General features: G+C 66.9%; 48 protein-coding genes and 1 tRNA gene (2 of these 49 only partly in view). 22 read left to right on the forward strand and 27 right to left on the reverse strand.

Annotated features, from left to right (window positions below):
* A protein-coding gene (locus tag P6144_RS04980) for a Xaa-Pro peptidase family protein (RefSeq protein ID WP_277766780.1) crosses the window boundary here: on the reverse strand, positions 1–930 show its 5' portion. 321 nt of this gene lie to the left of the window's left edge; only the first 930 of its 1251 coding nucleotides appear in the window; the start codon lies at positions 928–930; its stop codon lies beyond the left edge, outside the window.
* Positions 931–1102: 172 nt separating this feature from the next.
* Here P6144_RS04980 and P6144_RS04985 point away from each other — a divergent pair, with 172 nt between their 5' ends.
* Positions 1103–2419 (forward strand): dicarboxylate/amino acid:cation symporter, encoded by a 1317-nt coding sequence (locus tag P6144_RS04985; protein WP_277766599.1) that lies wholly within the window; start codon positions 1103–1105, stop codon positions 2417–2419.
* The gene (locus P6144_RS04990) at positions 2403–3263 is read left to right on the forward strand and encodes a rhodanese-related sulfurtransferase (protein WP_277766600.1); all 861 of its coding nucleotides are present in this window, start codon (positions 2403–2405) and stop codon (positions 3261–3263) included. The genes P6144_RS04985 and P6144_RS04990 overlap by 17 nt, the downstream gene beginning before the upstream one ends.
* Here P6144_RS04990 and P6144_RS04995 read toward each other — a convergent pair.
* The 4 genes from P6144_RS04995 to recA all read right to left on the reverse strand — a co-directional run bounded on the left by P6144_RS04995 (position 3254) and on the right by recA (position 7089).
* The gene (locus P6144_RS04995; RefSeq protein WP_277766601.1) at positions 3254–3880 is read right to left on the reverse strand and encodes a glutathione S-transferase; all 627 of its coding nucleotides are present in this window, start codon (positions 3878–3880) and stop codon (positions 3254–3256) included. The two genes, P6144_RS04990 and P6144_RS04995, sit on opposite strands and share 10 nt — an antisense overlap.
* Positions 3877–4365, reverse strand: a complete 489-nt coding sequence (locus P6144_RS05000) for a hypothetical protein (protein ID WP_277766602.1) — start codon at positions 4363–4365, stop codon at positions 3877–3879. Before P6144_RS05000 ends, P6144_RS04995 begins: the two co-directional genes overlap by 4 nt.
* A complete protein-coding gene (locus P6144_RS05005) occupies positions 4362–5756 on the reverse strand; it encodes an RNB domain-containing ribonuclease (RefSeq protein WP_277766603.1) in 1395 nt (464 codons plus the stop codon). Before P6144_RS05005 ends, P6144_RS05000 begins: the two co-directional genes overlap by 4 nt.
* Positions 5757–6009: 253 nt before the next feature.
* Positions 6010–7089 (reverse strand): recombinase RecA, encoded by a 1080-nt coding sequence (gene recA, locus P6144_RS05010; protein ID WP_277766604.1) that lies wholly within the window; start codon positions 7087–7089, stop codon positions 6010–6012.
* 176 nt (positions 7090–7265) lie between these two features.
* On the opposite strand from recA, the gene P6144_RS05015 reads away from it, so the two are divergent.
* On the forward strand, positions 7266–7982 hold the full coding sequence (locus P6144_RS05015; protein WP_277766605.1) for an MOSC N-terminal beta barrel domain-containing protein: 717 nt from the start codon (positions 7266–7268) through the stop codon (positions 7980–7982).
* 140 nt (positions 7983–8122) lie between these two features.
* Here the strand turns inward: P6144_RS05015 and P6144_RS05020 are convergent, their stop codons facing one another.
* The 5 genes from P6144_RS05020 to smpB form a co-directional block, all read right to left on the reverse strand.
* Positions 8123–8485 (reverse strand): response regulator, encoded by a 363-nt coding sequence (locus P6144_RS05020; protein WP_277766606.1) that lies wholly within the window; start codon positions 8483–8485, stop codon positions 8123–8125.
* A gap of 39 nt (positions 8486–8524) precedes the next feature.
* Entirely contained in the window at positions 8525–10921 is a 2397-nt protein-coding gene (locus P6144_RS05025; RefSeq protein ID WP_277766607.1) for a response regulator, read from the reverse strand.
* 191 nt (positions 10922–11112) lie between these two features.
* Positions 11113–13188 carry a M13 family metallopeptidase gene (locus tag P6144_RS05030; protein WP_277766608.1) on the reverse strand — a complete coding sequence of 692 codons (2076 nt, stop codon included), beginning with the start codon at positions 13186–13188 and terminating at the stop codon, positions 11113–11115.
* A 123-nt stretch (positions 13189–13311) separates the two neighbouring features.
* Positions 13312–13872 (reverse strand): DUF2062 domain-containing protein, encoded by a 561-nt coding sequence (locus P6144_RS05035; protein WP_277766609.1) that lies wholly within the window; start codon positions 13870–13872, stop codon positions 13312–13314.
* Positions 13865–14344, reverse strand: a complete 480-nt coding sequence (gene smpB / locus P6144_RS05040; protein WP_277766610.1) for an SsrA-binding protein SmpB — start codon at positions 14342–14344, stop codon at positions 13865–13867. Before smpB ends, P6144_RS05035 begins: the two co-directional genes overlap by 8 nt.
* Before the next feature lie 220 nt (positions 14345–14564).
* Between smpB and P6144_RS05045 the strand changes: the two genes are divergently transcribed.
* The 3 genes from P6144_RS05045 to P6144_RS05055 all read left to right on the forward strand — a co-directional run bounded on the left by P6144_RS05045 (position 14565) and on the right by P6144_RS05055 (position 16689).
* Complete coding sequence (locus tag P6144_RS05045; RefSeq protein ID WP_277766611.1) at positions 14565–14723, forward strand: hypothetical protein; 159 nt, start codon at positions 14565–14567, stop codon at positions 14721–14723.
* A gap of 54 nt (positions 14724–14777) precedes the next feature.
* On the forward strand, positions 14778–16541 hold the full coding sequence (recJ, locus tag P6144_RS05050) for a single-stranded-DNA-specific exonuclease RecJ (RefSeq protein WP_277766612.1): 1764 nt from the start codon (positions 14778–14780) through the stop codon (positions 16539–16541).
* Positions 16542–16614: 73 nt separating this feature from the next.
* Positions 16615–16689, forward strand: a tRNA-Glu gene (locus tag P6144_RS05055).
* Positions 16690–16891: 202 nt separating this feature from the next.
* Here P6144_RS05055 and P6144_RS05060 read toward each other — a convergent pair.
* The 5 genes from P6144_RS05060 to P6144_RS05080 form a co-directional block, all read right to left on the reverse strand.
* A complete protein-coding gene (locus tag P6144_RS05060) occupies positions 16892–18748 on the reverse strand; it encodes a tannase/feruloyl esterase family alpha/beta hydrolase (protein ID WP_277766613.1) in 1857 nt (618 codons plus the stop codon).
* A gap of 44 nt (positions 18749–18792) precedes the next feature.
* Positions 18793–20097, reverse strand: coding sequence for an MFS transporter (locus P6144_RS05065; protein WP_277766614.1), 1305 nt, complete (start codon positions 20095–20097; stop codon positions 18793–18795).
* Positions 20094–21341 (reverse strand): gallate dioxygenase, encoded by a 1248-nt coding sequence (locus P6144_RS05070; RefSeq protein WP_277766615.1) that lies wholly within the window; start codon positions 21339–21341, stop codon positions 20094–20096. The genes P6144_RS05065 and P6144_RS05070 overlap by 4 nt, the downstream gene beginning before the upstream one ends.
* A 12-nt stretch (positions 21342–21353) precedes the next feature.
* Entirely contained in the window at positions 21354–22283 is a 930-nt protein-coding gene (locus P6144_RS05075) for an alpha/beta hydrolase (protein WP_277766616.1), read from the reverse strand.
* A 63-nt stretch (positions 22284–22346) separates the two neighbouring features.
* Positions 22347–24695 carry a TonB-dependent receptor gene (locus P6144_RS05080; RefSeq protein ID WP_277766617.1) on the reverse strand — a complete coding sequence of 783 codons (2349 nt, stop codon included), beginning with the start codon at positions 24693–24695 and terminating at the stop codon, positions 22347–22349.
* Positions 24696–24872: 177 nt separating this feature from the next.
* On the opposite strand from P6144_RS05080, the gene P6144_RS05085 reads away from it, so the two are divergent.
* Positions 24873–25469 (forward strand): response regulator transcription factor, encoded by a 597-nt coding sequence (locus tag P6144_RS05085; protein WP_277766618.1) that lies wholly within the window; start codon positions 24873–24875, stop codon positions 25467–25469.
* On the opposite strand, the gene P6144_RS05090 is transcribed toward P6144_RS05085, so the two are convergent.
* The 4 genes from P6144_RS05090 to ligK are packed head-to-tail and all read right to left on the reverse strand — an operon-like array spanning position 25427 to position 31558.
* Positions 25427–28852 carry a PAS-domain containing protein gene (locus P6144_RS05090; protein ID WP_277766619.1) on the reverse strand — a complete coding sequence of 1142 codons (3426 nt, stop codon included), beginning with the start codon at positions 28850–28852 and terminating at the stop codon, positions 25427–25429. The two genes, P6144_RS05085 and P6144_RS05090, sit on opposite strands and share 43 nt — an antisense overlap.
* A gap of 48 nt (positions 28853–28900) precedes the next feature.
* Positions 28901–29836 carry an amidohydrolase family protein gene (locus tag P6144_RS05095; protein ID WP_277766620.1) on the reverse strand — a complete coding sequence of 312 codons (936 nt, stop codon included), beginning with the start codon at positions 29834–29836 and terminating at the stop codon, positions 28901–28903.
* Entirely contained in the window at positions 29833–30891 is a 1059-nt protein-coding gene (locus P6144_RS05100) for a 4-oxalomesaconate tautomerase (protein ID WP_277766621.1), read from the reverse strand. Before P6144_RS05100 ends, P6144_RS05095 begins: the two co-directional genes overlap by 4 nt.
* Positions 30884–31558, reverse strand: coding sequence for a 4-carboxy-4-hydroxy-2-oxoadipate aldolase/oxaloacetate decarboxylase (gene ligK / locus P6144_RS05105; RefSeq protein ID WP_277766622.1), 675 nt, complete (start codon positions 31556–31558; stop codon positions 30884–30886). Before ligK ends, P6144_RS05100 begins: the two co-directional genes overlap by 8 nt.
* A 101-nt stretch (positions 31559–31659) precedes the next feature.
* On the opposite strand from ligK, the gene P6144_RS05110 reads away from it, so the two are divergent.
* The 8 genes from P6144_RS05110 to P6144_RS05145 all read left to right on the forward strand — a co-directional run bounded on the left by P6144_RS05110 (position 31660) and on the right by P6144_RS05145 (position 40227).
* On the forward strand, positions 31660–32856 hold the full coding sequence (locus P6144_RS05110) for a LysR family transcriptional regulator (RefSeq protein ID WP_277766623.1): 1197 nt from the start codon (positions 31660–31662) through the stop codon (positions 32854–32856).
* 54 nt (positions 32857–32910) lie between these two features.
* Positions 32911–33768 (forward strand): NAD(P)-dependent oxidoreductase, encoded by an 858-nt coding sequence (locus tag P6144_RS05115; protein ID WP_277766624.1) that lies wholly within the window; start codon positions 32911–32913, stop codon positions 33766–33768.
* Positions 33765–34790, forward strand: coding sequence for an amidohydrolase family protein (locus tag P6144_RS05120; protein ID WP_277766625.1), 1026 nt, complete (start codon positions 33765–33767; stop codon positions 34788–34790). Before P6144_RS05115 ends, P6144_RS05120 begins: the two co-directional genes overlap by 4 nt.
* Complete coding sequence (gene ligA, locus P6144_RS05125; protein WP_277766626.1) at positions 34787–35197, forward strand: protocatechuate 4,5-dioxygenase subunit alpha; 411 nt, start codon at positions 34787–34789, stop codon at positions 35195–35197. Before P6144_RS05120 ends, ligA begins: the two co-directional genes overlap by 4 nt.
* Positions 35197–36039, forward strand: coding sequence for a class III extradiol dioxygenase subunit beta (locus P6144_RS05130; RefSeq protein WP_277766627.1), 843 nt, complete (start codon positions 35197–35199; stop codon positions 36037–36039). Before ligA ends, P6144_RS05130 begins: the two co-directional genes overlap by 1 nt.
* Positions 36040–36055: 16 nt before the next feature.
* The gene (locus tag P6144_RS05135; protein ID WP_277766628.1) at positions 36056–37000 is read left to right on the forward strand and encodes a Gfo/Idh/MocA family oxidoreductase; all 945 of its coding nucleotides are present in this window, start codon (positions 36056–36058) and stop codon (positions 36998–37000) included.
* Between the two features lie 223 nt (positions 37001–37223).
* A complete protein-coding gene (locus P6144_RS05140) occupies positions 37224–39701 on the forward strand; it encodes a TonB-dependent receptor (protein ID WP_277766629.1) in 2478 nt (825 codons plus the stop codon).
* 61 nt (positions 39702–39762) lie between these two features.
* Entirely contained in the window at positions 39763–40227 is a 465-nt protein-coding gene (locus P6144_RS05145) for a hypothetical protein (RefSeq protein ID WP_277766630.1), read from the forward strand.
* Positions 40228–40244: 17 nt separating this feature from the next.
* Here P6144_RS05145 and P6144_RS05150 read toward each other — a convergent pair whose 3' ends face one another.
* Positions 40245–41174, reverse strand: coding sequence for a helix-turn-helix domain-containing protein (locus P6144_RS05150; protein ID WP_277766631.1), 930 nt, complete (start codon positions 41172–41174; stop codon positions 40245–40247).
* 116 nt (positions 41175–41290) lie between these two features.
* Between P6144_RS05150 and P6144_RS05155 the strand changes: the two genes are divergently transcribed.
* From P6144_RS05155 to P6144_RS05165, 3 genes are all read left to right on the forward strand, one after another.
* Positions 41291–42541: a gallate dioxygenase gene (locus P6144_RS05155; protein ID WP_277766632.1), complete on the forward strand. Its 1251-nt coding sequence runs from the start codon at positions 41291–41293 to the stop codon at positions 42539–42541.
* Between the two features lie 103 nt (positions 42542–42644).
* Positions 42645–43022 carry a hypothetical protein gene (locus P6144_RS05160; RefSeq protein ID WP_277766633.1) on the forward strand — a complete coding sequence of 126 codons (378 nt, stop codon included), beginning with the start codon at positions 42645–42647 and terminating at the stop codon, positions 43020–43022.
* Between the two features lie 51 nt (positions 43023–43073).
* Complete coding sequence (locus P6144_RS05165; protein ID WP_277766634.1) at positions 43074–43301, forward strand: hypothetical protein; 228 nt, start codon at positions 43074–43076, stop codon at positions 43299–43301.
* A gap of 27 nt (positions 43302–43328) precedes the next feature.
* Here P6144_RS05165 and P6144_RS05170 read toward each other — a convergent pair whose 3' ends face one another.
* A complete protein-coding gene (locus tag P6144_RS05170; RefSeq protein ID WP_277766635.1) occupies positions 43329–43505 on the reverse strand; it encodes a hypothetical protein in 177 nt (58 codons plus the stop codon).
* Between the two features lie 173 nt (positions 43506–43678).
* Between P6144_RS05170 and P6144_RS05175 the strand changes: the two genes are divergently transcribed.
* The 4 genes from P6144_RS05175 to P6144_RS05190 all read left to right on the forward strand — a co-directional run bounded on the left by P6144_RS05175 (position 43679) and on the right by P6144_RS05190 (position 51292).
* Positions 43679–46531, forward strand: a complete 2853-nt coding sequence (locus P6144_RS05175) for a pitrilysin family protein (RefSeq protein WP_277766636.1) — start codon at positions 43679–43681, stop codon at positions 46529–46531.
* 84 nt (positions 46532–46615) lie between these two features.
* Positions 46616–47149: an RNA polymerase sigma factor gene (locus P6144_RS05180; RefSeq protein WP_277766637.1), complete on the forward strand. Its 534-nt coding sequence runs from the start codon at positions 46616–46618 to the stop codon at positions 47147–47149.
* Complete coding sequence (locus P6144_RS05185) at positions 47146–48114, forward strand: FecR domain-containing protein (RefSeq protein ID WP_277766638.1); 969 nt, start codon at positions 47146–47148, stop codon at positions 48112–48114. The genes P6144_RS05180 and P6144_RS05185 overlap by 4 nt, the downstream gene beginning before the upstream one ends.
* Before the next feature lie 103 nt (positions 48115–48217).
* Positions 48218–51292, forward strand: a complete 3075-nt coding sequence (locus P6144_RS05190; RefSeq protein ID WP_277766639.1) for a TonB-dependent receptor — start codon at positions 48218–48220, stop codon at positions 51290–51292.
* Between the two features lie 173 nt (positions 51293–51465).
* Here P6144_RS05190 and guaD read toward each other — a convergent pair whose 3' ends face one another.
* The 6 genes in view from guaD to P6144_RS05220 are tightly spaced (each overlapping or abutting the next) and all read right to left on the reverse strand, a layout consistent with a single transcriptional unit that may run on beyond the window.
* Positions 51466–52755 (reverse strand): guanine deaminase, encoded by a 1290-nt coding sequence (guaD, locus tag P6144_RS05195; protein ID WP_277766640.1) that lies wholly within the window; start codon positions 52753–52755, stop codon positions 51466–51468.
* The gene (gene xdhC / locus P6144_RS05200) at positions 52752–53684 is read right to left on the reverse strand and encodes a xanthine dehydrogenase accessory protein XdhC (protein WP_277766641.1); all 933 of its coding nucleotides are present in this window, start codon (positions 53682–53684) and stop codon (positions 52752–52754) included. The genes guaD and xdhC overlap by 4 nt, the downstream gene beginning before the upstream one ends.
* Positions 53681–55972: a xanthine dehydrogenase molybdopterin binding subunit gene (gene xdhB / locus P6144_RS05205; RefSeq protein ID WP_277766642.1), complete on the reverse strand. Its 2292-nt coding sequence runs from the start codon at positions 55970–55972 to the stop codon at positions 53681–53683. The genes xdhC and xdhB overlap by 4 nt, the downstream gene beginning before the upstream one ends.
* Positions 55965–57341 (reverse strand): xanthine dehydrogenase small subunit, encoded by a 1377-nt coding sequence (gene xdhA, locus P6144_RS05210; RefSeq protein WP_277766643.1) that lies wholly within the window; start codon positions 57339–57341, stop codon positions 55965–55967. The genes xdhB and xdhA overlap by 8 nt, the downstream gene beginning before the upstream one ends.
* A complete protein-coding gene (gene uraH, locus P6144_RS05215; RefSeq protein WP_277766644.1) occupies positions 57331–57660 on the reverse strand; it encodes a hydroxyisourate hydrolase in 330 nt (109 codons plus the stop codon). The genes xdhA and uraH overlap by 11 nt, the downstream gene beginning before the upstream one ends.
* A protein-coding gene (locus P6144_RS05220; protein ID WP_277766645.1) for an NAD(P)/FAD-dependent oxidoreductase crosses the window boundary here: on the reverse strand, positions 57657–57671 show its final stretch. Its footprint extends 1374 nt past the window's final position; the window shows 15 of its 1389 coding nt (coding positions 1375–1389); the start codon falls outside the window, past its right edge; the stop codon is at positions 57657–57659. Before P6144_RS05220 ends, uraH begins: the two co-directional genes overlap by 4 nt.

Consider the following 57671-nt stretch of genomic DNA (forward strand, 5'->3'; position numbering starts at 1 on the left):
CGCAGCAAAGGCGGTCTGCTGCCCCTGCGCCACCTGGTCCCACACCTTGCGCTGCTCAGGTGTCGCGCCGCCATGCACCCAGGTGCGCGACACGTCGCTCTGATAGCCCTGCACGTTGCAGCCGCAGTCCATCAGCACGATACGGCCATCGGCAACCGGCGCCGGCACCTTGGTGCCGTGCGGATAGGCCGCGCCCTCGCCCACCAGCACCAGGCTGAACTCGGGCACGCCGCCCAGCTTCCTGGTGGCGGCATCCATCAGCGCGGCGACGTCGCGCTGGCTCATCCCCTTCTCGACGCGCGGATAGACGAAGCGATAGGCGGCGATCGTCACGTCGGTGGCAAGCTGCATCAGCGCGATCTCGGCCGGTGTCTTGATCATCCGGCAGCCGCGCACGACGGGGTTGGCGGAAACCACCTTGAGCCCGGCCTTCTGCAAGCCATCGACTGCGAAATAGCGCACCGTCTCCTCGATGCCGACGGGCAGGTGCGCAAGCTTGCGGTCCTTGAGGAAGCCAGCGACGGTCTTGAGCGGGTTCTCGTCCTCGTTCCAGACCCGCACCTCGGCCGGGATCGCCAGCCCTTCGCGGGTGCGTGCTTCCTCGAAGAAGGGGGTGACGATGCAGGCCTCGCCCTCGGCGGGCAGCACCACGGCGGTCAGCCGCTCGCTGCGGCCCCAGCGCAGCCCGGTGAAGTAGATCAGCGACGATCCGCCCTCGATCAGCACCGCACCGATGCCGTTGGCCCGCATCAGCTTCTGCGCCCGGGCGAGCCGGGCGGCGCGCTCGGCATTGTCGATCGGCACCGCGCCCCTGGTCATGTCCTGCAGCGCCGACAGGTCCGGCTCGGCGGCGCGCAGCGCGCCGGGCAGCGCGAGCAGCGGCGCGGCCGCGGCGGCAGCGCGGACAAGGGTTCGGCGGTCAAGGCGCATCGTCATCCTCCGGAATCGTGCCGCATGCGATAAGGTGCCTCCGGGCAGCGCCGCAAGTGCCACGGCATGCCCACCGGGCATGGGGGAGTGCGCATCGGCTGGCCGCGCAGGGCTTGACCCGGGGCGCGCAATCCCCTTTGCCTGCGCCAAAGGATTTTAGGGGGAGCCTAAATTGGGCAAGCGACTAACCTGGTTCATTCTCGCGGCGCTGCTGCTCGGCGGCCTGCTCGGCTATGCCCTGAACCTCAGCTATGCCGGCACGCCGGAAGGCGCCGCCACGCTCGATGGCTGGGCCTATTATCTCGACATCCCCACCCAGATGTTCCTGCATCTGATCAAGATGATCATCGCCCCGCTGGTGGTCTCCACGCTGGTGGTCGGCATCGCGCACATGGGCGGCGGCGGCGCGATCGGCCGCGTCGGCCTCAAGGCGTTCCTCTGGTTCGTCTGCGCCAGCCTGGTCTCGCTCACGCTCGGCCTGGTGCTGGTCAACGCGCTCCAGCCCGGCGTCGGCCTCAACCTGCCGCTGCCGGCGGTGACCGAGAAGGTCGACGTCACCACGTTCGACGTCGCCAAGTTCTTCATCCACATCATCCCGACCAGCGGGATCGATGCGATGGCGAGCAACGACATCCTCCAGCTCGTCATCTTCTCGCTGTTCTTCGGCGTCGGCCTCGCCGCCGTCGGCGAGAAGGGCGCGCCGCTCGTCCGCGGGCTCGAGGCGCTGGTTCAGGTGATGCTCACCGTCACCGGCTATGTGATGCTGTTCGCTCCCGTCGCGGTGTTCTGCGCCGTCGCCAAGGTGCTGGCGACCAAGGGCATCGGCGTGGTCGGCGATCTCGCCTTCTTCATGGGCAGCTTCTATCTCGGCCTCGCCGTGCTGTGGGCGGTGCTGCTCGGCGCCTGCTTCCTGATCGTCGGGCCGCGCACCGGCACGCTGATCCGCTATCTGCGCGATCCGATCCTGCTCGGCTTCTCCACCGCCTCGTCCGAAGCCGCCTATCCGCGCACGCTCGACGCGCTCGACCGCTTCGGCGTGCCGCCGCGCATCGCCAGCTTCGTGCTGCCGCTCGGCTATTCGTTCAATCTCGACGGCTCGATGATGTACATGACGTTCGCGTCGATCTTCATCGCCCAGGCCTATGGCATCCATCTCGACTGGATGACGATGATCCAGATGCTGCTGATCCTGATGGTCACCAGCAAGGGCATCGCCGGCGTGCCGCGCGCCAGCCTGGTGGTGATCACCGGCACGCTCAGCCATTTCAACATCCCCGAGGCCGGCGTGCTGCTGATCCTCGCGGTCGACCATTTCCTCGACATGGGCCGCACGGCGACCAACGTGATCGGCAATGCGGTGGCCAGCACCGTGGTGGCGCGCTGGGAAGGCAAGCTCGACGCGCCGCAGCCCGTCGAACCCGTGGTCGCCGCGCCAACGGGGCCCGTGACCGACGCAGACAGTTTCGAGGATTATGGCAACAAGTCCTGATCCCGAAACCGCGGCCGGGCCGGCGCTGCCGGTCCGCGTCGCAGCGCTCTACCAGTTCACGCGTTTCGCCGATGTCGAGAGCCTGAAGGCGCCGCTCGCCGCGCTGTGCTGCTCGCTGGGCGTCAAGGGCACGCTGCTGCTCGCCCGCGAAGGCGTGAACGGCACGATCGCGGGCAGCGATGCAGCGATCGACACAGTGCTCGCCCATCTGCGCGCGCTGCCTGGCTGCGCCGATCTCGACGTCAAGGAATCGCGCGCCGCCGGGCTGCCCTTCGACCGGATGAAGGTTCGCCTCAAGCGCGAGATCGTCACCATGGGCGAGCCCGACATCGATCCGCTCGATACCGGCCATTATGTCGCGCCGCAGGACTGGAACGCGCTGATCGACGCGCCCGACACGATCGTGATCGACACGCGCAACGCCTATGAAGTCGCGCTCGGCACCTTCGCCGGGGCGATCGATCCGGAGACCCGCAGCTTCCGCGAGTTCCCCGAATGGTTCCGCAAGTTCCGCGCCGAGCGGGAAGCGGAAGGGCCGATGCCGCGCGTCGCGATGTTCTGCACCGGCGGCATTCGCTGCGAGAAGTCCACCGCCTTCCTGAAGGCCGAGGGGATCGACCAGGTCTATCACCTCAAGGGTGGCATCCTCGCCTATCTTGAGCAGGTTCCGCCCGAGCAGAGCCGCTGGCAGGGCGAATGCTTCGTGTTCGACCAGCGCGTCACTGTCGATCACGCGCTCCAGGCCGGAAACCGGGCGCTGTGCAAGCGCTGCCAGGGCCTGATCGCGAGCGAGGACGCGCCCTGCCCCGCCTGTGACGACCTCGCCTTTCGCGATCACGCATAGGCATAGGGTCCGCCGGCGGCGAGCGCGGCCTGATAGGCCGGGCGGGCATGGATCTTCTCGAGCCAGGCGGCGATGTGCGGCCGCCCCTGCGTCGCATCGGCCCGCGCGACCGCGGCTTCGAGCGGGAAGCTCATCATCACATCGGCCGCAGTGAACGCGTCGCCGGCGAACCAGGGCCGCGACGCCAGCTCGGCCTCGACATAGTCGAGATGGACATCGACCATCGGCTGGAACTTCTTCTGCGCCACCTTGCCGAACAACGGCACGCGGCTGAGCACCAGCTTGGTGAACAACGGCGGCATCAGCGAGCCTTCCGCATAATGGAGGAAGTGGCGCCAGCGCAGCGCATCCTCACAGTGGCCCGGCACACCGAGCTTCCCGTCGCCCAGCCCGACCAGATATTCGACGATCGCCCCGGTCTCGGCAATGACGTTGCCGCCATGCTCGATCACCGGCGACTTGCCGAGCGGATGGACGCGCTTCAGCTCGGGCGGGGCGAGCATCGTCGCCTTGTTGCGCTGGTAGCGCTTGACCTCATAGGGCAGCCCCAGCTCCTCGAGCAGCCAGAGCACGCGCTGCGAGCGGGAATTTTCGAGATGATGGACGATGACGGTCATGCGGCCTCTCCGGCTGGACGGCGCGGACGTTGCCGGGCCGAGATCGACTTGACGATGGTCCGCCCGCCTTCGGGCGGCAAGGGGCGTTTCGCGCGATCGAGCGCCGCCTCGATCAGCGCAATCACGGCGGGCGCCTCGAGCAGCGCCACCTCCTTCAGGCAGACGTAGCGGCCGACCTTGCCCTCCCCCCGAAGCAGTCCCTCGGGGTCGGGCAGGCCGACACCGGGCAGGAAATAGAGCAGTATGTTGCGCGGATAGATGGCGAGGCTGAATACCGCCTCGGAAGTCTTGGCGCCGGGGCCATAGGCAATCGCGAGCGCGTTGTAATTGTCATAGACCAGCTCGGTCGCGCCGGGCAGCCGTGCCCGCAGCACCGCCCGGGCAGCGCGGACGCGCTCGGCGATCTCGGGGGTGAAAAGCGCGATGAAGCCCTCCACCTGTTCCCGGGTCGCTTCGACATCGTCCGGATCGGCAGGGACGGTCATGCGGCGGCCTCCACTGCCTCGAACCGGATCGCGCGCTTCGCCGGATCCGCATCGACCAGCCTGACGCTGAGCGCGCTGCCCGGTGCAGCGCCGGGCGCGTCGATCCGGGTGACCACCGGCAGATCGGCGAGCTGCATCCGGGCGCCGCGCACATCGACATCGGTGACCACCGCCGGGAAGGTCTCGCCTTCGCGCCCGTCGAGCATCACCGCTCCGGCCAGGTCGATCACCGCGCGATCGATCTGCCCGCCCATTGCGTCGGCGCGGCCCATCACTTTGGGCAGGCGCTCGAACGCCTGAGCGACCGCGTCCGGCACCGGCTGCCCGGCCATGATCGCGAGCGCGGCACGGACGACATAGCGATCGGCGAGGCGGCGAAGCGGCGCTGTGGCATGGACATAGGGGGCGGCGACCGCGGCATGCCAGGGCGGCGCGTCGGCGCGCCACGGCGCATAGCTGGCGCCCTGCCCCGCGCGGCGGATCGCCAGCATCAGCGCCGCCTGGTGTGGATCGGCCGCATCGAGGTGCATGCGGAACGCCGCGAGCGGCTGCGCCTTGGGCCAGTCGATGCCGAGCGCGCGCGCGGTATTGCGCAACCGGTGGACCGCCGCCGCATCGGGCTCGGCCATCACCCGGAACAGGCCGGCATGATGCGCGCGCAGCAGCTCGGCGACGGCAAGATTGGCAGCGAGCGAAAGCGCGGCGTTGCGATCCTCCGAAGGATGACGGGCGCGAAAGGCGAGCGTGTAGCCGCCATCGGCGTCGTGGACGACTTCCTGCTCGGGCGGGTCGACGCGGGCGGCGCCGCGCCGGTCCTCGGCAGCGGCAATGCGGCGGGAAAGCTCGGCGAAGTCGGCCGGCAGTTCCGTATCGGTCACCGTCTCATAGGCGAGCTTGGCGCGGCTGCGGACGAGCGCGCGCTCGGCATGTTCGAGCCGAACCGCGCCATCGGGGGCGACCCGCACGGTGAACAGCGCAGCCGGGCGCGGGCCATCGGGCAGCAGGCTCGCCGCACCTTCGCTCAGCACCGGCGGGTAGAGCCGCGCCTTGCCGTCGGGCAGGTACAGCGTCGCGCCACGCCGCCACGCCTCGACATCCAGCGCATCGCCATCCTCGACGAACCAGGCGACATCGGCGATCGCATAGTGGAGCAGCAGATCGCCGCCGCTCCGCTCGATGGCGAAGGCCTGGTCGAGATCAGTGGCGCTGGCCGGATCGAGCGTGACCATCGGCAGCGCCGTGCGATCGACATGCTCGGTTGGCGCGCGCCGCGCCGCGACCTCGGCGGCGGCGCAGACTTCGGGCGGGAAGGCCTCGGGGACATGATATTGGGCGCGGATGGCGGCGAGGCCGCCAGCAAGCACGCGATCGGGATCGAGAACCGCCTTCATCCCGCCAGTCTAGCGTCCCCGGCGGCGCTGCAAAGTACACGAAGTACACGCCCGGACGCGTACCGCCGCGAAGGACAACCGGCCGGGCTCGCGGCTCGGCCAACCCTCGGGAAAGTCACAAAAGTCGCGACGCCCAGGCGAAGCGCCCCGGACGCGAAAGACCCGGCGCGGGGCAACGCGCCGGGTCTTCCAATGGGTCTCAGCCCGTGACCACCGCCTCGCGCGTCGCACGCGGGCGCAGCCTGTAAAGTCATTATAGGTCGTCGTCGCCGTCATCGGCGTCGGGACCCGTCATAAGTCCCTCGGCGACCTTTTCGGTCCGCGCGCGGATCGCCGATTCGAGGCGGTCGCGCAGCTCCGGATTCTCCTTGAGGAAAGTCTTGGCATTCTCGCGGCCCTGGCCGATGCGGACGCTGTCGTACGAGAACCAGGCGCCCGACTTCTCGACCAGCCCGGCCTTGACGCCGAGATCGAGGATCTCGCCGATCTTCGAGATGCCCTCGCCGTACATGATGTCGAACTCGACCTGCTTGAACGGCGGCGCCACCTTGTTCTTGACCACCTTCACGCGGGTGGAATTGCCGATGATGTCCTCGCGGTCCTTGATCTGACCGGTGCGGCGGATGTCGAGGCGGACCGAGGCGTAGAACTTCAGCGCGTTGCCGCCCGTCGTCGTCTCCGGATTGCCGTACATCACGCCGATCTTCATGCGCAGCTGGTTGATGAAGATCACCATGCAGCGCGAGCGGCTGATCGAGCCGGTGAGCTTGCGCAGCGACTGCGACATCAGGCGGGCCTGGAGGCCGACATGGCTGTCGCCCATCTCGCCCTCGATTTCGGCGCGCGGCACCAGCGCGGCGACCGAATCGACCACCAGCACGTCGATCGCGTTCGAGCGGACCAGCGTATCAGTGATCTCGAGCGCCTGCTCGCCGGTATCGGGCTGCGAGACGATCAGCTCGTCGATGTTGACGCCCAGCTTCTTGGCATAGACCGGATCGAGCGCATGCTCGGCATCGACGAACGCAGCGACGCCGCCATTCTTCTGTGCCTCGGCGATCACATGGAGCGCCAGCGTGGTCTTGCCCGAGCTTTCCGGACCATAGACTTCGATCACGCGGCCGCGCGGCAGGCCGCCGACGCCGAGCGCGATGTCGAGCCCGAGCGAGCCGGTCGAGATCGCCTCGACCTGCATCGTCTCCTTCGAGCCGAGCTTCATCGCCGAGCCCTTGCCGAATGCGCGGTCGATCTGCGCGAGTGCGGCGTCGAGCGCCTTCTGCTTGTCCGAAGAAATCGCCATGTTGCCGTCAATCACCTTGAGCGAAGCTGCCATTGGAAGTCCCCGTCGCTAGAAGGTTTAGCACGCTGCATCAACCTGTGTTGGAAAGCCGTGTATCGCGTTTGTTCTCGCGGAACAAGAGCGGAACGAAAATTTTTGTTCCATAATCGTTCCACCGCGTCCGAAAGGCCGTGATTGCCCTCCCCCGCCCGCGCCGCTAGCCCCGCCGCATGACCCGCATCGTCGGCCATGTCAGCGCGCTCAATCGCTTCCCGGTCAAGTCGATGGCCGGGGAGCGGCTGCATGTTGCCGAGCTGGATTGGCAGGGGATCGAGGGCGACCGGCAATATGCGTTCGTCCGCGCCACGAACGGCACGCGCTTCCCCTGGCTCACCGCGCGCGAAGTGCCGGCGATGGTGCTGCACCATGCCCGCTTCGACGATCCGGCAAGGCCCAAGACCAGCGCAGTGACGGTGGAGACACCCGACGGCACGATCCTCTCGCTCCACGACGCGCTGCTGAAGGGGCATCTGGAGGAAGCGGCGCGCGAGCCGGCCGCGCTGATCCAGATGGCGCGCGGCATCTATGATTCGATGCCGGTCTCGATCCAGAGCAGCACCGGTCATGCAGCGCTCGAGGCGGCGCATGGCGAACCGCTCGACATCGATCGCTTCCGGATCAACGTGATCGTGGACAGCGACATGCCCGCCAGCGATTGGCAGGGCCGGCGGCTGGCCTTTGGCGACGAAGCGGACGGCGCGATGGTGCAGTGCGCGGAACCGATCAAGCGCTGCGTGATCGTGACGATCGATCCGGTGACCGGCGCGAAGGAGCCGCGCGTGCTGCGCACCGTCGCCCGGGATTTCGGTGCCTGCTACGGAATCTATGCGGGACCGGCGCGGCCTGGGATTATCCGGGTTGGGGATGCTGTGCGGTTGATGGAATAGACAGCATCGGGTGGCCGGCTTGCCAGCTCCCCGGCGAAAACCGGAGCCCAGGACCACAAGTGACCGATTCAGCAGAGTGACCCTGGGCCCCGGATTTCGCCGGGGATCAGGATTGGCTGACGGGAAAGGTCAGAGGAAGATCAGTCCGCCGCGACGAGGCTGTCGAGCACCTTCTCGACGCTGTCCATCGTGAAGGGCTTGGAGAGCACCGGGCGATCGCGATAGTCTTCGCGGATCATGTCGCCTGCGCCGCCGGTGGCGAGCACGAAGGGGATGCCGCGCGCGGCAAGTGCGTCGGCGATCGGCCAGCTGGTCTCGCCGCCGCGCAGGTTGACGTCCATGATCGCCGCATCGATGCCGCCGGACTCGACCAGCGCCAGCGCCGAGGCAACGCTGTCCGCCGTGCCGGCGACGACGCGATCGAGCGCATCGAGAAAGTCTTCGAGCATCATCGCGATGAGCGGCTCGTCTTCGACGATCAGGATTTTCTGGGGCCCCGGCATATGCGCCACATCGCAGGAAAAAGACGAAACGCCAAGGGTTTATTTCGGAGTCAGCACGTCCCGCGCCGCTTCGGCAAGTTGCTGAACGGAAAAGGGTTTTGGCAGGAAGGAAACTTGCTCCAGATCAATCGACTTGCGGAGCTGTTCTTCGGCATATCCGGACATGAACAGGATCGGCAGATCGGGATATTTGACCCGCACCTTCCGCGCCATGCTGGGCCCGTCCATCACCGGCATGACGACATCGGAGATCAGCAGATCGGGGCGATCGATCGTCTCGAGCAGTTCGAGCGCGGCCTCGCCATTGTCGGCAGTGACCACGGTATAGCCCTGGCGCGCCAGCGCGCGCTCGGCGATCGCGCGGACCATGTCCTCGTCCTCGACGACCAGGATCGTGCCGGTGCCCCAGGTATCGGCCGGCTTTTCCTTCACGCCGGGCAGCTTGGCGGCCACCGGCGCCTCGGTCGCGGCATGGACCGGCAGGTAGATGGTGAACTGCGCGCCGCCGCCTGCGCCATTCTCGGCGAAGATGAACCCGCCCGACTGCTTGATGATGCCATAGACGGTGGACAGGCCCAGGCCCGTGCCCTTGCCCACTTCCTTGGTGGTGAAGAATGGCTCCCAGATCTTGGCGAGGATGTCTGCGGGAATGCCGGTGCCCGTGTCGGAGACGCGCAGCGCGGTATAGTCGCCCACCGGCAGCACGTCGTCGTCCATCCGGCGGACATCGGCGGCGGGCACCGCCATCGTCTCGATGGTGAGCGTGCCGCCGCCCGAAGGATTGGCCGCGAGCATCGCGTCGCGGGCATTGACCGCGAGGTTCACCACCACCTGCTCGAGCTGGCCCGGATCGGCGCGCACCGGCCCCAGGTTGCGGCCATGCTTGACCTCGAGCCGCACCGTCTCGCCGAGCAGGCGCTTGAGCAGGTTGGAGACTTCCGAGATCACGTCGGGCAGCTGGAGCAGCTGGGGGCGCAGCGTCTGCTGGCGCGAGAAGGCGAGCAGCTGGCGGGTCAGCGACGCCGCGCGGTTCGAGTTGGCGCGGATCTGCTGAATGTCGTCATAGTCGCTGTCGCCCGGCGAATGGCGCATCAGCATCAGGTCGCAGTGGCCGATGATCGCGGTGAGGATGTTGTTGAAATCGTGCGCGACGCCGCCGGCAAGCTGGCCGACCGCCTGCATCTTGGTCGCCTGCGCGACCTGCCGCTTGAGCTTCGATTCCTCGCCCGAATCCTTGAGGCTGATCAGCACCGCGGCGTCGCCGAGCCCGCGCGCGCCGGCGATGCCGATCGAGACCGGCTCCTCGGGCGCATCGGCAAGGCGGACGGTCATTTCGGCGGATTGCGGCGCCCCGCCGGCAAAGCGGCGGATCGCGTCGGCGAGCGCGGCCTTGTCCTCGCGCACCACAAGGTCGCCCGGATAGAGCGGCGGCGCGGCGGCGTTGACGCGGGTGGCGCGGACGAACGCGTCGTTCATGCTGGCGAAGCGGCCGTCGCGATCGACCAGCGCGAGGCCGAGCGGGAGCAGCGCGATCAGCGAGCGGACATGCGCGCCCGCGCTGGCGCCGATCGCCGGCGTGGGGGCATGGCCCTGTTCCTCGTCGAGCAGCGCCACCAGCAGGGGCGCGTCCTCGCCGTCGAGGAACGGGATCTGGAGCACGCGGAGCGGATTGCCCTCCAGCCCTTCGCGCTCGAAGCGGACCAGGCCCATGCTGTCGGTGATCAGGAAGCGGGCAAAGTCCCTGCCCTCCGCCGCCGCCTCGCCGCTGCCCATGGCGCGCAGGCGGAACACGCGGTTGGCGGCGCGCACGCGCCCCTCGGGCGAGATCATCGCAGCCATGATGCCGGAGGCACCCAGCCGGTCGCCGGTATGGCCGTCGATCATCGACTGGGTCTGGCTGGCGAGATCGAGCGCCTGCACGCCGATGAAGCGCCAGACCAAAGATTCCTCGCCGACGCGCTGGACGCGCGCGGAAACCGGCGCGCCGAACACCTGGATGCCGTCCTCGCGCGCTTCGCCGTCGCGCCAGGCGGTGCGCGCCGCAGTGCCGAGCGCGGCGACCGCAGCATCGCTGATCGGCAGGTTGGGCGGCGTCGGCCAGCCGGCGAACAGCGCCTCGAAGCGGCTATTGGCGCAGACCAGCCGGCCGGCGCGATCGGTGACGGCGAGCGCATCGTCGCTGGCGGCGGCAAGCGCCTGGGCGACCGACCAGTCGACCGGCAGCTCGGCCGTGCTGTCGGTGTGGAAGAGACGGCGCGCGCCCCAGAGCGCGCCGGCGGCAAGCACCCCCGCCGCGACGAAGCCGACCGCGACGGCACGGTCGTTGAGCGTGAGCAGAACGACCGCGCCCGCAAGAATGCCGGCCAGGACAGCCGCCGCGAACGGCAGCCAGCGGCGGGACGGCGATATCGGGCTATGCGCGGGCAACGTGGCCATGCGCCCGTGTGATGCGGTGTGGAGCGGGGGTCAAGCCATTCTCCCTCTCCCCCTCGGGGAGAGGGAGGGAGCCGACGAAGTCGGCGGAAGGGAGAGGGGAAGAGAGGCACCGTTCGCCACTGCCCCTCTCCCTTCCCACCGCTTCGCGGCGGGCCCCTTCCCTCTCCCCATTGGGGAGAGGGAGATAGAATTCACCAGATCCGGACGCGCTTGTTGGGCGCCAGGAACAGCTTGGTCGCCGGATCGGGGTTGTATGCCCCGTACCAGGGATCGAGGTTGCGCACGACCCAGGCACGCTGCTGCGAAGGCGAGTGCGGATCGGTGAGCAGGCGCTGGCGCAGGTTGGCCTCGCGATAGTTGCGACGCCACACCTGGGCCCAGCCGAGGTAGAAGCGCTGGTCGCCGGTGGTACCGTCGATCTCCGGCGCCGGCTGGCCCTCCAGCGAATGCTTGTACGCGTCATAGGCGACGGTGAGACCGGCCAGATCGGCGACGTTCTCGCCGAGCGTCAGCCCGCCCTTCACGTGCATGCCCGGCAGCGGCTCATACTGGTCGTACTGGGCGACCAGCGCGTCGGTGCGCTCCTTGAACGCCTTGACGTCGCCCGGCGTCCACCAATCGGTCAGGCGACCGTGCATGTCGTACTTGGCGCCCTGGTCGTCGAAATGGTGGCTCAGCTCATGGCCGATCACCGCGCCGATGCCGCCATAGTTGACCGCCGGATCGGCGTTGGGATCGAAGAAGGGCGGCTGCAGGATTGCGGCCGGGAAGACGATCTCGACCATGCCGAAATTGGCATAGGCGTTCACCGTCATCGGCGTCATGCCCCATTCCCAGCGCCGGATCGGCTGGCCGAGCTTCGAGACATTGTCGTCATACTGCCAGTTGTTGGCGCGGACATTGTTGCCGAACGCATCACCCGCGGTGATCGTCAGCGCCGAATAGTCCTGCCAGCGGTCCGGATAGCCGATCTTCGGGGTGAAGGCGGCGAGCTTCTCGTGCGCCTTGGCCTTGGTCTCCGGCGCCATCCATTCGAGCTGGTCGATGCGGCGGTCCATCGCGGCGATGACATTCTTCACCAGCTTGTCCGCCGCAGCCTTGGTCTCGGGCGGGAAATACTTCGCGACGTAGAGCTGCGACAGGTCGTCACTCAGCGCCCCGGTGGTGAAGTCGGTAGCGCGCTTCCAGCGCACTTCCTGCTCGGGCGTGCCCGACAGGGTGGTGCCGTAGAACGCGAATTGCTCCTTGTCGAACTTGCTCGGCAGCACGTCGGCAAAGCCGTCGAGCGTGCGGACGAGCAGCTGGTCCTTCAGCACCGCGAGCGGCGCCTGCTGGATCAGCTTGGCGATGCCGGTGACCGCACTCGGCTGGGCGACGATGACGCTGTCGACGTTCATCTTGCCGGCGGCCAGCATCGCCTTGAAGTCGAAGCCCGGCGCCAGCTTCTGCAGCTCGGCGACGGTCATCTTGTTGTAGGTCTTGTTGGCGTCGCGGCTCTCGATGCGGGTCCACTGGACCGCGGCGATCTTGGTCTCGAAATCGACGATCGCCTTGGCGCGCGCAGCGGCGTCGGGTTCGCCGGCATTGGTCAGCTGCGCGGCGAGATGCTTCTCATAGGCGGCCTTGGTCTCGACGAACTTGGCGTCCTTCGAGAGATAATAGTCGCGATCGGGCAGGCCCAGCCCGGCCTGCGACATGTTGACCGCATAGACGTCCGGGTTCTTGTCGTCCTGGCCGATATAGACGCTGAACGGGCTGCTCACGCCGTTGCGCCGCGCGACCGCGACCAGCGCCGGATAGCCGGCCTTGCCGCTCAGCCCCTTGATCTGGTCGATCCAGGGCTTGGCCGGTGCCAGCCCCTTGGCGTCGATCGTCGCGGTATCGAGATAGGCCGAATAGGCCGTGCCGATCTTCGACGAGGGATCGCCCTTCACGCCCTCGAGGATGTCGTGCGTCTGCTTCTGCGCATTGTCGGCCAGCACGTTGAACGCGCCATAGTTCGACTTGTCCGACGGGATCGGCGTGTTCTTCGCCCAGGTGCCGTTCGCGTAATTGTAGAAATCGTCGCCCGGCAGGATCGACGCGTCCATGCCCGCGGTGTCGAAACCGAAGCTGCCATAGACCGGCTTGGGCTTTTCGGGCTGCGGCTCGGGATCCGTGACCGGCGCAGCCTCGACCGGGGCGGTCGGCAGCGGCTCGTTATGGGCGCAGCCGGCGAGCAGCACGGGCGCGGCGAGGAACGTGGTGGCAAGGAGCGACAGGCGCATCTGGGGAAACCCTCGATCAATTGGATGCGCGCTGTCTTAGACCCTTGATACGCCTCGTCAATCGACTCCACGTAACATTGTTACGCCGGAATGACCGAATATGTTGCCCGTCCGCAGCGCGGCTCAAGCCGCCCTCGCCGCCGCCCGCCGCTTCCATTTGCGGCCGATCCACAGCCGCCAGGCGAGCGCCGTGCCGAAATAGCCGAGCACCGCCAGCGCCGCGGTGATGGTGACCAGCCCGGTCAGCGTCGCCGGGCCGGCCTGATGGAACAGCCAGTCGCTCCAGCTCCGCTCGATCACCTGCGCCTGCGCCGCCGCCTCGCCCGGGCCGATCATCCAGCTGCCGAGCCAATAGGCCGCCACCCAGAGCGGCGGCGTGGTGAAGGGATTGGTGACGAAGGTGGTCGCCGCCGCGGCCGGGATGTTGGCGCGCAGCGGCAACGCCAGCACGGCCGAAGCCGGGATCTGCCCCATCGGCACCAGCACGCCGGTCACCATACCCAGCGCAACGCCGCGCGGCACGGAACGTCGGGTGAAGCGCCACAGCGCGCTGTGCATCACCCGGTTCGCTACCGGGCGCAGCCAGCGGTTGGTCTCGACCGATTCGCGGCTGGGTGTCGCCTTGTCGAGCCAGCGGCGGAAGCGCGATGCCGCTTCGGGAGACTTGGGCGCCGGATCAGCCACGGTCGCGGAGCAGGCGCCCCTGCTCCCGCTTCCAGTCCCGCTCCTTGATCGACTCGCGCTTGTCATGCGTCTTCTTGCCCTTCGCCAGCGCCAGCTCGACCTTGGCGCGGCCCCGTCCGTTGAAATAGATGGACAGCGGCACCAGGGTCATCCCCTCGCGCGCCACCGCGCCATGGAGCTTGTTTATCTCCCGCTCATGAAGGAGCAATTTACGGGGGCGCTTGGGCTCGTGGTTGAAGCGGTTGCCATGGCTGAACTCGGGGATGTTCGAGTTGACCAGCCAGACGCCGCCCTCGTTCACCTCCGCATAGGCTTCGGCGATCGATCCCTCGCCGAAGCGCAACGACTTCACCTCGGTGCCGGTGAGCGCGATGCCCGCCTCATAGGTGTGCTCGATGAAATAATCGAACCGCGCGCGCCGGTTCTCGGCGACGGTCTTCACTTTCTCTAGGGCGGGGCGGGGACGGGCCATAAGGCGATGCGATGTAGGCGCGGAAATGCCCGAGCGCCAGCCCGACGGTGCACGAAGCGGCGCCGTGCGGCAAATGCGGCGAACCGAGCGCAAACCGCCGTATTCGCTCGCTATCCGGCGCAATAGCGGGTACAAGGGCCCTATTGGCGCCCCCTTTTTGTCGAGCAAGGCGCGAACTGACAGCAACTGGAAAGCTGCCGCTTGAAGCCGGAGCTTTGCCATGGTCCAGCAGAATGAACGTGATTTCCTCGAGCGCCGACACCGCGCGAGCGAGGAAAAGGCCCGTAGCGCCACCGATCCCGCCATCGCCCGTATCCATGGCGAGTTCGCCGCCGCCTATGCCCGGCGACTGGAGCAGCACGGCGCCACCTTCGGATAGGACGACCGGGCGGGGAATGGACAGCCCCCTGCCCGCTGCGCCATAGCCACCGGCATGTCGGCGGTTCTCAATATCCAACGTTCGATCACCGGCCAGCCCTGGCGCTGGCGCGGCCTGGCCAGCGATTCGCGCGGCGGGCTGGTGCCCGACGACCTGGTGACCCAGCTGCTGCTCGCCCGCGGCGTGGCGCGCGAGGATCTCGACATGCACAAGGCGCCTAGCATCCGCGCCTTCATGCCCGATCCCTCCATCTTCCGCGACATGGACAAGGCGGCCGAGCGGCTCGCCGACGCAGTGGAACAGCGCGAGCAGGTCGCGATCTTCGGCGATTACGACGTGGACGGCGCCACCTCCGCCGCTTTGCTCATATTGCTGCTGCGCGATCTCGGGCTCGAGGCCCGCCCCTATATCCCTGACCGGCTGATGGAAGGCTATGGCCCCTCGGGCGAGGCGCTGGTGCGACTGAAGGGCGAAGGCGCCAGCCTGATCGTCACCGTCGATTGCGGCGCCATGGCCTTCGAAGCGCTGGAAATGGCGCGCGATGCCGGTGCCGAGGTGATCGTGGTCGATCACCACAAATGCGCCGCCGAACTGCCCGTGGCACTCGCGCTGGTGAATCCCAACCGGCTCGACGAGGCCGAAGGCGCGGCGCACGGCCATCTCGCCGCCGTCGGCGTCGCCTGGCTGCTCGGCGCAGCACTGGTCCGCACGCTGCGCGCCCGTGGCTATTTCGCCGGCCGCCCCGAGCCCAAGCTGCTCGACCTGCTCGACATCGTCGCGCTCGGCACCGTGGCCGACGTCGCCGCGCTCAAGGGACTCAATCGCGCCTTTGTCGCCCAGGGGCTCAAGGTGATGGCGCAGCGGCGCAACATCGGGCTCAACGCGCTGATCGAGGCTTCGCGCCTCACCCGTGCGCCCAGTGCCACCGATCTCGGCTTCGCGCTGGGCCCGCGGATCAACGCCGGCGGGCGAGTCGGTCGCTCCGACCTGGGCGTGCGCCTGCTCACCACGCGCGATCCCGAGGAAGCCCGGGCGATCGCCGAGGAGCTCAACCTGCTCAACGAGGAGCGCCGCGCGATCGAAGCCGGCGTCCAGGCCGAGGCGGAGGAGGTCGGCCTGCGCAAGGCCAATCACGCGGTCGCCGTGGTGGCGAGCAAGGGCTGGCATGCCGGCGTGATCGGCATCGTCGCCGGGCGGCTCAAGGAAAAGCTCGGCCGGCCGGCGATCGTGATCGCGCTCGACGAGGACGGCGTGGGCAAGGGATCCGGCCGCTCGATCCCCGGCGTCGACCTGGGCGCCGCGATCATCGCCGCCAAGGATGCCGGGCTGCTCAAGGCGGGCGGCGGCCATGCCATGGCCTGCGGCGTGACGATCGAGGAAGACAAGCTCGACGCCTTTGCCGAGTTCCTCGAGGAACGGCTTTCGGAGCGCGTCACCCAGGCGATGGGCGAGCGCGCGCTGCTGGTCGATGCCGTGGTCGCGCCGGGCGGGGTCTGCCCCGATCTGGTCAACGCGATGGAGGCCGGCGGGCCTTACGGCATGGGCTGGCCGGCGCCGCGCGTGGCGGCCGGGCCGGTGACGGTGATCAAGGCCGATGTGGTCGGCACGGGCGGGCATGTCCGCCTGATCGTCGCCGGGCCGGACGGGCGCAGCATCAAGGCGGTCGCCTTCCGCCAGGCCGATACCGAGCTGGGCCAGGCGCTGCTCTCGGCCCCGCGCCACCGCAAGCTCTGGCTGGCGGGCCGCGCGAAGATCGACGACTGGGGCAGCCGCCCCGCCGCCGAACTGCACGTCGAGGATGCGGCCTGGGCGGATTAAGTGCCGAAGCGCGCTGGAAGCGCTTGACCCGGTGGCGATCCTTCCCTAACTGGCCGCCTCCACGCTTCGGCATGGCCCCTTCGTCTAGCGGTTAGGACGCGGCCCTTTCACGGCTGAAACACGGGTTCGATTCCCGTAGGGGTCACCAAGCCTTTTCAAAGGCTTGGTGGGTTTTTCAGTTGCAAAAATGCAACTTCTCTAAAACTTCTCTACGGCCCTGCATCGCGATCGCGCGCAATTGGCGCAGCTTCAGCTTCTGGTCGAGATACCGCCGCATCAGCAGCCAACCGTCCATGGGCAGGCACGCAACAGCACGGGCGATCCCATCAGGATCGCCCGCGTGGCAGCCTCTAGTTGTTCACCCCCTTGTAGGGGCGGAAATAATCCGAACCCGCCCATGCTGGCACCTCAACTGCGATTGCCTTGCCGCGCGTGTAGCTGGCGGCGGCATTGACATCGCCGGTGCCGCTATAGGCTGCGACATGGGGATAGGGATAGACGGGGCGGCTGCGCGCGGGGCCAGCCGGCGCAGCGGCGAACGCCGGCGGCGGTCCCGACGGACGTCCGGCACCCGGAGCACCCGGCGGCGGCAGCATTCCCGGAGGCGGACCGCCCGCACCCGGCCGGCCCATGCCCGGAGGAGGCCCGTTGGGGCCACGACCGCCGCCCGGCAAGCCGAACTGGCTGCGCTTCGAGGGGTCGGCACTCCGCGTCTCGATCGCATCCGGCGCCTGCCCACCTTCGACCCAGGCCATGATCGGGGTCAGCAAGTCGAACTGGTTCGGTCCCTCGCCGCCGGAGCAATGACCCATGCCCGGCATCAGGTAGAGGCGCTCGAACCCTTCGGCGGCCGTCGCTCCCATCTGGCGACGCACCGCGTCGTGATAGGCGATGGTGTTGATCGGCGAGATGTGCGGATCTGCCCAGCCATGGAAGAGGATGAGCTTGCCGCCGCGGCCTGCGAATGCCGACAGGTCCGGGCTGGTCGAGTCGAACAAGGTATGACGCTCGCGCAGGCGATCGAAGGTCGCGCGGTCGAACACGACGTCGGCGAGCTTTGCCGGCTGACCGTCGAGGAAGATCAGGTTCGCCATCGAGCCTTCGGCGATCATCGTGCTGAAGATCGGCTGTTCCGCGCTCTGCGGCACATAAACGCCCGCCCATTGCAGCTCCGAACCATATTGCGGGCCGCCCTGGGTCAGCCGCTCTCCGGTCTTCGCATCGCGCGGTCCGTCATAGAAGCGCTGCGCGACTTCCGCTTCCGCGGCGCTCAGGCAGGACGTCGGGTCCTGGCCCGGCTTGCAGACCACCGACTTGGTGTCAAACCGGCACTGGCCGGGCGTCGCGATGAGGCCATCGACCTGGCCATCAAGACCGTCACAGGCCTTGAGGACGGCGGCATGCAGGATCGGGAGCCGCGATGCGAGGAGCACTGGCTTGCCGTCGGCGCCGGTGTTCGAACGGGCCTGCCAGGCATGGAACAGGCTGTTCTGTACGGTGAACGCCATCGCCGGGGCACCGGCGATGATGCCGTTGAAGTCCTCCGGAAAGCGCTGTGCCTCGACCAGCGCCTCGCGCCCGCCATCCGAGCAGCCGCTGAAATAGGAATAGCGCTCGGCCTGGCCGTAAAATGCCTTGATCAGCGCCTTGGCGGTCAGCGCCGTCGCATGCACGCCGCGATAAGCGAAGTCGGCGCGCTTCTGGGGATCGCGGCCGAACTCGGCGCTCATGCCCTGATGCCCCATGTCGGTCGAGGCGACGACGAACCCGCCGGCCTGGACCGTCGGGCAGCCATCGGCCGCGCCAATCCGCAGGTTGAGGCTACCGCACAGGCCGCCGCAGCCGGTCTGGAGATAGCGCTGCGTCCAGCTCCTGGTCGGCAATTCGACGCGGAAGGTGATGCTCGGGGCAAGCGTGCCGTCGACCGCGCAGATCGGCTGGCCCTGCTCGCTCATGGTCTCCTCAGCCTTCTCGATCCGACTGCCGGCGCCACCCAGCGCCGTGACATCGAGCTTCGCCAGATCACCGCAGCTTGCCTTGGGAAGGACCACGCCGAGTGCCGCGGGAGCGCCCGCACCCGGGCGAACCGCGCGTGTCCCCTGCCCGACCGCTGCGTCCGGCGATGAAAGCAGCAGCCCGGCCGGCAGCGCCAGCGCAAGTGCCGCGAGCAGCACGCGCCTTGGCACGCGCATCGACAAGACAGTCATGGAAGCCAATCTCCTGTTGAGACGAAGAGGGGTGAAGTGTGGAATCATGCGCTGGTCATGGGCCGCACGAGCAGCAGGGCGACAGCACCGACGAGCGAGCCGCAGGCCATGATGAGCGCCACGGTCGCGAGGTCCATGCCACCCGCGAAGAGCAACCCGGCTATCACTGGCCCAAGCGCAGCACCGCCCCGCCCGATACCGATGACGAGCCCCGTCCCGCCCGCCCGCAACCTGGTCGGGAATGCCTGGGCGAAGACGGCGTAGAGGCCGGCGGTCGCGCCATTCAGGAAGAAGCCGGCGATACCCGCGACAAGCGACAGCGCTGCGAGGGTGTGCAGTTCCTGGCCGAAGCCGACGACCGCGACGGCGCCGCCGACCATTGCGGCCATGACCAGCCCGCGAACCGGGAAACGCTGGCTGAGCAGGCTGACGACAAGCGCTCCGGTCGCACCGCCCAGATTTGCCCAGACCAGCACCTGACCAGCCATCGCCGGCGCTATGCCGAGATCGGCGACGATCTTCGGAATCCACTTCATCAGGAAGTAGAAGGTCATGATGTGTGCGAAGTAGCTGAGCATCAGCAACAGCGTGATGCGCGCCATGCCCGGTGCGAAAGCATCCGCCAGCCGGGTCTTGGCGGCGACCGGATCGAGCGGAGGAAGCGCGGAAAGGGCGGCGCGCCCCTGGCGCGCAAGCGTATGGTTGACCCGCGCCAACGCCCCGGCGGGCTGTTTCAGGCAGAGAAAGGCGATGGTCTCGGGCACGAGCCAAAGGACCAGCGGAATGAAGGCGGCGGTGACGATCGCGCCAAGCGCGAAGATCGATTGCCACTGGCCCGTTGCGCCGAGGATCACGGAGGCGATGCTGCCTCCAACGACCGCGCCCATCGGATAGCCGCCGGCCATGATCGCGACCGCCAGGTTACGCCGGCGCGCATTGGCGCATTCCGCGACGATCGCATTGGTCGCGGCCAGCATGCCGCCGATCCCAAGCCCGGTGAACAGGCGTACGGCCGAAAGCGCGAAGACATTCGTCGACAGGGCGGCGAGCCCCATGCCGGTCGCCATGATCACCAGACAGGCCAGGATCATCGGTCGCCGGCCGAGCCGATCCGCGAGCGCGCCTAGCGCAAAGGCGCCGATCGCCATTCCGATCAGCTCCATCGACAGCACCACGCCAAGGGCTGCGCGGTCGACATGCCAATCGGACGCGATGCCGGGCGATGCGAAGGAGATCGACAGGACGTCGAAGCCGTCCAGCGCATTGAGCGCAGTCGCAATCGCGATCGCCAGCACCTGGCGCGGATGCATGGGCTCGCGCGCGATAAGCTCGCGGGGATCCTCGCTCATGCGCCCTCTCCCTCTTTGAGGCTCTTTCCGACCGAGTAGAGCGCGCCGGGCGCATTTCGGCTGGCCTGGAATTGCGCGAGCGTCTCGCCGCGCATGCCCGCGTAAACAACGGCGTTGGGTAGGCCGAGCACGGCGGCGAGCTTCTCGAGCCCGAAGAAGATCGCCCCGCGCTCGATGAGTCGGGTCCAGTCTCGCGAGTGGATCAGGTTCTGCTCCTCGGCGCTCAGTCCCGATGCCGCCAGCATGCCTTCCTCGTCGGCGAGGAAGGCGGCGCGGTGCGCGGGCTCGACCATCTGCTGGAGGAAGCGGTTCAGGTCGTAGTTCTGCACGCTCACGTCGAGCGTGAACGGCTGGCTGTGTGGCAGCGCCAGCATGGCAGGATCGAGATCCGTCGCCAGCGGCTGTGGCTCAGGATTTTCGAGCAGCAACGTCGCAATACCGGTCATCGAAGGCAGGTAGTAGTTGCGCGAGAGCAGCTTGGGAGCGGCGGCGAGCGCGCCGCGCATCACCAGCCACATCACCACTTCCGAGCTTTCCCAACCACCGCGCATCGCCAGCTCGGCCTGGCTCATGCCGGCAAGCACCTCGGGATCCTCGACGATCAGGTCGAGGAACTGCCGGTCCCATTCGGGATCGTTGAAGCCGGCGCGCTTGCCGTGGACCTGGTGGGAAAGGCCGCCGGTCGCGACGATCGCGACCGACAGGTCCTCGGGATAGCTCTCGATCGCGCGGCGCAGCGCCCGGCCCAGCTTCCAGCAGCGCCGGGCGCTCGGTACCGGGTTCTGTAGCACACCGACCGCCAGCGGAATCATCTGCACGGGCCAGCCCTGACGGTGATCGTAGAGCAGGCTCAGCGGCGAGAAGGCACCATGATCCAGCGGCCGGCGCTGGAAGAACGAAAGGTCGAATTCGGCGGCGACCAGCTGTTCGCCGATATGGCGGGCCAGACCGGGATGTCCGGGTACCGGCAGGATGTCGCGCGGCCCTCCCCCTTCGTCGGCGCAGTGGTGCATCGGGCCCACGCCCAGCGCAAATGCCGAGTAGTGATCGAAGAAGAAGGAGGTGACGTGATCGTTATAGATCACGAAGACCACATCTGGCTTCTTCTCCGCCAGCCAGGCTTTCAAGGGCTCATAGGCGGCGAAGATCGGTGCCCAGGCCGGGTCCTGCTGCTTGCCCGCGTCGAGGGCGAAGCCGATGGTCGGGGTATGCGACGTGCCGATGCCGCCGATGATGCGCGCCATTATCGTTTCCGGTTATCGTGCAGGGGCCGGCGCTGCCGCGAAGGCGCGCTCGAGAAAATCGATGACGATTGCGAGATTGGCAGGCGCGTCGAAGGCAGGATCGATATGCTTGGCGCCTGGCAGCAGGTCGATGCGCACCGGCGCGCCCGCCTTTTTCAAGGCGTCGGCCAACACGATGCTCTGCTGATGCGGCACCATGCAATCCGCCGTGCCCGCCTGGACCAGCACGGGCGGGGATGTCGGCCCAACATAGGTGAGCGGGCTCGCCTGGCGCGCCAGATCGCGATGCTGCTGGACAGGTCCGCCCAGCCATTTTGACTCGGGGCTGTCCGCCGCATCGTGGCCCGCCGAGCTGGCACCGCAGGCCGACGCCTTGAGCTGGGCGTCCATCGTGTCGAACTGCGTGGGCGGATACATCGCGACGATTGCCGAGACCGGCGCTGGCGCGCCGGTACCGATCGGCGCGCGCCCGGCGGCGAGCCCGGTGAGCAGCACCAGATTGGCACCGGCGGACTTGCCCCACAGCGCAATGCGGCCCGGGTCGAGATCGAGCGAAGGCGCACGCCGGCGGAGGTCGAGCAACGCAGCAGTCACGTCGTTGGCGGCCGCGGGGAAGCGTGCCTCGCCGCTCATGCGGTAATTGACGCTGGCAACTGCGATGCCGTGTGACAGAAGCGCTGTGATATCCTGCTTCAATCCATCATGCCCGCGCTTGTCGCCAAAGGCGAAGGCGCCGCCATGCACCGTCAGGACAACCGGGAACGGCCCCTTGCCCGCGGGCTTCCACAGGTCGAAGCGCTGCGCCGGATTGGCACCATAGGCGATGTCCGCCACCGTCGGAGCAGGCGGCGCCGAGGCAAGATAGGTCCAGCCGCCATAAGCCGCCGCGCCCGCGACAAGGACCGCGGCGCCGATCAACAGCCGCTTGATACTGCGCTTCATGCAAATACTCCTGGCGCGGATGGGCGCGACGGGGGCTCGCCAAACGCGAGCCCCCACCCCCCCTTACCCCAGCTTGAACCCCAAACGGACCCCCGCTAAAAGCGGCTCGGAGATGCCCCAGGTAGCACCCGCGGGCGCAGTCGAGGTTACGTTGCCAGGGGCGGCGACCGCCTGATAGTCGTTCTCGATATTCTGGACGAACGCCTGCAGGTACCAGCTGTCCTTCGGCGCCGCCAAGGTGAGGCTCGCGTCGCTTCGCGTGAACGAGCCCTGGCGATAACGGAACGGCGTCACGAAGTCGGTAAGCGTGTAGGAGCTGCTGTACTTGGTGAAGCCACGGAAGCGCAGGGCATAGCCGCTGCCCAGGTCGAAGGACTGGTTGAGCGTTGCGGTCGCGACAAAGGCGGGAGTCTTGTCGATCGACTTGCCCGAATAGTCCACATTCTGGGTCAGGCCGGCCATGAAGCGCTTGAACTTTGAGTGCTCGAAGTTCGCGCTGAGGCTGATCGAGGTGCTGCGGCCGGGAGTGAAAGTTACCTCATTCTCCCAGCCATAAATCTCCGCAGGGACGTCGCGGGTGTAGATGACGAAATTGCCGTTGATGTTGAGCAAGCTGCTGATCTGAAGCTTCGAATAGTCGTAATAGAAGGCCGCCGAGGTGAGCTGCAGCCACGGTGCAGGCCGCCCCTTATACCCCGCCTCATAGGCAGTCAGCTGCTCCGGGGTGTATTCGCCCACCGTGCCGGTCGCGGCGTCGAAATCGTTAAAGCCGCCCGCCTTGTAGCCGGTCGCGATAGAAGCATAGAGTAGGTTGCTGTTGTCGATCTGATAGTTGAGACCCGCGCGCCACGTGACCTTGCTGGCCTTCTGGAGGGCGTTGTTCGGCGTGCCGATGCAATCCTGTGGCACCTGACAAGGCGTACCCTGCGGGTTCGGCCAAATGCTGAAGGGCGTCGGACCGGCGCCAGCGGCGAAGGTGCCGTTGCGGCCAACCTGGTCGTTTGAGTAGCGCAGGCCGCCGACAATGCCGAGCGCATCGGTCAGGTGCACCGTCGCCTGGCCGAACACGCCCCAGGACTTGTGCCGCGTGGTGTTGACGGCATTGACCGCATTGCGACTTCCAGCTGCGGTCGGGTTCGAGACCGGGGCGGACCAGTTATGATCGCTCTCGTTGATTGTCTCGATGTAATAGTTGGCACCGACGACATAGTCGATGAAGCCCGGATTGGAATTCGAAGCCCGAAACTCGTGCTGGTCGCTCTTCACCTTCCCCCGATAGAACGACCAGTTATAGGTTGGCACCACCGGCGGTGGTCCCTGGTAATTCGCCACGGGATTGTTGGTCGACGAGTTAAGGTCGCCCGAACGGAAATACTGGTGCCCGCCGACATAGGTGAGCGTCGCGGGACCCAGATCCCAGTTCACTTCGCCGTTGATGTTGGTGAAATCCTCGTCGGTCTTGGCGCCGAAGGGATTGCCCAGGACCGGACGCAGGTCAGCGAAGGACGCGCCGGCCGTGACGAGGTCATAGCGCGCCGCGGCCGTGCGCGTTCCGCCGATATGGCCGGTTGTCACGGTGATCCGGGCGGTGAGCTCGGAAAGCGGCGTGAACAGCGCGGAGAAGCGCCCGGTGACATTGTCGGTGGTGCCACGCGCCGCCGAACCGTCGGCGGGAAGATAATAGCCGTCCTGGTGATTGTAGCTGCCGGCCGCGCGAACCGCGAGCCAGCTCGCCACCGGGACGTTGATCGCACCCTCGACGCGCTCGGTGTCGAGGTTGCCATATTCGACCTTGCCATAGGCTTCGAAGTGATCGACCGGCGCATGAGTGATGATGTTCAGCGCGCCGCCCGTGGCGCTACGGCCATAGAGCGTGCCCTGGGGGCCGCGCAGCACCTCGACCCGCTCGACGTCGAAGAAGGACTGGCCGAGCTGCGCGGGGCGCCCGATATAGACGCCGTCGATCGTCGTCGCGACGCCCTGCTCGCCCTTGCTGGTATTGTCCGTAGTCGTGACGCCGCGGATATTGACGCTGAGCCCGAAGGGACTGCGGTCGATATTGAGGCCGGGCACCACATTCTGCAGATCACGGACATCCTGCACGCCCATCGTCTTCAAGGCGTCACCCTGCAGCACGTTGATCGCGGCCGGAACCTTGAGCACCGATTCGCTGCGCTTGAGCGCCGTCACCACGATCTCGGCCTGGTCCGCGGGCGCTGCAGTCGTATCGCCCTCTCCGGCCGGCGGTTGTTGCTGCGCAGTAGTGGCCGTATCCTGCGCCCAGGCGGGCGCGGCGCCGGCCGCGAGCAGCGCGATCGCCGAGATGGCGCAGGCAGCACTCGCGGCGCCACGCGGTCCGCCCTGACGAGCGCTCAGAATCGTCGAATTCGAAACTTGCTGAAGGAACAGCATAGAACCCCTCCCATCCTCTCGATGTGCCCCTTTTTCGGAGCCTCGGGCATTCCATAACCGCTGTTGGCACGCTGCTCCCCCTGCCCGTAAGGACAGGTGGGTCAGGGCGTCGCCGCGCTTGCTGCCGCGCATCCGGGCTGCGAGAGTCGGCATTGTTGCAATGTCAGTGGTGAGCCCATGCGCGTCTTCTTGGTCGATGATCATCCGCTGTTCCGCCAGGCACTGGCGGAGACGGTGCATGGCATCGAAGGTGCAATCGAAGTCGCCGAGTTCGAGACGCTGGCGGCAGTTCGATCCGCGCTCGCCGAGGACGCCGAGGTTGCGCTGATCATGCTCGATCTCAAGCTGCCCGACAGCAACGGCGTGACCGGCCTTTTGTCGCTGAAGGCACTGTTTCCACAGGTGCCGATCGCAATCGTGTCAGCCGCGGATGATCCCGAAACCATCAAGACCGCGATTGCCTGCGGTGCCGCCGGCTTCGTACCGAAATCAGCCGATGTCGAGGAGCTGAGCGCGGCGGTGGAGACCCTTCTCAAGGGCGAGCAATGGTTCACCAAGGGGACGCCGCTTGCAGCAGGCACCGCGTTGACCCCGGCCCAGGCCAAGGTCCTGGACGCTGTACGTCGCGGGCTGATGAACAAGCAGATCGCCTATGAGCTCGGGATCAGCGAACGGACAGTCAAATTCCACCTACACACCGTGTTTCGCAAGCTCGGCGCGCAGACCAGGGCTCAGCTGGTGGCGCTGGCCGTCGAGGGTGCGTCATCGCCCTGAGCCTTTACGGCGGCTTCGATCAGCACGGCCTGAAGCACCAGCGGCGCGATCGGCTTGTTGAGCACCACGATACCGTTCAGCTCGGCCGGCGCACTGCTCCAGCCAGGATCCGGGGTGGCCGTCAGCAACAGACGCAGCCCAGCACGCCCGGCCAGTCGCCGCAGCAGCGCCAGACCATCCTCGCCGCCCAGATGATAATCGGCAATCGCGACATCCCATCTCCCTTGCGCACTGACCGCGTCCGCTGTCGCGGCGCCGGTAACCCGCCCGCCCCAGCGCTCGATCAGCGCGGTGGTGCTGAGCAGCACGTCGGGGTCGTCGTCAACGCACAGCACACGCAGGCCACCGAGCTGGGGCGGGACATCCTCGAGAACGGGGCGCGACGCGAGCGCCGCGGTGGACGGCACCAAGATCGCGAACGTGCTGCCGCGGCCCGGTTGCGAGCGGACAGCCAATGTGTGGCCAAGCACCTGGGAGACGCGTGCGACGATGGCGAGACCTAGCCCTGCCCCCTCTGACAGCGCCTTTCCCTCATCGAGGCGGCTATATTCGGCGAATGCTACCGGGAGCGCCTCGGGGGCAATGCCGACGCCGCTGTCTCGTACTTCGAATCGGATGTCCGAGCCTGCCGGACGACAGGCAAGTACTACACGCCCGCTTGGCGTGTAGCGGATCGCATTGACCAGCAGGTTCTGCAGCATCGAGCGCAGCAGATCCGGATCGGAACGCCCCCACCGATGGGTCGGCATCACGACCAGTTCAATGCCCCGCGCCCGCGCCTGGCCCTCGAACTCTTCATGGAGCGCCATGAGCAGTTCGCCGGCATCCACCGGTTCAAGCTTGGGCTTAAGCGCGCCGATCTCGAGCTGAGAGAGATGCAGCAAAGCGCGCAGCAACCGATGCGCACCCTCCACCGCCTGATCCGCGCGCTGGACGAGCGACGCGACCTGCGGGTCGCCGCGGACACCCGCAAGTGCATTGCCGAGGAAGAGCCGTGCGGCATGCAGCGGCTGGACAAGGTCATGGCTGGCGGCGGCGACGAAGCGCTGCTGCGCGCCCGTGGCACGCTCGGCCACCTGTTTGGCGGATGCCAGCGCGGCATTCACATCGACAAGTTCGGCGGTGCGGGCCTGGACGCGCTGCTCCAATTCCTCGTTGCTAGCGGCCAACACCCGCTCGGCCTGCTTCAACCCAGTAATGTCGGTGAACGTGGTGAGATACCGCCCCGCGCCCAGCGGCGTGCCGATGATGCGCAGCGTCCGGTCCTGCTCGAGCGCCACTTCTTCCTCGAACCGCTCTCGCCCTTCTACCGCCGCAAGGCGTCGTTCGGCATAGTGGCGGATGGCGCCTGTATCGACACGGTCCGCGACAATAGCGAACAGCTCCCGCAGCGGCTTGCCGACATGAACCGCCTCACGCGGAAGGCGCATGAGCTCGAGGTAGCGCGCATTCCAGGCAACGAGCCGCATCTCCGCATCGACGACATAGACGCCCTGGTCGAGGCTCTCTAATGTGGTTTGCAGCAGTTCGCGGCCGAACTGCACCGCGTGCGCCGCCTCGTCGAGGATGCGGCTCACCTCGGCAGCATCCTGGTTGCCGGCGGCTAGCGCAATCGCAACGACATTCCGCGCCGAGGGCGCGCCGATGACGCCGGCGAGCATGCGCTCGGCAGCCCGTGCCAGCGCCGGACTGACCGGACTTGCATCGGCGAACTCCGCGTCGGGCACTTCGAGGCGAAGGTCGCGAAGCGCCCGTCCGGCCTGTTCCTCGCCCAGGAACTGGGTAAGCAGCCCGCGCAGATCGGCGACCGTCGCGCCAAGACCATGCGGGTCGCTCTGTCCTGCTCCCGGGGCCCGCGCGACGAACGTCGTCGCCTGGATCGTGTCGATGAGCCGAGGTGCAGTCCGCAACGAGACCAGGATGTAGCAAGCCAGATTGAGCGCGAGGCTCGCCACGATCGCGAGGCTCGCGGCGTTGCCGGGATATTGCGGGATGCCATCCACCGCGGGCACCGGCGCCGCATGCGCGCCAAAGGCGGGTGCCGCGATCGCGACCGCCCAGACCAGCATGCCCGCGAGGATGCCGGCAATGGCACCGCGGGCATGCCCCTGGCGCCAATAGAGCCCGCCGAGCAGCGCCGGAAGCAGCTGCGCAGACGCGGCGAGCGCGGTGATGCCGAGCTGGGTTGGGCCCAGCGCGTCGCGCAAACCGACATAATAGAGCCAGGCGAGCAACCCGATCGCCACGGTGGTGAGGCGCCGGACCCGGAGGATCGACCGCCCGACCCGTGCGCTTGCGCCCGCGCGCGCCTGGGCGGATGCCATCAACGGCAGCACGATCGCATTCGAGACCATCGCCGCGACCGCCGTCGTCTCGACAACAACCATGGCCGCGCCGGCGGAGAGGCCGCCCAGGATCGCGATGACTGCAATCGCTTGCGACTGGTGCGCGATGGGCAGGGCCAGAACCAGCATGTCGGGATCCACCCCCGCGACGTTGAAGCCGCCGCGCAACGCAAGCGAGATCGCAAGCACGGCGAGCGCCCAGAGCGAAAAATATGCTGGCACCAGCCAGCTCGCGACGCGGACATCCTTCTCCCGCTCGAGCGTAACGAAGGCGAGATGAAACTGACGGGGCAAGGTGAGGGTCGTGAACACGCAGAGGAGCGTGGCGGTCACGAAGGGGAAGTTCATTTGCGGCAGCAGCGGCGGGATCGTTGCCACCCCGCGCGCGATCCCGCCGGGGTTCCCTGAAAGCAACCACAATCCGAGGCCGGCGACACAGGCTAGGCCGGCCAGCTTCACGCAGGATTCGAAGGCAACCATCGCGACAAGACCGCGGTTCTGCTGGGTAAGGCTGGGCCGCTGGACGCCGAACACCACGGCGAAGGTCATGAGTAAGGCGACGAGCACGAGCACCTGCCACGCTGCGGGCTGGCCACTGCCCGTCGCGAAATTCCAAGCCCGTGCGAGTGCGATCAGCTGAAGCGCGATATAGGGCAGCGCGCCGATCGTAGCGACCAAGGCGACAAGCACGCCCAATGCACTGCTCTTGCCGTAGCGGGCGGCAAGAAAATCTGCGAGCGATCCGACATTCTCCCGCTTCGACAACGCGGCGATGCGCCGCCAGATCGGGAATCCCAGCGTGATCGATAGGATCGGCCCCAGCACATTGGCGAGGTACATCCAGATGCCGGCGCCCGCGTCGCCGACTGCGCCGAAATAGGTCCATGAGGAACACAGCGTCGCGAGCGACAGGCCGTAGAACAGTCCGCTGGTCCAGGGCCGCCATCCGCGCCCGCGGCGCTCCGCCAGCCATCCGATGGCGACGAGCAGGCCGAGATAGGCGCAGATCGAACCGATGATGAGGGGCAGGCTCAGCACGGCGACATGCTAACCTGACCTCCCGAGGTCGCCAATCCGGCCAAAGGGTCAGTCACCCGCACCTTCGTACCATGGTCGATTCGCCTGCCCTTCCCGCACGGTCTCTTCGGCCCAATAGAGCCGCATCGGATTGCTGACGAGCAGCCTGCGCTGCTGCTCCGGGGTGACGGCGATCTGCGGGATGACGTCGACGATCCCGCCATCGTCGGGAAGAACCTTCTCCATGTTCGGATGCGGCCAGTCGCTGCCCCACAGCACCCGCTCCGGATAATCCTCGATCAACGGGCGGACCGCGCGGACGAAAGCGCCATAGGGCGGACCGGCCGGATCGAGACGATCGGGGCAGGTCGTTTTCACCCATATGTCGGGCCGGCTATCGAGATAGGTGCGGAAGGCGCGCATGTCCGGTCCGCCGGGACCTTGACTGATATCGGGTCGCCCCATGTGATCGACCACCACAGGCACCGGGATCGCATCAAGGAAAGGCCGGAGTTCCTCGAGAATGTCCGCCTCGAAATAGACCACGACATGCCAGCCGGCAGGAAGCCGGCGGGCAACCTCTAGGAACATGTCCTTGGGCGCGTCGTCGACCAGACGCTTGAGGAAGTTGAAGCGGACCCCGCGGATGCCGCCTGCGTGGAGGGCCCCGAGTTCTTCCTCGCCAATCGCTGGATCGACCACCGCGACGCCGCGTGCCCTGCCCCCGGACTTGGCGATTGCATCAAGCGTCGCGCGATTATCGGTGCCGTGGCAACTCGCCTGCACGATGACATTACGCGCGAAGCCGAGATGTTCGCGCAGCGCAAACAGCGCCTCGGGCCCGGCATCCTGGGGCAGGTATTTGGCCTTGGCACTGAACGGGAAGTCCGCCTGCGGGCCAAAGACATGGCAATGCGCATCGACCGCGCCCGGCGGCAGCACGAAGCTGGGCTTGGAAGGCGTGAGGGTCCAGCTGCGGATGCGGGCCCCTGCGCCGGCGCTCATGCGAAAACCATTCCATCCATCAACTTGCGCGCGGTGCGCAACATCCCGGCTTCGACCGGCGCACCTGACCCGTCGACCGTGACCACGCATTCGGTGACGCCGGTGGGATGCTCGACACCAAGCGTCTTGCTGGTGCCCTCGGGCACCACCGCCAGCGCGGCGGCGGGCGAGCCCTCGATCAGGCAGGCGGTGGCGACGCTCACCGCTCCGAGCACGCCGATCGAGGCATGGACGCGGTGCGGGATCAGCGAGCGGACCGCGATCGCGCCGCCTTCGCGCGGCGCTGCAACCAGCATCATCTTGGGGACAGACTTCTCCTTCACGTCCCCGAGATTCATCAGCGGGCCCGCCTTGAGGCGGATCGCCTCGACCTTCGCCTTCATCGCGGCATCGGCATCGAGCGTGTCGCGGTCCTCATAGCCGGTGATCCCCATGTCCGATGCGGCAATCACGACGCAGGGCATGCCATTGTCGATCAGCGTGACCTTGATCCCGTCGATCTCGTCCACCCCGTTGCCGGTGGGCAGCAGCGCGCCGCAGGAAGAGCCGGCGGTATCGCGAAAGGCCAGCGGGATCGGCGCTGCGGTGCCGGGCACGCCGCTGATCGCGGCATCTCCCTTGTAGGTGACCGCGCCGCCGGGGGTCTGGACGGTGGCGACAGCGACCTGGCCGGTATTCTCCATGAAGATCGCCACCCGGGTTTCCTCGCCCTTGGCCGAAATCAGCCCGCGCTCGATCGCGAAGGGGCCGACGCCGGCGAGCATGTTGCCGCAATTCTGGCTGTCGGTGACGATGGGCTGGTCGACGAAGACCTGGAGGAAGAGATAGTCGATATCGACGCCCTCGCGCGCCGACTTCGACACGACCGCCACCTTGGAGGTGAGCGGATCGGCGCCGCCCATGCCGTCGATCTGGCGCGGATCGGGCGAGCCCATCACGCGCAATAGAAAGGCATCGCGCCGGGCAACGTCCTGCGGCAGGTCCGCGGCGAGGAAGAAGGCCCCTTTGGAGGTGCCGCCGCGCATCCACATGCAGTGCGCACTGGCATCAGACATATTTGAGCCCCATCGCCTCGAGCTTGCCGCGCATGTCATAGATGTCGAGGCCGAGCTCACCCGCCGCCAGCCGCTTGCGCTTACCTTCCTCGGCCGCTTCGCGCGCCTGGGCCTTTTCGAGCACTGCCGCGGCGTCGGCGCGCTTGACCACGCAGACGCCGTCATCGTCGGCGACGATCACATCGCCCGCCTCGATCGCGGCGCCGGCGCAGACAATCGGCACATTGACCGAACCGAGCGTCGCCTTGACCGTCCCTTGTGCGAACACCGCGCGCGACCAGACAGGAAAGGCCATCGCGGTAAGATCGCGCACGTCCCGCACGCCGGCGTCGATCACCAGTCCCTGGCAACCCCGCGCCATCGCCGACGTGGCGAGCAGGTCTCCGAAATAACCGTCGAGGCAGGGCGAAGTCGGTGCGAGGACGAGGATGTCGCCCTCCTTCAGCTGCTCGATCGCCACATGCACCATCCAGTTGTCGCCGGGCGGTGCCGAGATCGTCACCGCCGAGCCGGCGATGCGCGCGCCGGGATAGATGGGGCGCATATGAGGTGCGAGCAGGCCGATGCGCCCCTGCGCCTCGTGCACCGTGGCGACGCCGGCATGCGCCAGCCCCGCGATCACCGCCGGATCGGCGCGCTCGATATTCTGGACGACTTTCCCGGCCATGCCGCTCTCCTGAATTGCTTCATGCTCGTCGCTAGGCAAGCCGCGGTGCCGCCAACAATTCACATTGCAGGCCAGCGATAAGTTTTTGCTATTGGTGCACCATGGAACTCGAGCCGTTCGATCTCAATTTGCGCCACCTGCGCGCGCTCTCGGCGATAATGGCGCGCGGCAGCATGAGCGCGGCCGCCGAAGCCGTCGGCCTGTCGCAGCCCGCGCTGACCCAAGGCATCGCCAAGATTGAGACTCGGCTGGGGATAGCGCTGTTCGAGCGCCACGCCGACGGGATGACTGCAACCGCCGAGGGGCAATTACTCGCCGAGCGGAGCGACGCCGCGATCATACATCTCGCTCAGTCAGGGCGCAGCGGCGCGCGCGGCTTTGTCCGGCCCGAGCTGTTGATGACCAGTACCCAGCTGCGCGCCTTCCTGGCATTCGCCGATGCGGGCGGCTTCGCGCGCGCCGCGACCGCGACCGGCCTATCGCAGCCGGCGCTGCACCGCGCGGTGCGCGAGATCGAGCAGATTTGCGGGTACCCGCTGGTCGAAAGACGTGGGCGCGGCGTTGCGCTGACCGCTGCGGGCACCCGGCTCGCGCGCGGCGTGCGGCTCGCGCGGAGCGAACTGGTGGCGGCGCTGGCCGAAGTACTCGGGGAAGAAACGGCGCCGGGCGGCAGTCTGGCGATCGGTGCGATGCCGCTCTCGCGCGCCCTTATCCTGCCCCGCGCCATCGCCCGTTTCACCGCCGAGTATCCGCGCGTGCGAATCGATGTGGTCGAAGGGTCCTGGCGCGAACTGATCGATCCACTGCTCGACGGCGTCCTCGACCTCACCGTGGGCGCGCTGCGCGACGAGCCGCCGCGCGGTGTGGCGCAACTGCCGCTGCTGGTCGACCGGCTGGTGGTGATCGGCCGCGCCGGCCACCCGCTCGCAGCCGAAGCGGCGCCGAGTCTCGACCGCCTCGCTGCCTATCCCTGGATCGTCGGCCAGGCGGGCACACCGTTGCGGGGGCAATGGGAGGCATTGTTCACCGGACGCGACCTGCCACCCGCCCCGATCGAGTGCGGATCTGTGATGGTGATCCGCGAGGTGCTGCGCCAGAGCGACTTCCTCACGCTGCTTTCGCCCGACCAGATCGCGATAGAATCGGGCAACGGCATATTGGCGACGATCGGCCCGCCGCTGCCGCAGAGCAGCCGGACGATCGGGGTCAGCACTCGCGAAGGCTGGCGGCCGACCCGAGCGCAGGCGCGGTTCCTCGAATTGCTGCGCACCGCATCGGGAATTCCGGAAAACCAATAGCACTCCGCCAAAACCGATTGGCCGCGCGCCGGGCGGGAGTGCCAGTCGGTCGGCATGGAGAGAAGCATAGCCTATATCGGCTTCGGCGAGGCGGGCCGCGCCTTCGCCACGGGCCATGCGCCTGAGCTGCGCCTCTCCGCTTTCGATCTCAAGCGCGCCGCGATGCGCGACGCCTTTGCCGAAGCCCAGGTGGAAGACGCCGCGAGCGCCGAACAGGCACTGACCGGCGCCGAAGCCGTTCTCTCGCTCGTCACCGCCGACGAAGCGCTGCTCGCCGCCAATGACTATGCGCCATATCTCGCCCCGGGCGCGCTCTGGATCGACATGAACAGCATCGCCCCCGACACCAAGCGCGCCGCCGCCCATGCGATCGAAGCCTCGGGCGGACGCTATGTCGATGTCGCGGTGATGGCGCCGGTCCATCCTGCCGGCCGGGCGGTACCGCTGCTGGTGAGTGGGCCGCATGCCGAGGCGGGCGCCGAGCTGCTCGAGGCGATGGGCTTCACCCATGTCCGCGTGATCGCCGGCGATATCGGCGCGGCATCCTCGGTGAAGATGATCCGATCGGTGATCGTGAAAGGGATCGAGGCGCTTACCGCCGAATGCATGCTCGCCGCCGAGGCCGCGGGCGTGCGCGGCGAAGTGCTCGCCTCGCTCGATGCCAGCGACAAGCCAAAGCCCTGGGCCGAGCGCGCCGATTACAATCTCGACCGCATGCTCGTCCACGGCACCCGCCGCGCCGCCGAGATGGCGGAAGTGGTCAAGACGCTAGAGGCGCTCGGCATCGACGCGGCGATGACCCACGGCACCGTCCAGCGCCAGCGCGAAGCCGGCGCGATCGGCCAGGGCGCCCCGCACGGCCTCGACGCCAAGCTCCAACTGCTCCTCGATCGAAAGGCGAAGGCCGCGTGACCCTGATCATCGATTGCCACGGCCATTACACCACCGCGCCGGCCGCGCATAACGACTGGCGCGAGCTGCAAAAGGCCGCGTTCAAGGCCGGCGAGGCCGCGCCCGCCTATCCGGCGATCTCGGACGACGAGATTCGCGAAACGCTGGAGAAGAACCAGATCCGCCTGATCAAGGAACGCGGCGCGGACATGACGATCTTCAGCCCCCGCGCCTCGGCGATGGCGCCGCATGTCGGCGACGAGGGCGTCGCCAAGGGCTGGGCGCGGGCGAACAACGACCTGATCGCGCGCTGCGTCGATCTCTATCCCGAGATCTTCGCCGGCGTCTGCATGCTGCCGCAGAATCCGCAGGCCGGGCTGGGCGGCTCGATCGAGGAGCTCGAGCGCTGCGTCACCGAACTCGGCTTTATCGGCTGCAACCTCAATCCCGATCCGGGCGGCGGCCATTTCACTGCACCACCGCTGACCGACCGCTTCTGGTATCCCTTCTACGAGAAGATGGTCGAGCTCGACGTGCCGGCGATGATCCATGTCTCGGGCAGCTGCAATCCGGGGCTCCACGCGACCGGTGCCTATTATATCGCGGCGGACACGATCGCCTTCATGCAGCTGATCGAAGGCGATCTGTTCAAGGACTTTCCCACGCTGCGCTTCATCATCCCGCATGGCGGCGGCGCGGTGCCCTATCATTGGGGGCGCTATCGCGGGCTGGCGGACATGCTCAAGCAGCCAAGCCTTGACGGGCATCTGATGCACAATGTGTTCTTCGATACCTGCGTCTATCACCAGCCGGGGATCAACCTGCTCGCCGAGGTGATCGACACCAAGAACATCCTGTTCGGCAGCGAGATGGTGGGTGCGGTGCGCGGGATCGATCCGCAGACCGGGCAGTATTTCGACGACACCAAGCGCTATGTCGACGCGCTGCCGATCAGCGACGACCAGCGCCATGCGATCTTCGAGGGCAATGCCCGGCGCGTGTTCCCGCGGCTCGACGCCAGGCTGAAGGCACGCGGGCTGTGACAGGCCCGAGGGACATCCATGTCTATCTCGCCGAATTCGAGGACATCCCCGGCACCCGCGTGTTCACCGCGGCACGGGCGCGCCAAGGCTATCATCTCAACCAGTTCGCGATGAGCCTGATGAAGCCCGAGAACCGCGAGCGCTGGAAGGCCGACGAAGCCGCCTATCTTGAGGGTTGGAAGCTCACGCTCGAGCAGAAGCAGGCGGTGCTCGACCGCGATTACAACCGCCTACTCGATCTCGGCGGCAACATCTATTTCATGGCCAAGGTCTTCTCGACCGATGGCCAGAGCTTCCTCCAGGCGGTCTCGACGATGAGCGGCATGAGCCTGGAGGACTATTCCGCGATGATGCTCGCCGGCGGCCGCTCGCCCGAGGGGCTGCGCTCTTTCAAGGACAAAAGCTGATGGCGCGGATCACCGCGGGGCTGACCACGAGCCATATCCCCGCGCTCGGCGCCGCGATCGACCTCGGCAAGACCGGCGATACCTATTGGGCACCCGCCTTCGCCGGATATGAATGGACGCGCGCCTGGGAAGCCGAGCAGAAGTCCGACGTCGTCATCCTGATCTATAACGACCATGCCTCGGCCTTCGACATGAAGGTGATCCCCACCTTCGCGATCGGCTGCGCCGAGGAATTCCAGCCCGCCGACGAAGGCTGGGGGCCGCGCCCGGTTCCGGCGGTGCAGGGCCATGCCGACCTTGCTTGGCATATCGCCCAGAGCCTGATCCTCGACGAATTCGACATGACCATCATCAACGAGATGGACGTCGATCACGGGCTGACCGTGCCGCTGAGCCTGATGTTCGGCCAGCCCGAGGCATGGCCGGTGAAGGTGATCCCGATTGCGGTGAACGTCGTCACCTATCCGCCGCCCTCGGGCAATCGCTGCTGGGCGCTGGGCGAGGCGATCGCGCGCGCGGTGGCGAGCTTCCCGGAGGATCTTGACGTGCAGGTCTGGGGCACGGGCGGGATGAGCCACCAGCTCCAAGGGCCGCGCGCCGGACTGATCAACGCGGCGTGGGACAATCGCTTCCTGGATCGCCTCGAAGGCGACACCCAGGAGCTGCGCCACATCCCGCACATCGAATATCTGCGCGAGACCGGCTCGGAAGGCATCGAGATGGTGATGTGGCTGGTGATGCGCGGCGCACTCGGCCGCGCCACCCGGACGCTGCATCGGCACTACCACGTCCCCGCTAGCAACACCGCGGTCGGGCACATCGTGCTTGAGCCCGTTTCCTGATCCACGGAGAAGACAGATGAAGATCGCACTCGCCGGCGCGGGCGCTTTTGGCGAAAAGCACCTCGACGGGCTCAAGAACATCGACGGCGTCGAAATCGTCAGCCTCGTCGACCGCCGGCTGGAAGCCACGCGGGCTGTGGCGGACAAATATGGCATCGGCCATGCCACCACTGACCTTGCCGACAGCTTGGCGCGCGACGATGTCGATGCGGTGATCCTGTGCACGCCGACCCAAATGCATGCCGAACAGGCGATCCAGTGCCTCGAGGCCGGCAAGCACGTCCAGGTCGAGATCCCGCTCGCCGACAGCCTGGCCGATGCCGAGGCGGTGCTGGCGAAGCAGCAGGAGACCGGGCTGGTCGCGATGGTCGGCCATACGCGGCGTTTCAACCCGAGCCACCAGTATCTGCACGCAAAGTTCGCGCGCGGCGAGGCGGCGGTCCAGCAGATGGACGTCCAGACCTATTTCTTCCGCCGCCAGAACATGAACGCCAAGGGTGAGGCGCGGTCGTGGACCGATCACCTGCTCTGGCACCACGCCGCGCACACGGTCGATCTGTTCGCCTATCAGGCCGGACCGATCGTCCAGGCCAATGCGATCCAGGGGCCGATCCATCCCGAGCTCGGCATCGCGATGGACATGTCGATCCAGTTGAAGGCCGAGAGCGGGGCGATCTGCACGCTGTCGCTCAGCTTCAACAATGACGGGCCGCTCGGCACCTTCTTTCGCTACATCTGCGACAACGGCACCTGGATCGCGCGCTACGACGATCTGGTGACGGGCAAGGAAGAGCCGGTCGACCTGAGCGGCGTCGCGATCTCGAACAATGGCATCGAGCTGCAGGACCGCGAGTTCATCGCGGCGATCCGCGAAGGGCGCGAGCCCAACAGCTCGGTCGCGCAGGTGCTGCCCTGCTACCGCGTGCTCGACGCGCTCGATGCGCAGCTTGCGGGCAAGTAAAGCGCGACCGGGAGCCTTACATATTCCGCGTATTGCCCGTCAAGAAATGACGGGGCACCGAGCAGCCCGCCCATCACAAATTGGGGTCTCGATCACCTTACAAAATGTCCAAACGATTTTCATTTTTCGCCATCGCCTAAGCATGAACAATACTTCAGGTTGGCTCTGCAGCGGTGGGCGCATGACGCCGAGATAAGGCCGCGCGGGGATAAGGAGAGGGGTGATGCGCATGCGTTCGCGGCGACAATTCTACATGCTTGGATTCCTGGCTTCGACAGCGCTTTCGATGCCGATGGCCTATGCCCAGGAGGCACCTCAAGCGCCTGCGGAAAAGCCCGCCGACGCGGCGCAGGCTGTGAACGGTGACGAGATCATCGTCACCGCCAACAAGCGCGAAGAGCGGCTACAGGATGTGCCTGTCTCGATCAGCGCGATCAGCTCTGACTCGATGGACAAGCTCGCGATCCAGACGCCCAAGGATTTCGGCCAGATCGCGCCGACGCTCAACTTCCAGGCGGCCGACGAGGCGCGCCTGTTCAACTTCTCGATCCGCGGCATCGGCACCGAGAGCTTCTCGGTGGGCGTCGAGCCTTCGGTCGCGACAATCGTCGACGGCGTCGTCTATACCCGCCCGGGCGCGGTGTTCGACGGGCTGGGCGATATCGAGCGCGTCGAAGTGCTCAACGGACCGCAAGGCACGCTCCAAGGCAAGAACGCCTCGGCTGGCGCGGTCAACATTGTCACCAAACGCCCGAACAAGCAGCAGTTCGAGGGCCGGATCGAAGGCACGCTCGCCGAGAACAACGAGTATGGCGGCACCCTGATGCTGACCGGGCCGATCTCGCCGACGCTCGCCTTCCGTGCCTTCGGCTACTATCATCATGAAGACGGCGTGGTGATCAATGTCGCCACCGGTGATCCCGTGAACAATGCCACCAGCTATGGCGGCAAGCTCAAGCTCGAATGGGAGCCGGCGCCGGGCGTGAACCTGCTACTCGCCGGCGACATCAGCCAGCGCGACGCCGATTGCTGCGGCGAACCGATCCGCGTTGCCGCGGCATCGGGCAACGTCACCGCCGCCTTCACCCACACGCCGGTCGGCCCCGACAACCGCTACGTCAATTTCGACACGGTGCAGGAAGGATATCAGAAGAATCGCGGCGCCTCGCTCGAGGCGAATTTCGAGATCGGCACGCACACGCTGACCTCGATCACCGCCTATCGCCAGTTCCGCGACTTCGCGATCCGCGACCGGGACGGTACCAACGCGCCGTTCACCGGCGTGACGCCGCAACAGCTCTACAATGCGACGGTGCCCGGCATTTCCGCCGCCGACGCCACTGCGAGGCTCGATGCACTGCTGCTCAACCCGCTGAGCTTCGCCTGCCAGCGCGGCGTGTGCGGCGAGTCGAACAACCTGGAGATGAACAACACCTTCACGCAGGAGCTGCGCCTCACCTCGCCCACGGGAGGCGTCGTCGATTACATCGTCGGCCTCTATTATTACGACGCCTATACGCGGCGGAACCTGACGATCGGTGGCGTTCGCTCAAACATCGCCGGCAATGTCAGCTTCCCGACGCCGACCACCTACACGATCAATCGCGATACCGCCTATGTGCTCGCCGACATGATCACCCAAGTGAAGAACACCAACAAGGCGGTGTTCGGCAACCTCAACGTCCACCCGGTCAAGGGTCTGACCCTGACGGGTGGCTTCCGCTATCTGCGCGACGAACTCTGGTGGCATCACCAGCGCGTAACTGCGCCGAACGGCGATCATATCGGCAGCGTCGTCAATGTGAACGTCGCGGGCCAGCCCGCGCCGGGTGCCAATACCGGCACGCCGCAGTTCGACGTAATCCGCGATTTCGCCGACGACGAACTGATCGGCAAGCTCGGCATCAAGTACGATTTCACGCCCGATGTGATGGTCTATGCCAGCTGGGCCAAGGGCTATAAGGGACAGGCGGTCGATGCCGACATGTACCTGACCCAAGCAGGCTATGACGCCAGCCCGGTGGCGCCCGAGAAGTCGCGCTCCTGGGAAATCGGTCTCAAGTCGCAATGGTTCGATCGCGCACTGACGGTGAACGTCACCGCCTATGACACCAAGTTCACCGGCTATCAGACTGCCTCGACCGGCACCGACGGATCAGGCGCGCCGGTACTGCGTTCGGCAGGCGAGCTGTTTACCAAGGGCGTCGAAGGCGAGGTAGTGCTGCGCCCCGCGCGCAACCTGCGGCTTTCGGGCAATTTCCTGTTCTCCGACAACAAGTTCGGCGATCTGTTCGTCACGTCGACGCTCAATCTGAAGGGCGGTACCCCGCTCAATGCGCCGGCGACCAAATGGGGCCTGGCCGGGAGCTATGACGTCGATCTCGGCAGCGACTGGGGACTGAACTTCACCAGCAACTATAACTGGACGTCGAAGACGCTGTTCACCAACCTCAACGACGCCACCAACCCCAATTCGGTGTGGCTGCGGCCGAGCTTCGGCGTGGCCAATGCGACGCTGACGCTCACCAGCCCGGAAAGCCGTTACAAGTTCAGCGTCTATGTGAAGAACCTGTTCAACGAGCATTATGTGGCGAGCCTTCGCCGCATCTCGGGATCGGTGGGCGGCGCCGGCGCAGTCGCACAAGCCCTGCCGCGTGACTTCGACCGCTATATCGGCGGCACTGTTTCGATAGGTTTCTGATCTTCCTCACGGGCCGCGGCGATGATGGCGTCGCGGCCCAACCTTTTTTCCCGGAGACCAAATGAACGCGACAATCCGAACCGGCATCCTGGCGGGCCTCGCCGGCGGTATCATCATCTGGATCTATGAAGCGATCGTCTGGGTTGGCGTGCAGCACCTTCTGCCGCTGGCGGGCATCCCTTCCAACGCAGTCGGGCTGGTGTTTGGCAAAGCGACTCAGGCATCGCTCGGCCCCCTCGCCTATCTAATCGGCACGGGCATCCATTTCTTCTTCTCCGCACTTTGGGGCGTGGGCTTCGCGCTGATCTGGCCCTGGTTCCGCCGGCGCGGGATCGAGGCGACGCTGGTGGCACTTGGTTACGCGGTGGTCGCTTGGATCGTCATGCACGTCGCCATCGCGATCGCGTCCGACAACCACCCGGACTATCTCGATCCGGTGGTCGTGATCGGCGGGTTCATGTCGCATTTCTTCTTCACGGTGCCGCTCGCGCTTATCGTCAAGCACCGATCGGCGGCACCAAACTGAGCAACACGCCGCCTGTTTTAGCCGCTCATCCCGCGCGTGCGCCGGAACTGCGACGGCGACTGGCCGATCTTCTTCGTGAAGAAGCGGCTGAAATAGGCGGCGTCGTCATACCCGAGCGCATAGGCGATCTCCGCGATGCTCAGCGAAGTATAGGCCAGGCAGCGCTTCGCCTCGGCCAGCGCGCGGTCGTGCAGGATCGACAGCGGTGCCATGCCGGTAGAACCTCGGCAGGCCAGGCGAAGCTGCGCCTCGGTCATTCCCATCTCCGCGGCGAGTTCGGCAAGCGAAGGCTGGTCACGGAACCGTTCCTCGACCAGCGCAAGGAAGCGTTCGACAACCTCCGCGCGGCCCGAGGCTCCGAATTGCCCCTCCGCCGGCCGGTCGCGGAGCATCGCAAGCAGGATCTTGAGCAACAGCATCTCGGCGGCGATACGCTGGCCGGTGCGGGCTTCGACCAGTTCCTCGACCAGGCTCTTCAACCCGGCAGCGACCGACCGCCAGGCTGGCGGCGACATGGCGAAGGCACCAGCGGTCCGCAGGATTGGTTTCAATTCGGCAGCGCGTGTAAGCAAATCCGCCAGGTAGCTGTCCTCGAGTGTGAGGACCTTCCCGTCCGCGGGAGCACGGTAGCGAAAGCTGTGCACATGAAAGATCGGAACGACGAGGACACAGGGCGCATCGAACTCGACCACGTCGCCATCTATCGTCATCGTGCCGCCACCCTTGGAGACGAAGACGAGCTGGGTGAATTTCGGATGCACATGCGGATCAATCGCCCAACCCTTTTCGCGCGCGCGACGCGCAAGCGGTTCGACGTTGAACACCCAATCACGCTGCAGTGTCGGGTCGCCGTAAAGCGAATAGCGTGGCACCGGAATTGCGCCCGCGTTGCGCACGACGGGCGTGCCGCCGGCCGGAAAGTCCAAATCATTTTGACTTTCTACCATCGCGTCACGCTAGCGCAGACCGCAAGTGCAGACAATCGAAAGTGGCGCAGCCGAACGGGCGCACAACGCATCGCCCAGGCACCCGCGGTGTGCTGAGACAGGAAGAGACGGAAGCAATGGCACGTATCATCGGCGGCATCGGCACTTCGCATACACCCACGATCGGCTTCGCCCTCGACGCGGGCAAGCAAGACGACCCCGCCTGGGCGCCGATCTTCGCCGCCTATGCGCCGCTCAAATCCTGGCTCGACGAAAAGCGGCCCGATGTCGTGTTCGTGATCTACAACGATCACGTCACCTCCTTCTTCTTCGATCATTATTCCGTGTTCGCACTCGGTATCGGCGACCGCTTCGATGTCGCGGACGAAGGCGGCGGCGCGCGCCCTCTTCCCCCAATCGCCGGGCATCCGGCGCTTGCCCGTCACATCGCCGAACGGCTGGTCGCCGACGAGTTTGACATGTCGCTGTTCCAGCGCCGACCGCTGGACCATGGCTGCTTCTCGCCGATGAGCCTGCTCTACGCGCATGACGAGGGCTGGCCGACGACGTTGATTCCGCTTGCCGTCGGGGTGCTACAGAGCCCGGTGCCCAGCGCCCGGCGCTGCTGGAAGCTGGGCCGGGCGCTCCGCCGCGCCATCGAGAGCTATCCCGAGGACCTGTCGGTCGCGATCGTCGCGACCGGCGGCCTCTCCCACCAGGTCCATGGCAAGCGCGCCGGCTTCAACGATCCCGAATGGGACCGGCAATTCCTCGACCTGATCGTCGAGGATCCCGAGGTGCTTGCCGGCATGAGCCAGGCCGAGCTGGCGATGCGCGGCGGCTGGGAAAGCTCGGAAGTGGTGATGTGGCTGGTGATGCGCGGGGCGCTCGCCGCCGCTCCCAAGCTGCTCTCGCGCAACTACTACCTGCCTTCGATGACCGGTATTGCGACGTTGCTGCTCGAAAATCCCGAGCGACAGCCGCTGGCGACGGATCTCGATCCTGCCATGCTGGCGCTGCCACACAGCCAGCCGTTCACGCTCGACGTGAGCGTGCAGAACTACGACCTGAACCGCTTCCTCCAGCAGATGGTCGAGCCCGCGCACCGCGCCGCCTTCCTCGCCGACGAGGAAGCCACGCTTGCAGCCTCCGGGCTCGATGCCGGGGATCGGCAGCTGATTCGCGACCGCAACTGGACCGGCCTGATCGAGCGCGGGGCGATCTTCTTCGGGCTCGAGAAGCTCGCCGCCGTGCTGGGCCTACCCAACGCCGTTGTTTACGCGGGCATGCGCGGCGAGACGCTCGCGCAATTCCAGGCGAGCCGCAACGCGCCCGGCGCGCTCTATTCGGTGGGAGCAAAGCTGAAAGGCGCCACTCCGGACGAGTAACCGATGGCGACTTGGCCGATGCGACACCCCTCCGAATGGCAAGCATGTGCGCCCTCGACAGCTCGATTAGCTTGATCGCCGGAGAGGCCAGAAAGCGGGGAAGATGAGAAACGCCGCAGCAGTTTCGGAGGCGCTGAACGCTCTGGAACGGATACAGACGGAACTGGCGGCGGTTTCGTCGCGCACCGACGAACGCCGCAAATATGACCTCATAGAATTGCGCAGGGAATTGGCTGCGCAGATCGCCACGGTCGGACAGCTCGTGGAGCCTTTGCTCATCGCGCTCGACTTGCCGGACGAACTGCAGCTGTTTCGCGAGAAATTCTCGCAGATGCGCTCGGCGGCCGCGCTCCACCAGGCAAATTGGCCGGCCGTGCGCCTGGACGAAGCCGACGACACCTATTCCCTTTCCGTGAGGCAAGTACGGGAGCGCAACCGCGACTTCGTCGCGTGGATGCGTTCGGCAATGGCTAGGATCTAGTTCAACACGCCTTCGGCTTGCGGGCATGCCGATCCCCTGCATAGGAGCTTGATGCCGGCGGACACGACTATCCTGGACCAGGTGCAGGGATTGATCGCACGTCTCTCGCCTCAGACGATTTGCGACGAGTGCCTCGCCGAAAAGCTCGGCCTCGCCTGGACGAGCCAGGCCAACCAGGCGGCGCGCCAGCTGGTGGGGGCCCAGGGTTTCGAGCGACGCAGCGACATTTGCGCGCTATGTTGCGCGCCGCGCGTCGTGACGCGTCGTCTCGCGCGCTGAAACCAGATCGAGCAACTGCCTGGGGGCTCAGGCGGCCTCGGCGAGATCCCCGACAAGCGGCACCACCCCACGCGCGACCAGATCGTCCAGCCCTTCGGTGATCCAGCGCGAATAATGCCGCTCGATCATCGCGACCGAGGTATCGTGAAGCGCGGCGATCAGCCGGATCGGCAGCCCCCCCCCCCCCCCGCGCAGGCCGCGCACAATCGGGGAGTGCCATAGGGAATGGTCGCGGGCGGCAAGCCGGCATCCTCGACGGCGCGGCGCCGCTATCGAACGCCGCGCTCGGCATCATGCGTGTTACGGCTTTCCGGCCTTCGAATGTCTCAGGCTTTACACTTCTCGTCGTGTCTTACATTCCCGAAGGAAAGAACATCATGCGGCTCCGATATGCGGCGCTTTCAGCCTTGTTGCTCACCCAATCGACGCTATCGATCGCCCGCGCACAGACTACCGACGCTGTCTTGTCCCGGCATCTGATCAACTCGGTCCGCATTCCGTACAGCAGCTTCACCCTGCCGAACGGCCTGCGCGTCGTCGTTCACACCGACCGCAAGACACCGGTCGTCGCGGTCGGCCTGTGGTACGACGTCGGATCGCGGAACGAGCCCGCGGGCAAGACCGGCTTCGCGCATCTTTTCGAGCATCTGATGTTCGGCGGATCGGCCAATGCGCCCGGCGAGTATTTCGAACAACTCAAGGCGATCGGCGCGACCGGCTATAACGGCACGACCTCCTTCGATCGCACCAACTATTATGAAACGGTCCCCACCGGCGCGCTGGAGCGCACGCTGTTCCTCGAAGCCGATCGCATGGGCCATCTGCTCGAAGTGGTCACGCAGCAGCGGCTCGATGCGCAGCGTGGGGTGGTCCAGAACGAGAAGCGCCAGGGCCTGAATCGCCCCTATGGCCTGGTCGACAGCGTCCAGATCGCCAACCTGTTTCCGCAAGGCCATCCGTACGGCCACACCATCCTTGGATCGATGGACGATCTGAACGCGGCGAGCCTTGCCGACGTCCACCAATGGTTCCGCGAACATTACGGCCCCAATGATGTCGTGCTGTCGCTGGCCGGCGATATCGACCTCCCCACAGCCAAGCGCCTGGTGACGAAATACTTCGGATCGATCCCGTCCAGCCCGAAAAAGGCGGCGTTGCAGGTGGCGGTGCCGACGCTCGACAAGCAAGTCCGCAAGACCATTCACGATGCCGTGCCGGCGACCAGGCTCTACCGCAGCTGGGTCGTCCCGGGCCGCAATGACAAGGACGCGATCTCGCTCTCGATCGGCGCCTGGGTGCTCGGTGGCCTCACCAGCTCGCGCCTCGACACGATCCTGGTCCGCGACGAACAGCTCGCCGTCCGCGTCACCGCAACGCTTCGGCGGAACATCGGCATAAGCACGTTCGAAGTGAGCGTGGACGTAAAGCCCGGAATCGATCCCGACCGGGTGGAGCAGCGCCTCGATGCCCTGCTCGCCGACTATTTCCGTACGGGCCCGACCGAGGCCGAAATTTCCCGCGTCGCCAGCCGCCTCATCAGCGGCCAGATCCTGCCGCTGGAAAGCAACGGCATGAAGGCAGCGCTTCTGGCGGAGGGGCTGCTCTATTCGAACGATCCCGAACGCTATCGGAAGGATTGGACGGCCTATGCCGAAGCCAGGCCCGACCAGGTCCGCGCGGCAATGGCGAAATGGCTGCTGCGTCCCGGCCTGTCGCTGACCGTGGCGCCGGGCACCCGCGAACCCGAGGCGACGGCGACATCCAGCACCCCAGCCGCCACCACGGCCTCGCCCACCCCGCCCGCAGCGGCTCCGCAGGCCGCGGCACTGCCCATGCCGCCCATCGGCACAACGCCGTCGCTGCGCTTTCCCCAGGTTTCGCGCAGCAGGCTGAGCAACGGGATCGAGGTGATCTACGCCAATCGCAGCGCCGTGCCGGTGACGCTGGTCGAGCTATCCTTCGACGCGGGATATGCTGCGGATTCGCGCGCCAGGCCCGGCACCGCCGAGATGGCCACTTCGCTGATCGCGGACAGCACCAAGGCGCTGGGGCCGACCGCGCTGGCGCAGCGCGCGGAAGAGCTGGGGGCGCTGATCTATTCCGGCTCCTCCACCGATAGCAGCGGCGTCGTCCTGACGGCGCTATCGGACAGGCTGGAGCCTTCGCTCGACCTGATGGCAGAAGTGACTCTCGATCCGGTCTTTGCGCCAACCAGCATCGAGCGCAAGCGCGGCCAGATGCTGGCCCAGATCGCATCGCAATCGACCACGCCTTCGGCCATCGCGTCGCGCTACCTGCTTCCCGCGATCTATGGCGCGGATCATCCCTATGGCCTGTCCGGAAACGGATCCGGCACCCGCGAAAGCGTCTCCGCGATCTCGCGCGAGGACCTGACCGCATTTCAGCGCAGCTGGATCCGCGCCGACAAGGCGAAGATCTTCGTCGTGAGCGACCGTCCGCTCTCGCAAATCCAGGCGATGCTCGAAGCGCGCTTCGGCAAATGGCGCGCGAGCGGCACCGGCGGCAGCAAGTCGCTGGACTTGCCCGCCCCAAGCCCGACGCCCCGCATCGTCCTGATCGACCGCAAGGGGGCACCCCAATCGCTGATCGCGGCCGGCGAACTCCTGCCCGTCCGCGGCGGCGACGACACGCTGAACCTGGAGACGGCAAACGACGTGCTTGGCGGCTCTTTCCTGTCGCGCATCAACATGGATCTGCGCCAGAAGAAGGGCTGGACCTATGGTGCCAGCACGCGGATTTCGACGCGCGTCGGCCAGGCGAATTTCCAGATCAACGCGTCGGTTCAGTCGGACAAGACCGGGGCCTCGATCGCCGCGCTTCGCCAGGATATCGACGCGTTTCTTGGTGCCGACGGCATCACCGATCGGGAATTGCGGCTGACGGCGGACGGTGCGGTTCGCCAATTGCCCGGCCGCTTCGAAACCGCGTCCTCCGTGCTGTACGCGATGGAGGAGAACGACATGCTCCGGCGCCCGGACGACTATTATTCCCGTCTCGCCACCCGCTATGCTGCCCAGACCGGCAGCGCGCTCGACCAGGCCGCGCGAAAGGCGATCGACCCGGAAAAGCTGCTTTGGGTGGTCGTTGGCGATGCCGAGACGGTTCGGCCCCAGCTCGACGGGCTAGGCCTGCCGATCGAGGTCGTCACGGCGCTGCAAACAGGCGATGCCGCAAGCCCCAAGAAAAATGTTACGGGAATCCCGAACTGAACACTCTTGGCACTAGGACAGGCTGACAAGGAGTAGCGGGCGACGCTTCAGGACGAGGTTCTTCGCGAATGGTTTTGCCGAGAGGTGCTCCCTCTCGAACCCTCGCTTGCGCGCTACATCCACCGCAATTCCCGCGACACGTCAGAGCTCATCGATATCCGGCAGGAGGTTTACGAACGTGCCCTGTCCGGTGCCGCCAACGGCATTCCGCAGAACACGAAAGCCTATGTCTTCACCATTGCCCGGAACCTCCTCATCAGCCGCGCAAAACGTGCGCGCATCGTCTCGTTCGAGTTGGCGGCGGATATCGACGAAGTGCAGCTGGACGCCGCCGTGTTCGACGCCGAGCGCCACCTGAGCGCGCGCGACGAACTGCGACGGACGATGGAAGGACTGGAGCTGTTGCCGCCGCGCTGCCGCGAGGTCGTGCGCCTTCGAAAGGTGGAGGGGCTTTCGACGCGCGAAGTCGCGGAGCGGATGGGGACCGGGCGCGACGCAGTCGAGAAGCAACTCACGATCGGCATGCGCGCGCTGATCGATTTCATGCTGGGCGGTTCGGGCAAGATACGCCGCTCGGAGCGCGGACCTAACGACACTCTGAAAAGGGGTGCACAATGAACGGAGAGCAGATCGAGGAGGCCGCAGCCCGCTGGGTACTTCGCCGGGAAGAGCCGGAGTGGAGCGACCGGGACGAGGCGCAGCTGTCCGAATGGCTGGCGCAATCCTTTGCGCACAAGGCTGCCTATTGGCGGCTCGAACATGGCTGGCGCCGTGCCGATTCCATGGCCGGGGCCGAGCATGATTCCGCGGTCGCCGCGCCACGATCGCGTTTCCGGCGATGGGCGATCGGATCCGGGATCACGGCCTTGGCTGCATCGGTCGCGCTGGCTGTCGCGATCGGATGGCACAACCTGCTCGCCACCGATGTCGTGCGCCCGACGCAGCAGATCGCGACCGGCGTCGGCGGGCGCACGCATGTCGCGCTCAACGACGGCAGCCGGATCGAGCTCAACACCGATACGGCGCTCCGCGCCGCCGTGACCGAAAGCCACCGCGAGGTCTGGCTCGATCACGGCGAGGCCTATTTCGAAGTCCGCCATTCCGATACGATGCCGTTCATCGTGCATGCCGGATCGCGGACGGTCACCGTTCTGGGCACCAAGTTCAGCGTGCGCCGCGAGGGTGACAAGGTCCGCGTAGAGGTGGTCACGGGGCGCGTGCGGGTGGACGAGATCGCGCAGGGCGGCCCCACCGGCGCCTCGACCACCGTGACCACCGGCGACATCGCCCATGCCGAGGGACGCTCGACGCTGGTCACCAGTGGCGCTGCCGAAAGGATCGAGGACACCTTGGCGTGGCGCGATGGCCGGATCACCTTCAGCGACACCGAACTGGCGCAGGCCGCCGCGGAGTTCAATCGCTACAATGCCAAGAAGCTGGTCGTGGTCGATCCCGCGGCGGCGCGGATCCGCGTCGGCGGCACGTTCCAGGCCACGAACGTCGATGCCTTTGTCCGCCTGCTGCACGACGCCTATGGCTTGAAGATCGAGGATGGCGAACGCGAGGTTCGCATCGTCAATTGAGAACCGTCACCGAAAATGTTCAACCGCTGTTACGGGTTTGTGACGACGGGAAGTCTCAGCAAATGACCGATCGGTGCCGATCGGGCCATTTGGGGGGACATTGATGACTTTTCACCGCAACGCGGCAACGATCCTCGCATCGAGCGTCTGCATCGCAGCGATGGCGACGCCTGCCAGCGCACAGCAGCGGATGTTCAACATCCCCGCCGGCAGCCTGAAGCAGGCGCTGGACGCATATGGCCGCCAGTCCGGCAAGCAGCTCATCTACAAGTCCGACGAGGTGAAGGGCGCACGGAGTGCGGGCGCCAGCGGCATGCACTCCGCCGACGATGCCCTTGCGGCGATCCTGGCAGGCACCGGCTTCGTAGTGCGCCGGGACGCAAGCGGCGCGCTGGCGATCGTGCGCGGGCAGACTGCCGATGCCGATGTCCCTGAAGAAAAGGGCGTCGCGGACATCCTGGTCACCGGCACCCGCTCGCAGAATGCGGACGTGGTGCGGACCCGCGACGATGTGCAGCCTTATGTGGTCATTCCGGCGGAGGAAATCAGCCGCTCCGGCGCCACCAATCTCGAACAGTTCCTGCAGCGCCGCCTGCCGATGAATTCGCAGCGGACGACGACCAGCCAGGCGAACACCAATGCGGGGCTGATCTCGCTGCGCGGCCTTAGCTCCGCGCAGACGCTGATCCTGGTCGATGGCCGGCGCATGCCCAGCGTAGGCATCTCCACCGGGTCGTTCGGACAGCCGAACATCAACGGAATTTCGCTTTCCTCGATCGAGCGGATCGAGATCCTGCCCGCCACCGCCGGCGGCATCTATGGCGGCGGCGCGACGGGCGGCGTGATCAACATCATCCTCAAGCGCGATCCGGGGCTCACGATCGACGCCGCCTATGGCAACACCAGCCGCTGGGATTCGGACAATGCGCGCATCAGCGTGAATGGCGGCTTCTCGCTAGAGGGCGGCAAGACGCGCGTGACCTTCGGCGCGACCCGCTCGACTCAGAGCGGCCTTGCGGTATCTGATCGCAGCTTCCAGCGCGACGCGCGCGCGCTCAACTGGCAAAATCGCCCCGCCGATTTCTCGACGCCGATCTATGCCTCGACGCCGAACATCTGCGCAGTCGCGTCCGCAACGGCCACCACCTGCTCCGCCACCACGCTCCTAACCCTGAAATCTGCTTATGGCGGCACCGCGCTCAACAGCGCCTATGCCAGCGTCCCCGCCAGCTATGCGGGCGTAGCCGTCGATGGCGTTGCGGGTCTGGTCGCGACTGCGGGCCAGCCCAATTTCGATTCCGTGCCCGGCGGCCAGTCGCTCTACGCGAGCCAGAATCTTCAATCCTATCTGGGATCGATCCGCCGCAAGTTCGGCAACAGCGTCGAAGTCTATGTCGACGGCGGCTGGGACCGGACGGTCACGAAGGATCGCTCGCTGAACCTGGCTTCAGTGACGCTGCCGTCGACCGACGCCAACAATCCGTTCAGCCAGAATATCCGCGTCAGCATCCCGCTGCCCAATCTGCCGATCACCAGCGTGCGCGAAATCGAGAATGCGCGGATCGGCGGCGGCGTGATCGTGCATCTGCCGACCAAGGGAACGATCGCGCTGGAAAAGACCTGGTCGGAGGGGCGCAACGCGTCGAGGACCGAAGGCTCCTACAGCTCGTCGCTTACCGGTGCCGCGGTGACGACCTATCTTCGCACGGTTGCGCTGAGCGATGTCTTTGCCAGCTTTCCCGACACCACGGCTGTCCTTGGCGCCGCCGATCGCAATGCGAGCGGGCCGATCCGCGTCACGCAGGACACGACCACGCTGCGCTTCGCCCAGCCCTTTTTTCGGCTGCCCGGCGGCAGCCTGACGCTGTCCGGTTATCTTGAGCAGCGGATCGAGCGCGCGCTGGCGAGCACCGCGTTATTCGTCACCCCTACCACCAGCTCCTATACCTGGTACGCGCCAAAGCGCCGCCGTGTGAACTCGGCCTATAGCGAACTCCGCGCACCGATCTTCTCGCCGGGCAACGACGTGTTCCTGATGAACGAACTCGAGCTGTTCGGGTCGATCCGCTACGACGACTATCGCTCGACGCGCGCCAACGGCTCGGGTAGCTATTCCGTCACCTCGCTCGACGGCCCCTTCCCCTCCTACACCACCGTCACCAACAAGGTGTCGGCGACCAGCTACACCGCCGGCGTGAAATATTCGCCGATCCGCGACATCGCGTTCCGCGCCAGCTACGGCACCGGCTTCCTGCCGCCCGATCTCAGCCAGATCACGACATCGTCGACCATCGCCAACCTCTCGCCCAACACCGACCCCCGGCGCGGCAACACCCCGCTCGGCACGGCAGTGACGATCCTTCTTGGCGGCTCGCCCGATCTCAAGCCCGAAAAGTCGAAGAGCTTCTCCGCCGGCGCCGTCCTGACGCCCCGTTTCCTCGACGGATTTCGGGTATCGCTCGACTTCACGCATATCAGCAAGTCGGACGAACTGGGCACCATTTCGATCGCCAACCTGCTGCTGCGGGAGGCGGAGTTTCCCGGCCTGATCGTCCGCGGCGCCAATCTTCCGACCGACCCCGCCGGGTGGGCCGGCCCGATCACGTCGATCTCGAACGCCTCCTTCAACGTCGCCAAGACCGAAGTGAAGGCATGGGACCTCCAGTTCGACTACCGCTTCGGCAACAAGTCGATCGGCATGTTCCGTCCCTATGTGATCGGCACCTACCAGACGCTGCTGATGCGGCAGGTGCTGTCGACCGATGCGCAGATCAATACGGTCGGCGCGGGTGACGGCGCGCCGTTGCGCTGGAAGGGCAATTTCGGCGTGGATTGGGACAAAGGCCCGCTGGCAATCTCGTGGAACGCCCAATTCTTCGACAAATATCGGATCTGCGCCGCCACGCTTGCGGCCGCATCCTGCGCCCCGATCGAACAGCGCCAGGGATCGCAGTTCGTCCCCAGCCAGCTCTACAACGACCTGATCATCCAGTTTGATTTCGGGCAGCGTGACGGCGGGCTTTTCGAAGCGCTGTCGAACACAAAGCTTACCCTGAGCGTATTCAATATCTTCGACAAGCGCCCCCCGCTCCTCGCGACGACCTCGCTCACCGGTTACGATTTCAACGGGGATCCCCGGCTGCGGCGATTTCAGCTGGGCCTGTCGAAGGCGTTCTGAACAGCGTGGCTGAGCGCGGCTGCCGGGAACAAGCTCGGTGGCCGCACTCCTCCGAAAGCATGAAAGCTCTTGGAAGCGCGTGATGCCCTTCTGGAGCGTTCCTGCATGGGGCCACTCCGGGGGTTCGTGGCCAAGGCAGCGTTCGGGATCGCGCCAATAGATTGCGCCAGGACCTACATGCCGCCCCGTGCATGCGCGCGGCGGCCGCGCAGATAGGTTGCCGCCACGGCGCGGTCGTCGCCCAGTACCTGCAGCGCGAAGAGGCGATCGTGGAGCGGGGCGCCGGCGGTGCGCCGCGCGAGCAGCGGCGTCGATTCCGGATCGAGCAGGATGAAGTCCGCCTCCTGCCCTGGAAGCAGCGCGCCGACACGGTCGGCAATGCCCATCACCCGCGCGCCCCCCATGGTCGCGAGATGGAGCGCTCGGAACGGATCGAGGCTGCAGCCCCGGAGCTGGCAGACCTTATAGGCCTCGCCCAGCGTGTGGAGCACCGAGAAGCTCGTCCCCGCCCCGATATCGGTACCCATGCCGATCTTCACGCCGAAGCGGTCGGCGGCCGCCGCGAGATCGAACAACCCCGATCCCAGGAACAGGTTGCTGGTCGGGCAGAAGGCGATCCCCGCACCCGCCTCCGCCATGCGGCCGAGCGCGCGGTCGCTCATATGGACGCAGTGCGCGAACACCGATCGCGGGCCGACCAGCCCGAAGCGGTCATAGACGTCGAGATAGTCCACCGCATCGGCGAAGCGCGCGCCCACCGCCGCGATCTCGCCCATGTTCTCCGAGAGGTGCGTGTGCATCAGCACCTCGGGATGCGCCGCGCAGATCGCGCCGGCATCGGCAAGCTGCGCGTCGCTCGAGGTGACCGCGAAGCGCGGGGTTACCGCATAGCCGAGCCGCCCGCGGCCGCGCCAGCGCGCGATCAGCGCCTCGGTCTCCGCCCGCCCCTGCGCCACATCGTCGCGCAGGCCCTCCGGGCCGAGGTCCATCAGCACCTTGCCGGAGACGATGCGCATGTCGCGGGCGAGCGCCGCATCGAACAGCGCGTCGACCGAGGCGGCATGGACCGTGGCGAATACCAGCGCGCTCGTGGTGCCGTTGCGCAGCAATTCGTCGAGGAAGAAGGCGGCGACGCCCTCGGCATGCGCACGGTCGGCAAAGGCCTGTTCGGCCGGGAAGATGTGTCGTTCGAGCCATTGCAGCAGCTGCTCGCCGTGCGAGGCGATCCGCCCGGTCTGCGGATAATGGACGTGCGCATCGACGAAGCCGGGGACAAGCAGCCCGGCCAGCGCCTCGGTTTCGACGCCCGCAAAACGCCCGGCCAGCGCGGCATGATCGCCGCACGCGACGACCAGGCCGTCCTCGACCACCAGCAGCCCGTCGGGGAAATGGCGCACCGCGCCCGGCCCGGCGGTCGCCGGATCCTCGGGCACGCTCAGGATTTCGGCACGAAAGGCCTTCACGCTCCGGTCTCCAGCATCAGCAGTTGCGCGATCACGGCGATCGCGATGATGTCGGGCGCCTTGTCCTCGATGCCCGGCACGCCGATCGGGCAGGTCAGCCGCGCGGTATCGAGCTGCTCCTCGTTCAGGCGCTTGAGGAAGCGGGCGCGCTTGGTGTCCGATCCGATCAGCCCGACAAACGCCGCCTGCGAGCGCAACGCGGCGGCGGTGATCCGGTAATCGAGCCCATGATCATGGGTGAAGACCAGCACCGCCGATCCGGGCTCGGCCTGCTCGGCACAGGCGACCATCGCATCCTCGTCCTGCAGCGACACGCCGGGGATCGCCCGGTTCTCGCGCGGATCGAACCAGGAAAGGCGGAACGGCAGGCGCGGCAGGCGCTGGGCGATGGCAACGCCGACATGGCCGGCACCGAACATCAGCAATGCCCGCTGGGCGCGGCGATCGTCCGGCTCGATGAAGCTGGTGCCGGGCCCCGGCTTCTCGGCACGCGGCGGCAACGGCGTCGGCACGCCCGATTCGGCATATTCGGCGGGCACCCGGTCGATCCGGTCGGGGCCCACGATTAGCGAGGCAACCGCCTTGCGGCGCTCGACATAGTCGGTCCAGTCCCACCCATCGGGATCGTGCGCGACATGCTCGAGCAGCAGCCGCACCTGGCCGCCGCAGCACTGGCCGAGCAGCGGGCCCAGCGGCCAGTCCTGCACGCGCCAGCTCCCCGGCGGCAGATCGAGCAGCTTGCGCGCCTGCTCGATCGCGCGATGCTCGAGCGCGCCGCCACCGATCGTGCCGATGCTGTCGCCGGCGGTCACCGTCATCCGGGTACCGGCGCGGCGCGGCGCCGAGCCTTCGGTCGACAGCACGGTCACCAGCGCGGCGGATTCATGGCCACGCGCGGCACGCAGCGCCTCCAGCCAGTCGGGAATCATCGCCCGCGCAGCTCCTGCACCGCCGCGAGGATGCGCTCGGGCGTGGCGGGCGCATCGAGCTTCGGCAGCCCCTTGCCCGGCGCGGCCGCCGCAACCGCATGGGTGAGCGCGGAGAAGACCGAGATCGCCAGCATGAAGGGCGGCTCGCCGACGGCCTTGGAACGGTGGATGGTCGGCTCGACGTTCCGCCCAGGCTCCCACAGCGCGATGTCCATATGCGCCGGACGGTCGTTGGCGGTCGGGATCTTGTAGGTCGAGGGCGCGTGGGTGAGCAGCCGCCCGCGTCCGTCATAGACGAGCTCCTCGGTGGTCAGCCAGCCCATGCCCTGGATGAAGGCGCCCTCGATCTGGCCGAGGTCGATCGCCGGATTGAGCGATCGGCCGACATCGTGGAGCACGTCGACCGCGACGACCTTGTGCTCGCCGGTCAGCGTGTCGATCACCACTTCGGAGAGCGCCGCGCCATAGGCGAAGTAGAGGAAGGGCCGCCCGCGATGGCTGGGCCGGTCATAGGCGATGTGCGGCGTCGCGTAGAAGCCGGTCGCGGCGAGCGAGACCCGGGCGAGGTGGGCACGGCGGCAGAGATCGTCGAAGCTGCACGACTGGTCGCCGCTGACGACCAGCCCGCCCAGGAACTCCACCGCCTCCGCATCGCAGCCGAAGATCGACGCCGCCAGATCGGCGAGCCGCCCGCGGATCGTGGCGGCGGCGTTGAAGGCGGCCATGCCGTTGAGGTCGGCGCCCGAGGAAGCCGCCGTGGCGGAGGTGTTGGGCACCTTGTCCGTCCGGGTCGAGGTGATGCGGACCCGCCCGACATCGACGCCGAACACATCGGCGACCACCTGCGCCACCTTGATGTAGAGCCCCTGCCCCATCTCGGTGCCGCCATGGTTGAGCTGGACCGAGCCGTCGGCATAGACCAGCACCAGCGCGCCGGCCTGGTTGAGATGGGTGGTGGTGAAGCTGATTCCGAACTTGACCGGGGTGAGCGCCAGCCCGCGCTTGAGCACCTTGTGGCTGGCATTGAACGCCGCGACCGCCTCAACCCGCTCGGCATAGCCGGCCTTGGCCGCCAGGTCCGCGATCAGCTCGGGCGCGACATTGTCGGCAACCGTCATGTGATAGGGCGTGACGTCGCGGCCGGGGCCGTAGAGATTGGCCTGGCGCACTGCCAGCGCATCCCGGCCGAGATGCGCGGCGATCGCATCCATCACCCGCTCGATCGCGATCATCCCCTGCGGCCCGCCAAACCCGCGAAACGCGGTGTTCGAGACGGTGTTGGTCTTCAGCCGATGGCTGACGATCTCCACCGCGGGCAGGAAATAGCAATTGTCGGCATGGAACATCGCCCGGTCGTTGATCGCCGGCGACAGGTCGAAGGTGGCGCCGCAGCGCGAGGCGAGCTCGATGCGGATGCCCTGTACCCGCCCCTCGTCGTCGAACCCGACATCATAGCCCGCGGTAAAGTCGTGGCGCTTGCCGGTCACCATCATGTCGTCGTCGCGGTCGGCGCGGAACTTCGCCGGGCGCCCGGTCTTCGCCGCGACCAGCGCGCAGGCCGCCGCAAAGGCCGCCGCCTGCGTCTCCTTGCCGCCGAACGCACCACCCATGCGCCGCACCTCGACCGTCACTTCGGCGTGCGACGTGCCGAGCAGATGCGCGACGAGGTGCGAGATTTCGCTGGGGTGCTGGGTGGAGCTGATGATGTGCACTGCGCCCTGCTCGCCCGGGATGGCGATCGCGGCCTGGCCCTCGAGGTAGAAATGCTCCTGCCCGCCCATTTCGAAGCTGCCCGAGACGCGGTGGGTCGCCGCGGCAAGCGCCGCATCGGCATCGCCGCGCGCCATGCACTGGCTCGCTTCGATCAGCGATCCCGCGGCCTGCGCCTCGGCGATCGAGACCAGCGCCGGGCGCGGCTCGAACACCGCCTTGCCCAGCCGCGCGGCGCGGCGGGCGGCACGCGTGCTGGTCGCGGCGACGAGGAACAGCGGCTGGCCATGGAACAGCACCTCGCCATCGGCGAGCAGCCGATCGTCATGCACCACCGGGCCGATATTGTTCTCGCCCGGAATATCGGCGGCGGTGAACACCGCGACGACGCCGGGCGCCGCCCGCACCGCGTCGAGATCGAGCGAAACCAGCCGGGCATGGCCTTCGGCGGCGAGGCCGAAGGCGCAGTGGAGCATGCCGGGCAGTTCGGGCAGGTCGTCGACATAGGCGGCGCTGCCGGCGACGTGCAGCGGCGCGCTGTCATGCGGGATCGAGCGGTGGACGGCAGGCTCAGCCATGGAGCACGCTCACTGCTTCGCTGTCGCCTGCCCAGATGCGGCGGAGCAGGTTGCCCGCCACGGTGCTGCGATAGGCGGCCGAGCCGCGCAGATCGTCGAGCGGCGCATAGTCTGCCGCCAGCGCACGGGCGGCGGCCTCGACCGTGGCTTCGTTCCAGGGCTGGCCGAGCAAGGCCGCCTCGCAACCCCGCGCCCGCGCGGGAATGCCCGCCATGCCGCCGAACGCAATCCGCGCATGCGCGACGATCCCATCCTCGATCCGCAGCACGAAGGCGCCGCACACGCCCGATATGTCGCTGTCGAAGCGCTTGGAGAGCTTGGCGACATGCACGCGCGTTCCCGCTGCCGGGCGCGGAATGGTGATGCGCTCGACAAACTCGCCGGGCGCGCGGTCCTGCTTGCCATAGGCGAGGAAGAAATCCTCGAGCGGGATCGTCCGCCGCACATCGCCCCGGCGCAGCGTCAACGTGGTGCCCAGCGCGATCAGCGCCGGCGGCGTGTCCCCGATCGGCGAGCCATTGGCGATATTGCCGCCGATCGTGCCGGCATTGCGCACCTGCACGCCCGCGATCCGCCGCACCAGCTCGCCCAGCTCGGGCGCCAGCCGGGTCAGCGCTTCGCGCGCTTCCGAATAGCGCACCGCCGCGCCGAGGATAAGCGCCGCGTCGGTCTCCTCGATCGTCCGCAGATCGGCGATGTCGCCGATGAACACCGTGGGGCCAAGGTCGCGATGCTGCTTGGTGACCCACAGTCCGACATCGGTCGCCCCCGCGACGATCCGCGTCTCGGGCTCGGCGAGCAGCCGCGCCGCGAGTTCGTCGCCGGTACGGGGATTGTCATAGGCCGGCTCAAGCGCGCGCAGCTGCGCCAGAGTCTCGCCATCCTCCTCGGCCGCGACGGGCACCGCCTCTCCCGCCGCGAGGATCGGGCCATAGCCTGTGCAGCGGCAGAGATTGCCCGCGAGCACATCGCCCACCGGCACCTGTTCGGTGCCCAGCGCGCCGGCGCAGCGCCCGACCAGCGACATCACGATCCCCGGCGTGCAAAAGCCGCATTGCGACCCGTGCCGGTCGATCATCTCGCGCTGGACCGGATGGCAGCCGCCCAGGCTCTCCACCGTGCGCAGCGCCTTGCCATCGAGCATCGGCAGGAAGGTGATGCAGGCATTGACCGCGCGCCACTGCACCCGCTCGTCCGCCGCCTCGCCGAGCAACACGGTGCAGGCGCCGCAATCGCCCTCGGCACAGCCTTCCTTGGTGCCGGTGCGGCGCAGCTTGTAGCGCAGCAGCTCGAGCACGGTCAGCGTCGGATCCGAGGCGTCCGCGGTGACGGTCTCTCCGTCGAGCAGGAAGCGGATCTCAGCTGCCACGGTAGGTCGAATAGCTGAAGGGGCTGACGAGCAGCGGGACATGATAGTGCGACGCCGCTTCAGCGATCCCGAAGGCGATCGTCACGACATCGATGAAGGGCGGATCGGGCAGCGCCACACCCCGTCCCCGGAAATAGTCGGCGACCCGGAATTCCAGGCTGTACGTGCCCGGATCGAGCGCGGGCATGCCCGGACAGCGGCCATCTTCATTGGTCGTGCCGCTGAACAGCTGGCCCGATGTCCCCGACAGGCTCACCGCGACTCCTGCCGCGGGGCAGCCATGCGCAGTATCCAGAACATGCGTCGAAAGGCTGCTCATGCCGCTTCTCC

Origin of the sequence: Sphingomonas sp. HITSZ_GF (genome assembly GCF_029543155.1) — a bacterium.
Classification (GTDB): domain Bacteria; phylum Pseudomonadota; class Alphaproteobacteria; order Sphingomonadales; family Sphingomonadaceae; genus Sphingomonas.

Bases quoted from the DNA above. Each gene is read 5' to 3' on its own strand.
- P6144_RS05015 (WP_277766605.1), top strand. From the start codon at position 7,266: ATGACCCGCATCGTCGGCCATGTCAGCGCGCTCAATCGCTTCCCGGTC.
- P6144_RS05060 (WP_277766613.1), bottom strand. From the start codon at position 18,748: ATGACTGTCTTGTCGATGCGCGTGCCAAGGCGCGTGCTGCTCGCGGCA.
- P6144_RS05045 (WP_277766611.1), top strand. From the start codon at position 14,565: ATGGTCCAGCAGAATGAACGTGATTTCCTCGAGCGCCGACACCGCGCG.
- P6144_RS05160 (WP_277766633.1), top strand. From the start codon at position 42,645: ATGAGAAACGCCGCAGCAGTTTCGGAGGCGCTGAACGCTCTGGAACGG.
- P6144_RS05115 (WP_277766624.1), top strand. From the start codon at position 32,911: ATGGAGAGAAGCATAGCCTATATCGGCTTCGGCGAGGCGGGCCGCGCC.
- P6144_RS05135 (WP_277766628.1), top strand. From the start codon at position 36,056: ATGAAGATCGCACTCGCCGGCGCGGGCGCTTTTGGCGAAAAGCACCTC.
- P6144_RS05000 (WP_277766602.1), bottom strand. From the start codon at position 4,365: ATGACCGTCCCTGCCGATCCGGACGATGTCGAAGCGACCCGGGAACAG.
- P6144_RS05030 (WP_277766608.1), bottom strand. From the start codon at position 13,188: ATGCGCCTGTCGCTCCTTGCCACCACGTTCCTCGCCGCGCCCGTGCTG.
- smpB (WP_277766610.1), bottom strand. From the start codon at position 14,344: ATGGCCCGTCCCCGCCCCGCCCTAGAGAAAGTGAAGACCGTCGCCGAG.
- P6144_RS05190 (WP_277766639.1), top strand. From the start codon at position 48,218: ATGACTTTTCACCGCAACGCGGCAACGATCCTCGCATCGAGCGTCTGC.
- P6144_RS05080 (WP_277766617.1), bottom strand. From the start codon at position 24,695: ATGCTGTTCCTTCAGCAAGTTTCGAATTCGACGATTCTGAGCGCTCGT.
- P6144_RS05005 (WP_277766603.1), bottom strand. From the start codon at position 5,756: ATGAAGGCGGTTCTCGATCCCGATCGCGTGCTTGCTGGCGGCCTCGCC.
- P6144_RS05145 (WP_277766630.1), top strand. From the start codon at position 39,763: ATGAACGCGACAATCCGAACCGGCATCCTGGCGGGCCTCGCCGGCGGT.
- P6144_RS05100 (WP_277766621.1), bottom strand. From the start codon at position 30,891: ATGTCTGATGCCAGTGCGCACTGCATGTGGATGCGCGGCGGCACCTCC.
- P6144_RS05185 (WP_277766638.1), top strand. From the start codon at position 47,146: ATGAACGGAGAGCAGATCGAGGAGGCCGCAGCCCGCTGGGTACTTCGC.
- xdhC (WP_277766641.1), bottom strand. From the start codon at position 53,684: ATGATTCCCGACTGGCTGGAGGCGCTGCGTGCCGCGCGTGGCCATGAA.
- P6144_RS05085 (WP_277766618.1), top strand. From the start codon at position 24,873: ATGCGCGTCTTCTTGGTCGATGATCATCCGCTGTTCCGCCAGGCACTG.
- P6144_RS05155 (WP_277766632.1), top strand. From the start codon at position 41,291: ATGGCACGTATCATCGGCGGCATCGGCACTTCGCATACACCCACGATC.
- recA (WP_277766604.1), bottom strand. From the start codon at position 7,089: ATGGCAGCTTCGCTCAAGGTGATTGACGGCAACATGGCGATTTCTTCG.
- P6144_RS05065 (WP_277766614.1), bottom strand. From the start codon at position 20,097: ATGAGCGAGGATCCCCGCGAGCTTATCGCGCGCGAGCCCATGCATCCG.
- ligK (WP_277766622.1), bottom strand. From the start codon at position 31,558: ATGGCCGGGAAAGTCGTCCAGAATATCGAGCGCGCCGATCCGGCGGTG.
- P6144_RS05095 (WP_277766620.1), bottom strand. From the start codon at position 29,836: ATGAGCGCCGGCGCAGGGGCCCGCATCCGCAGCTGGACCCTCACGCCT.
- P6144_RS05110 (WP_277766623.1), top strand. From the start codon at position 31,660: ATGGAACTCGAGCCGTTCGATCTCAATTTGCGCCACCTGCGCGCGCTC.
- P6144_RS05165 (WP_277766634.1), top strand. From the start codon at position 43,074: ATGCCGGCGGACACGACTATCCTGGACCAGGTGCAGGGATTGATCGCA.
- P6144_RS05150 (WP_277766631.1), bottom strand. From the start codon at position 41,174: ATGGTAGAAAGTCAAAATGATTTGGACTTTCCGGCCGGCGGCACGCCC.
- P6144_RS05070 (WP_277766615.1), bottom strand. From the start codon at position 21,341: ATGGCGCGCATCATCGGCGGCATCGGCACGTCGCATACCCCGACCATC.
- uraH (WP_277766644.1), bottom strand. From the start codon at position 57,660: ATGAGCAGCCTTTCGACGCATGTTCTGGATACTGCGCATGGCTGCCCC.
- P6144_RS05175 (WP_277766636.1), top strand. From the start codon at position 43,679: ATGCGGCTCCGATATGCGGCGCTTTCAGCCTTGTTGCTCACCCAATCG.
- P6144_RS05020 (WP_277766606.1), bottom strand. From the start codon at position 8,485: ATGCCGGGGCCCCAGAAAATCCTGATCGTCGAAGACGAGCCGCTCATC.
- recJ (WP_277766612.1), top strand. From the start codon at position 14,778: ATGTCGGCGGTTCTCAATATCCAACGTTCGATCACCGGCCAGCCCTGG.
- P6144_RS04990 (WP_277766600.1), top strand. From the start codon at position 2,403: ATGGCAACAAGTCCTGATCCCGAAACCGCGGCCGGGCCGGCGCTGCCG.
- P6144_RS05025 (WP_277766607.1), bottom strand. From the start codon at position 10,921: ATGGCCACGTTGCCCGCGCATAGCCCGATATCGCCGTCCCGCCGCTGG.
- P6144_RS05140 (WP_277766629.1), top strand. From the start codon at position 37,224: ATGCGCATGCGTTCGCGGCGACAATTCTACATGCTTGGATTCCTGGCT.
- P6144_RS05130 (WP_277766627.1), top strand. From the start codon at position 35,197: ATGGCGCGGATCACCGCGGGGCTGACCACGAGCCATATCCCCGCGCTC.
- xdhB (WP_277766642.1), bottom strand. From the start codon at position 55,972: ATGGCTGAGCCTGCCGTCCACCGCTCGATCCCGCATGACAGCGCGCCG.
- P6144_RS04995 (WP_277766601.1), bottom strand. From the start codon at position 3,880: ATGACCGTCATCGTCCATCATCTCGAAAATTCCCGCTCGCAGCGCGTG.
- P6144_RS05075 (WP_277766616.1), bottom strand. From the start codon at position 22,283: ATGAAGCGCAGTATCAAGCGGCTGTTGATCGGCGCCGCGGTCCTTGTC.